The sequence below is a fragment of the Tissierella pigra genome, from assembly GCF_018917845.1.
Classification (GTDB): domain Bacteria; phylum Bacillota; class Clostridia; order Tissierellales; family Tissierellaceae; genus Tissierella; species Tissierella pigra.
On the sequence record NZ_JAHLPJ010000001.1, the window covers coordinates 3457604 to 3515274 of the forward strand.

The 57671-nt window shown below is 31.1% G+C and carries 44 protein-coding genes and 1 riboswitch (1 of these 45 cut by a window edge); of the genes, 11 read left to right on the forward strand and 33 right to left on the reverse strand.

Going from position 1 to position 57671, the window contains the following annotated elements; translation table 11 throughout:
• Both KQI41_RS16815 and KQI41_RS16820 read left to right on the forward strand, forming a co-directional pair.
• On the forward strand, positions 1-383 hold the end of the coding sequence (locus tag KQI41_RS16815) for an ABC transporter ATP-binding protein (RefSeq protein WP_154441727.1). Its footprint begins 529 nt before the window's first position; 383 of the gene's 912 nt are visible here — the last part of the coding sequence; its start codon lies beyond the left edge, outside the window; it ends in the stop codon at positions 381-383.
• Positions 383-1621 carry an ABC transporter permease gene (locus tag KQI41_RS16820; RefSeq protein ID WP_154441729.1) on the forward strand — a complete coding sequence of 413 codons (1239 nt, stop codon included), beginning with the start codon at positions 383-385 and terminating at the stop codon, positions 1619-1621. Before KQI41_RS16815 ends, KQI41_RS16820 begins: the two co-directional genes overlap by 1 nt.
• Before the next feature lie 41 nt (positions 1622-1662).
• Here the strand turns inward: KQI41_RS16820 and KQI41_RS16825 are convergent, their stop codons facing one another.
• Positions 1663-2451 carry a transglutaminase-like domain-containing protein gene (locus KQI41_RS16825; RefSeq protein WP_154441731.1) on the reverse strand — a complete coding sequence of 263 codons (789 nt, stop codon included), beginning with the start codon at positions 2449-2451 and terminating at the stop codon, positions 1663-1665.
• 13 nt (positions 2452-2464) lie between these two features.
• Positions 2465-2549: riboswitch (cyclic di-GMP riboswitch) on the reverse strand.
• Between the two features lie 259 nt (positions 2550-2808).
• Between KQI41_RS16825 and KQI41_RS16830 the strand changes: the two genes are divergently transcribed.
• The 3 genes from KQI41_RS16830 to KQI41_RS16840 are packed head-to-tail and all read left to right on the forward strand — an operon-like array spanning position 2809 to position 4059.
• Positions 2809-3339: a hypothetical protein gene (locus tag KQI41_RS16830; protein WP_154441733.1), complete on the forward strand. Its 531-nt coding sequence runs from the start codon at positions 2809-2811 to the stop codon at positions 3337-3339.
• An 11-nt stretch (positions 3340-3350) separates the two neighbouring features.
• Positions 3351-3641 carry a hypothetical protein gene (locus KQI41_RS16835; protein WP_154441735.1) on the forward strand — a complete coding sequence of 97 codons (291 nt, stop codon included), beginning with the start codon at positions 3351-3353 and terminating at the stop codon, positions 3639-3641.
• A gap of 13 nt (positions 3642-3654) precedes the next feature.
• Positions 3655-4059, forward strand: a complete 405-nt coding sequence (locus KQI41_RS16840; RefSeq protein ID WP_216585770.1) for a protein-export chaperone SecB — start codon at positions 3655-3657, stop codon at positions 4057-4059.
• Between the two features lie 113 nt (positions 4060-4172).
• Here the strand turns inward: KQI41_RS16840 and KQI41_RS16845 are convergent, their stop codons facing one another.
• The 6 genes from KQI41_RS16845 to KQI41_RS16870 all read right to left on the reverse strand — a co-directional run bounded on the left by KQI41_RS16845 (position 4173) and on the right by KQI41_RS16870 (position 16857).
• The gene (locus tag KQI41_RS16845) at positions 4173-9779 is read right to left on the reverse strand and encodes a SpaA isopeptide-forming pilin-related protein (RefSeq protein WP_229768572.1); all 5607 of its coding nucleotides are present in this window, start codon (positions 9777-9779) and stop codon (positions 4173-4175) included.
• Positions 9763-10227, reverse strand: coding sequence for a hypothetical protein (locus tag KQI41_RS16850; RefSeq protein WP_154440686.1), 465 nt, complete (start codon positions 10225-10227; stop codon positions 9763-9765). Before KQI41_RS16850 ends, KQI41_RS16845 begins: the two co-directional genes overlap by 17 nt.
• Before the next feature lie 81 nt (positions 10228-10308).
• Complete coding sequence (locus KQI41_RS16855; protein WP_154440684.1) at positions 10309-11196, reverse strand: GGDEF domain-containing protein; 888 nt, start codon at positions 11194-11196, stop codon at positions 10309-10311.
• 34 nt (positions 11197-11230) lie between these two features.
• On the reverse strand, positions 11231-13000 hold the full coding sequence (locus KQI41_RS16860) for a methyl-accepting chemotaxis protein (protein ID WP_216585771.1): 1770 nt from the start codon (positions 12998-13000) through the stop codon (positions 11231-11233).
• A 121-nt stretch (positions 13001-13121) separates the two neighbouring features.
• Positions 13122-14228, reverse strand: coding sequence for a response regulator (locus tag KQI41_RS16865; RefSeq protein ID WP_216585772.1), 1107 nt, complete (start codon positions 14226-14228; stop codon positions 13122-13124).
• A complete protein-coding gene (locus KQI41_RS16870) occupies positions 14209-16857 on the reverse strand; it encodes a hybrid sensor histidine kinase/response regulator (protein WP_244971115.1) in 2649 nt (882 codons plus the stop codon). Before KQI41_RS16870 ends, KQI41_RS16865 begins: the two co-directional genes overlap by 20 nt.
• A gap of 12 nt (positions 16858-16869) precedes the next feature.
• Between KQI41_RS16870 and KQI41_RS16875 the strand changes: the two genes are divergently transcribed.
• Positions 16870-17409 (forward strand): helix-turn-helix domain-containing protein, encoded by a 540-nt coding sequence (locus KQI41_RS16875; RefSeq protein WP_216584828.1) that lies wholly within the window; start codon positions 16870-16872, stop codon positions 17407-17409.
• Positions 17372-17947, forward strand: a complete 576-nt coding sequence (locus tag KQI41_RS16880; protein ID WP_216585027.1) for an IS630 family transposase — start codon at positions 17372-17374, stop codon at positions 17945-17947. The genes KQI41_RS16875 and KQI41_RS16880 overlap by 38 nt, the downstream gene beginning before the upstream one ends.
• 21 nt (positions 17948-17968) lie before the next feature.
• On the opposite strand, the gene KQI41_RS16885 is transcribed toward KQI41_RS16880, so the two are convergent.
• From KQI41_RS16885 to KQI41_RS16930, 10 genes are all read right to left on the reverse strand, one after another.
• Positions 17969-18511, reverse strand: a complete 543-nt coding sequence (locus tag KQI41_RS16885) for a hypothetical protein (RefSeq protein ID WP_216585773.1) — start codon at positions 18509-18511, stop codon at positions 17969-17971.
• A 107-nt stretch (positions 18512-18618) separates the two neighbouring features.
• Entirely contained in the window at positions 18619-19059 is a 441-nt protein-coding gene (locus KQI41_RS16890; RefSeq protein WP_216585774.1) for a hypothetical protein, read from the reverse strand.
• On the reverse strand, positions 19040-20137 hold the full coding sequence (locus KQI41_RS16895) for a sulfurtransferase (RefSeq protein ID WP_216585775.1): 1098 nt from the start codon (positions 20135-20137) through the stop codon (positions 19040-19042). The genes KQI41_RS16890 and KQI41_RS16895 overlap by 20 nt, the downstream gene beginning before the upstream one ends.
• Positions 20138-20323: 186 nt before the next feature.
• Entirely contained in the window at positions 20324-21361 is a 1038-nt protein-coding gene (locus tag KQI41_RS16900) for a glycoside hydrolase family 18 protein (RefSeq protein WP_216585776.1), read from the reverse strand.
• A gap of 41 nt (positions 21362-21402) precedes the next feature.
• Positions 21403-23229 carry a polysaccharide deacetylase family protein gene (locus KQI41_RS16905; protein ID WP_154440670.1) on the reverse strand — a complete coding sequence of 609 codons (1827 nt, stop codon included), beginning with the start codon at positions 23227-23229 and terminating at the stop codon, positions 21403-21405.
• Positions 23230-23242: 13 nt separating this feature from the next.
• On the reverse strand, positions 23243-25096 hold the full coding sequence (locus KQI41_RS16910; RefSeq protein ID WP_216585777.1) for a glycosyltransferase: 1854 nt from the start codon (positions 25094-25096) through the stop codon (positions 23243-23245).
• A gap of 10 nt (positions 25097-25106) precedes the next feature.
• Positions 25107-27734 carry a polysaccharide deacetylase family protein gene (locus KQI41_RS16915; protein WP_216585778.1) on the reverse strand — a complete coding sequence of 876 codons (2628 nt, stop codon included), beginning with the start codon at positions 27732-27734 and terminating at the stop codon, positions 25107-25109.
• 103 nt (positions 27735-27837) lie between these two features.
• On the reverse strand, positions 27838-31047 hold the full coding sequence (locus KQI41_RS16920; protein WP_216585779.1) for a DEAD/DEAH box helicase: 3210 nt from the start codon (positions 31045-31047) through the stop codon (positions 27838-27840).
• A 120-nt stretch (positions 31048-31167) separates the two neighbouring features.
• Positions 31168-33084, reverse strand: coding sequence for a methyl-accepting chemotaxis protein (locus KQI41_RS16925; RefSeq protein WP_216585780.1), 1917 nt, complete (start codon positions 33082-33084; stop codon positions 31168-31170).
• A 97-nt stretch (positions 33085-33181) separates the two neighbouring features.
• Positions 33182-34069: a chemotaxis protein CheV gene (locus tag KQI41_RS16930; RefSeq protein WP_216585781.1), complete on the reverse strand. Its 888-nt coding sequence runs from the start codon at positions 34067-34069 to the stop codon at positions 33182-33184.
• A 297-nt stretch (positions 34070-34366) separates the two neighbouring features.
• Between KQI41_RS16930 and KQI41_RS16935 the strand changes: the two genes are divergently transcribed.
• The 3 genes from KQI41_RS16935 (at position 34367) to KQI41_RS16945 (ending at position 37953) form a co-directional block, all read left to right on the forward strand.
• Positions 34367-36433, forward strand: a complete 2067-nt coding sequence (locus KQI41_RS16935) for a methyl-accepting chemotaxis protein (protein ID WP_154440658.1) — start codon at positions 34367-34369, stop codon at positions 36431-36433.
• Between the two features lie 85 nt (positions 36434-36518).
• Positions 36519-37022: a flavin reductase gene (locus KQI41_RS16940; RefSeq protein WP_154440656.1), complete on the forward strand. Its 504-nt coding sequence runs from the start codon at positions 36519-36521 to the stop codon at positions 37020-37022.
• A gap of 28 nt (positions 37023-37050) precedes the next feature.
• Positions 37051-37953: a hypothetical protein gene (locus KQI41_RS16945; RefSeq protein ID WP_216585782.1), complete on the forward strand. Its 903-nt coding sequence runs from the start codon at positions 37051-37053 to the stop codon at positions 37951-37953.
• Between the two features lie 41 nt (positions 37954-37994).
• Here KQI41_RS16945 and KQI41_RS16950 read toward each other — a convergent pair whose 3' ends face one another.
• From KQI41_RS16950 to hypB, 5 genes are read right to left on the reverse strand one after another with little or no spacing between them, the layout of a single operon-like run.
• Positions 37995-38585, reverse strand: coding sequence for a class I SAM-dependent methyltransferase (locus KQI41_RS16950; protein WP_154440652.1), 591 nt, complete (start codon positions 38583-38585; stop codon positions 37995-37997).
• A 9-nt stretch (positions 38586-38594) separates the two neighbouring features.
• On the reverse strand, positions 38595-39119 hold the full coding sequence (locus tag KQI41_RS16955; protein WP_154440650.1) for an ECF transporter S component: 525 nt from the start codon (positions 39117-39119) through the stop codon (positions 38595-38597).
• A gap of 13 nt (positions 39120-39132) precedes the next feature.
• Positions 39133-39474 carry a hydrogenase maturation nickel metallochaperone HypA/HybF gene (locus KQI41_RS16960; RefSeq protein WP_216585783.1) on the reverse strand — a complete coding sequence of 114 codons (342 nt, stop codon included), beginning with the start codon at positions 39472-39474 and terminating at the stop codon, positions 39133-39135.
• An 18-nt stretch (positions 39475-39492) separates the two neighbouring features.
• Positions 39493-42177, reverse strand: coding sequence for an FAD-dependent oxidoreductase (locus KQI41_RS16965; protein ID WP_216585784.1), 2685 nt, complete (start codon positions 42175-42177; stop codon positions 39493-39495).
• Between the two features lie 29 nt (positions 42178-42206).
• Entirely contained in the window at positions 42207-42875 is a 669-nt protein-coding gene (gene hypB, locus KQI41_RS16970; RefSeq protein ID WP_216585785.1) for a hydrogenase nickel incorporation protein HypB, read from the reverse strand.
• A 342-nt stretch (positions 42876-43217) separates the two neighbouring features.
• Between hypB and KQI41_RS16975 the strand changes: the two genes are divergently transcribed.
• Positions 43218-44129 (forward strand): DUF5692 family protein, encoded by a 912-nt coding sequence (locus KQI41_RS16975; protein WP_216585786.1) that lies wholly within the window; start codon positions 43218-43220, stop codon positions 44127-44129.
• A gap of 34 nt (positions 44130-44163) precedes the next feature.
• On the opposite strand, the gene KQI41_RS16980 is transcribed toward KQI41_RS16975, so the two are convergent.
• The 11 genes from KQI41_RS16980 to atzD form a co-directional block, all read right to left on the reverse strand.
• Positions 44164-45417 carry an FAD-dependent oxidoreductase gene (locus tag KQI41_RS16980; protein WP_216585787.1) on the reverse strand — a complete coding sequence of 418 codons (1254 nt, stop codon included), beginning with the start codon at positions 45415-45417 and terminating at the stop codon, positions 44164-44166.
• 10 nt (positions 45418-45427) lie between these two features.
• Positions 45428-46474: a helix-turn-helix domain-containing protein gene (locus tag KQI41_RS16985; protein WP_216585788.1), complete on the reverse strand. Its 1047-nt coding sequence runs from the start codon at positions 46472-46474 to the stop codon at positions 45428-45430.
• Between the two features lie 62 nt (positions 46475-46536).
• Positions 46537-47724 carry a M20 metallopeptidase family protein gene (locus KQI41_RS16990; protein ID WP_216585789.1) on the reverse strand — a complete coding sequence of 396 codons (1188 nt, stop codon included), beginning with the start codon at positions 47722-47724 and terminating at the stop codon, positions 46537-46539.
• Positions 47725-47809: 85 nt separating this feature from the next.
• The gene (gene arcC, locus KQI41_RS16995; protein WP_216585790.1) at positions 47810-48721 is read right to left on the reverse strand and encodes a carbamate kinase; all 912 of its coding nucleotides are present in this window, start codon (positions 48719-48721) and stop codon (positions 47810-47812) included.
• Between the two features lie 9 nt (positions 48722-48730).
• The gene (locus KQI41_RS17000) at positions 48731-50146 is read right to left on the reverse strand and encodes a YlbE family protein (RefSeq protein WP_216585791.1); all 1416 of its coding nucleotides are present in this window, start codon (positions 50144-50146) and stop codon (positions 48731-48733) included.
• Positions 50147-50160: 14 nt separating this feature from the next.
• Positions 50161-51696, reverse strand: a complete 1536-nt coding sequence (fdrA, locus tag KQI41_RS17005; protein ID WP_216585792.1) for an acyl-CoA synthetase FdrA — start codon at positions 51694-51696, stop codon at positions 50161-50163.
• A gap of 5 nt (positions 51697-51701) precedes the next feature.
• Positions 51702-52646: an oxamate carbamoyltransferase subunit AllH family protein gene (locus KQI41_RS17010; protein ID WP_216585793.1), complete on the reverse strand. Its 945-nt coding sequence runs from the start codon at positions 52644-52646 to the stop codon at positions 51702-51704.
• Between the two features lie 27 nt (positions 52647-52673).
• Positions 52674-53972 (reverse strand): uracil-xanthine permease family protein, encoded by a 1299-nt coding sequence (locus tag KQI41_RS17015; protein WP_154440626.1) that lies wholly within the window; start codon positions 53970-53972, stop codon positions 52674-52676.
• 61 nt (positions 53973-54033) lie between these two features.
• Positions 54034-55287, reverse strand: a complete 1254-nt coding sequence (locus KQI41_RS17020; RefSeq protein ID WP_154440624.1) for a hypothetical protein — start codon at positions 55285-55287, stop codon at positions 54034-54036.
• A gap of 17 nt (positions 55288-55304) precedes the next feature.
• The gene (locus KQI41_RS17025; protein ID WP_216585794.1) at positions 55305-56516 is read right to left on the reverse strand and encodes an amidohydrolase family protein; all 1212 of its coding nucleotides are present in this window, start codon (positions 56514-56516) and stop codon (positions 55305-55307) included.
• A 21-nt stretch (positions 56517-56537) separates the two neighbouring features.
• Positions 56538-57641: a cyanuric acid amidohydrolase gene (gene atzD / locus KQI41_RS17030; protein ID WP_216585795.1), complete on the reverse strand. Its 1104-nt coding sequence runs from the start codon at positions 57639-57641 to the stop codon at positions 56538-56540.
• Positions 57642-57671: the final 30 nt, after the last annotated feature.

The following is a 57671-nucleotide window of genomic DNA, read 5'->3' on the forward strand; positions in this document are numbered from 1 at the left end:
ATAAGCAAAAATTGGTTATCTTCTCTAGCCATCAAATGACCTATGTAGAGGAATTTTGTGAAGAAATTTCTCTTATAAATAAAGGAGATATAGTTTTGACGGGAAATCTAAAATCTATAAAGAAAGAGTATGGTGCTAATAGAATAATATTAAGTGCTATTAATCTTAATATTAATGAATTGCAAAATATTTTATTTAATAAAGTCAAAGATATAAAAATACTTGAATCTAAAAATGATTATTTAATTATCGAATTAATTAATGGTAAAACAAAAAATGAGCTGTTAAATGATTTAATAGGACTTGATATTGATATTGAAAAGTTTTCAGTATATGAGCCAACTCTAACAGATATATTTGTACAAAAGGTAGGTGATAAATAATGAAAAGTTTTTTGACAGTGCTAAAATTTGAATTATTTAATTTCCTGAAAAATAAGGTATTTAAGGTTTCTACTATTATCCTCTGTTTATTGGTAATAATAGGACTTACTATACCAACTATAATGGATGCTTTTGGTAAACCAATTTTCGGTGATAAAAAGAAAGAAGAACCATCTTATACTGAGTCTAAGATTAGATACGGAATTTTAATTAAAGAAGATGCAATTGAATTAGATGATTTACAATCTCAATTGCCAGATAATGAACTAATCAATGTAAAAAACCAAGATGAGTTAAGTAATTTAGTTATATCAGATAATATAACTGCAGGATTTATAGTTAACAATCCTACAAATTATGAATATCTAGTAAAAAATACTAGTATGGATGATGGAAATAGGTTTACATTTGAAAGTGCTTTATTGAATCTATATAGAAGTAAATCCCTTTCAGAAAAGGGTATAGATTATAATGAAGTACTGGAAGTTTATAATGTACCTATGGAATATGAAACTACTGTCTTAGGTAAGGATGGTATGAAGAATTATTTATATACCTATATCTTAATCTTTGGATTATATTTTATTGTACTATTTTATGGTCAATTAACAGCTACTTCTGTAGCTAGTGAAAAAAGTAATCGTACTATGGAGATTTTAGTAACTAGTACCAATACCAAAAACCTTATATTTGGGAAAGTAATAGCTGGTGCTTTGGCTGGAATAATACAATTTGGTACTTTGATTCTGGTGGCTAGTATAACTTATAGATTAAATGCTCAATCCTGGAATAATAATTTAGATTTTATCTTTAATATTCCTGGAAATGTATTGGCTACATTTTCTATCTTTGGAATATTAGGATACCTTTTCTATCTATTTATTTATGGTGTCATTGGTGCATTAGTATCTAGAACTGAAGATGTAGGCACAAGCTCTACACCACTTACCATAGTATTTATTATTGCTTTCTTTATCTCCATGATGGGTCTTACACACCCAGATATGTTTGCATTAAAAGTAGCTTCATTTATTCCATTTACATCCTTTATGGCAATGTTTGTAAGAGTATCTATGGGAAATGTATCAACTTTTCAAATAGTACTTTCTCTATTGATATTAGCTGTATCAACTATTATTACTGGAATATTTGGTGCTAAAATATACAGATTAGGTACTTTAATGTACGGCAATCCTATAAAAATTACAAAGGCTATTAAAATGTTAAAAGATAAATAATCATATAATAATTAAAATAACAAGGGGTATCCCTTGTTATTTTAATATTCTTTTTCTATTTTATAATCTTGTATATCTTTTATCATAGGAATAGATGGGTTTGATTTTCTTTTACCAGCATCATAAGTTGTATCTATATTCACCCATTCCTGAGTATCTTCTAGGTATACTTGATTCCAAGCATGATATTCATCCATATCATTTTTATATCCCATAACCAATTTTGTAGGTATTCCTATTGACCTAGTCATTGCTGCAAATAGAGAAGAATAATCATAACATATACCTGTTTGTACTTTTAATGTTTCATCTATCTTTGGTATATAATTTGAATTTACTCTCTTTGCCTTATCCTTATCATAGCTTATGTTAGTTACAATATAGTTATAGATAATTTCTACCTTTTCTTGATCGTTCTTAACATTCTTAGTTAATTCCTTTGCTTTTTTAATTGCATTCATATCAGTATTCCAATTAACCATTTGAATAGATTGTAAATATACTTTGTTTGGGTCTTTGGCTTTTAGTGTAACAGTTTCCTTTGCAATCTGCTTGAACTTATTATTGCCTACACTTTCTAACGCCAATATGGTGTATTCACCATCTCCAAGTTGTAGGGGTATAGTCTCGTCCCCCTTTAATATATAATCATAGCTTATATTGCCTTTACTGACTCTTACTGCTCCAACGTTGTTATTATTGTTGTTGATTTTTATTACTCCATTAGTTATTTGAGATTTATCAATATAATCACTAGCTCCGTAAGTTACTGTTGAAAATAGTGATAAAATAATAACTGCTAAGAGTGTAATTCTATGGTTTTTAAACATAAAAAACTCTCCTTTCGGTAACTGGCTGCCATCTTATTTTTAAGGAAGGCCCTTTAGCTTTGCGTCTCTAGCTTTCACTAGATTTGCCTTTATCGGTGGAAAGCACCAATAAATTATATTTATTTTCTACATTCTATCATAATATTAGGTTCAAACGTATAGGCATTTTGTCCTATATAATTAAATCATTTTACTTGATCTTGATTATTATATACCCACTTTTTTCATTAATAATTATTTTTCATATGAAAAATAATTATTTAAAAATAAAGATGAATTCTTAAAGTAACAATGATATAATGATGTTGTATATATAACTTTAGTATGTAAGTTTAAAAATAGATTGGTTGTGATTAATTGAAAAAACTCGAATTTACAGGATTTCATGCAACTTCTCTGGATAATTGGAATAAAATAAATAAAGATGGTTTTTTAATAAATAAAAAAAGAAAAAATGAATGGCTTGGTCATGGAATATATCTCTTTACATACAAAATAGATGCTCAAAGTTGGGCAAAGGGAACTTACTATTGTAGTCCAAATCCCGTTGTTTTAAAGTGTATGATTGAAGTTGAAGAAGATAAATATTTGGATCTTGATAATCCTGAAGAAATGCATAAATATGATAAATACTATAATGAAATTCTCCAATTGTTATCTAAAGAAGGAAAAAGTGTTGTATTTAAAAATAAATATGAAGGAATGTGCTTCGGGCTCAATATCTATAAAAAAGACAAGAACATTGATTTAATAAAGCATACATTTCCTAATAATAGGACAAAAAATGTAATGAAGTATGAAAACAATATATATGGGTATAAATATAACGAAGTTCAAATGTGTGCAAGTAGAAATGAAGTTATAGTTAAGAAAGATTTATACTCTTAGGAGGTTTTAATATGTTATGTATAGAAGAAATTCTTAAGATTAGCAACGAGATGGGTATTGAGATAAGAGACAGTACTGATGGAAAACATTATATACTTGATGAATATGGAAAAGAAGTTGAATTTAGTACAAATATGTTGATAAAAGTAGATGAAAAAAATACATCACATAAAATGCAAATACAAGTTTCTGAGGATTTTAACTATGGTAAGTTTAGTAGCAGTTACAATTTAGCAGATTGTAACAGTTTATACGTGGCTGAATCAGTAAGTATTGGCGAAACAATAATAGATGCAGCTTAAAGGAGTGATAGATTTGAAACCCAGTAGTTTTCAATTAATAAATAAGCCGAGAGTTACTAAAAATATATTTCAAGCTAATAAAAACTTTGATTTTCCAGGAGAAATATCTCTAGAAATCGATAACAATGTAAAGGTGATTAAAATGTCTAATGAAGAAATGACTGCTATAGTAATACTTAATTTAAAATTCTTCGAAAATAGTAATTTTAAAGAAGTACCTTTCAAACTTGAAATGGAGATAGAAGGTATGTTCAGCTGGGATAAAGAACTAGAGAAAAACCATAATCAACTAGAAGATTTATTAAAAAAGAATGCTCCAGCTATTTTATATAGCTATTTAAGACCGATAATAACCACAACTAGTATTGATGCAAACTTACCCCCCCTTGTAATACCTTTAATGAATTTTCACGAATAATATTAAGCATCTCAAAAATAGATAGAGATGCTTTTTTTATGACTTAAAACTGATATAAAAGCATTTTCACATAAAACAAAGCAGAGAATGTTAACATTCTCTACTTTAAATAATTAGGCTGTTCGTCTTCTTAGAATTATTCCTACTAATATGAAGAATAATCCTACAAGAGAGATTAGTACACTATTAATTTCTCCTGTTTTTGGTAGTTTAGGTGCTTCTTCTACTGGATTTCCATCTTCATCTAAACCACTTCTTGGAGCTTCTACATCTATTTCTATTAATTCCTCTGTTCCATCTGGATGTTTTAGAATAAAACTATCCTTTCCTGTAAACCCTGGATTCGGAGTATATTTCCAATTACCATCTTCATCAAACTCAATAGTTCCACCCTTTGGTGGTGTAATAACTATTGGTATTTCTGGCTCCTCTGGCTTTGGTACCTCTGTTATTTCCACTGGGTCTGTTGGCTCTACTGGTTCTGTTGGCTCTGTTGGCTTAGTAGGATCAACAGGAGTAGTAGGTTTCTCTGGGTCTGTAGGTCTTGTTGGTCTATCAGGACCTGGGCCAGGGTCTGGACTTGGTCTTGTTGGTGAATAATAAGTGTTTGTTATAGTTGCTCCATCTATTGACTTTCTATATCTACTTGGAACATTGACCTCGTCTACAGTATACTTATATTCTTTACCATCTATATCTGTTTTGTCTAAATCATTCCAAGTGTATTCAGTTTCACCATTTTCCAATTTAACAGGAACTCCAAGTTTTTCTCCATCTCTATATAATTGAAGTTCTATAGTCGGTTTTGTATTTGACCCACCTATCCATTTTTTAGTTGCTGTGAATTCAGTTTTTGGTATTACATAGGTGTTGATTACTGTTAGACCATCTTCCTGTTTGTCGTAGTTTGGCAGTATCAGTTGATTTCCCTCTGCATCTACTTCTTCAACACTGAAAATATATTCATTTCCAGCTGAATCCGTCTTTGTCAGCGTATTCCATACTACCTCAGTTGTTCCACTTTTTAATTCTTTAATTGGAGCCTCTACTGCTGGTACTTCTTCTTTAGCTCCACCTTCTATATGACGATATAATTTGAACCATATAGTCGGTCTATTTTCTGGACCATTTACCCACTCTTTAACAGCCTTTGCAGTTGCGTTTGTTGGGCTAACATAGTAGTTGGTTATTTCTAGTCCATTTCCAGCCTTCTCATAGTTTCCTGGTGTAAAATCTTCACCAGCTTCATTGACTTCTTTAATGGAATAAATATACTCATTTCCATCCTTATCAACCTTATCTAAATCATGCCATTCTATAGATAATGTACCTTCTAGTTTTTTAATCTCTGCTCCTTCAACTGCCTCTGGGTCATTATTGTTTATATTTCTATATAATTTAAACCATATAGTTGGTTTTTCCACTGGTCCATCTACCCATTTTTTAGTACCTTTAACAGAGATTTTCTTTATATTTTTAATGGTTTCTCTTATTTCTACATCATTTATTTCTCCATCTAATACAATTTCTATTGGTTCTTTAACCAAAGTATATCCTTCTGGTGCTTTTATTTCTTCTAAAATATAGGTATCATATGGTAGATTTTCAAATGTTAATTTACCTTCCGAGTTAGCTTTGCCAGTTCTTACAAAATTAGGATCATTAGGTTTTGTAAGTTTAAACTCTGCACCTTCTAAGAAAATAGTATCATCTTCTGTATCTACTTTTGTAATTATTATTTCACCTTTACCACGAGTATTTTTAACTGTTACTTTTGTGGTGTCTGTTTGATTCTCTTTAATTTCAAAATCAATTTTATCATTTCCTGATAATATATAATAGTCTGATGCTTCTACTTCTTTGAAATAATAGTTACCTAGTGGTAGATTGTTCACAACAATCTCCCCTTGAGAATCTGTCTTTAGCACCCCTAACTCTTCATCTCTGGTATTCTTTAACACTGGTTTATTATCAACAGCACTATGAATTGTAAATATCGCCCCTTCTAGCTTTATACCATTATCAGTTGAATCCACTTTCGTTAACTCAACTGATTGATGAAGTAGTTCATTAGGAATTGATACCTCGCTATCTATTCCTGATACTAAAGTGACTACTTGTGGAGCAACTTTCGCATAGTCTTCTGGTGCTTGAATTTCTATTAAGGTGTATTCACCTGGTGGCAGATCTATAGAACTAGCCTTACCATTCGCATCTGTTATAATAGTATCTACTATCGTATCACCTTTTTTGATTTCAAATTTTGCACCTTTTAATTTTATGTTACTATCCTTATTATATTTATCTATGATAATCTTCGCAGATTTTTCATTGAAAATATCTAAAGTAATATCAGGAGCTGTTCCTGTTGTCTTTAGTATATATTCTGAGATGAATTCCCCAGTACTACCAATTTTGAAATAATTTGTATAACCTAACAATGGTTCAGTCTCTCGTAATCTATATTCTCCCCATTTAATTGACCCAAAATCTAATACACCTGATGCATCCGATGTTATCTCTTTGATTAAAGTTAAACCTGTTTTGTTGTATAATCCAAATTTAACATTTTGAAGTGGTGTGACTCCATCCTTCTTCACTAGCTTTAAATTATACTTTCTTAGTGCAGCTGATCCCCCTGAAAATTCATAGGTTACTGCTTGCGTCTCGGTAACTGTATCAGTTTTAGTTCCAGTCCCTATAAAATTGTAAGTATAGGAGTTGGATAAAGAATCTGCTACCGAATCACTAATATCTGTTACATAAGAGATTTCGTATTCATGGTCAATATCTTGTAACAATGTAATAGTAAAGCTCTTTTTATCTACTGATACTTCTATATTAAATAAGTCATCTACTTCTGTCTTCGTTAATGGATGAAGACTTGATTTAAAATCATCCGTGCCATGGGTTCTCGTATATACCCTCTTTTCAATTTGGAATGTGTCACGAAGTGTTGTAATACCGTTTAATGTTAAACCATCAAAGTTTTCTACTAATATTTGTCCATCGTTTAATGTATCCTGTATTGTAGAACCTGTTTTGATATGAGATTGGCTTTCATTTACTTTTAGCTTCCATTCCAGATAGTCTTTATTACTAATGTCACGGCCATCTTTTTTTAGATACTCCCCTGCATTAGTTACATCAATCTCTTTCGGAAGCTCAGAAATCTTTTTATCTTCACCATGTTCTATATTATATAGAGTAGCTTTATTTCCTGCCTTTACTCCATCACCATCTAATTCTCCTATGAACTGTTCTTTGTATTTGGTTACATATTTAATTCTATATGGCTGGTTAATCTCATTATTAAAGGTTAATTCAAAACCAGTAAAATCACTAGTTTTACTAGTTTCACTACTTAATGGTTTTACTGTGTAATTATTCACTTTTTTTACTTCTTTTGGGTCTGCACTACCTTCCATACTTAATAAATATACCTCCACAGTATTTTCAATATCATTCATTGTTTGTTTAGCCCCAAACTCATCTATGACCTTTGCATTTGCTAATTTATGTTTGTTATAGTTAATATCTACATACCACTCAATGGTCTTATTAATTGGGTTGTATACTCCTACCTTAGCACCATTGTTCTTTGTAAAATCATTAAAGTATGAGGTATGATAAGTTGAATTAAGGTATTTGGTTATACCTTTAGTCCAGTCTACAGATATATTATTGGTAATATTATCATTTTCATAGGGTTCAGTTGGGTCAAAAGTAGTCTTATAAGTGAATGTTACGGGAGCATTTATGACTCCCCCATCTACTAAAGTTAAAGTAAATCCTGTTAAGGTATATTCTTTACCATCTTCATCCGTTTTGGGTTCGTTTAGTTCTAATTTAAATCCGTTAGATGTTGCTGTTCCATCTGAGTTAGTATCTATTTTAGACTTATTAGAGTCTATAAAATCATTCTTATACATCTTTAAATACTTTCCAATTTCAAAAGTATCAGTAATTTTAACATTAGTAATGTCATCATACTCACTGTTATTAAATGTAAAGTTCCACTGTATAGTTTTGTCTTCATAATTAATAGAATCTTCACTTTGCCCACCTTTAGAAATCATATCATCCTTTACAGTTTTTTCTTCTACATTAGATTTGTATTCCTTAGTGTTAGATCCATGAGAAATTGTTGCCTCATTCTTTACTCTATACTCTTGATCGACTACATCATCTTTTGTACTATAGGTAATAGTATGTGTGGCTGTTTTATTGGCTTCAGTAGGCTTAAATTCAACTACTAATTTATATCCACTTGTTTTATCTCCTGTTAATGATACTTTCTTAGTCCCAGATTTTTCTTCCGGACTGATAGTTACTACTACAGTATCTCCATTTTTTACAAACTCCATATAGTTATTGTCTTTTGAATCTGGATTAACAAGGGTTAGGGTGTCGGTTACTGTAACTCCCTCTGAAATATCTCTACCATCAGCATTAACAGTTACTGTCCAGTCTATTTCCCCAGACCGAGAATCGTAATCTGTTGCCGTCTTGGTAATAGGTTTATCAAACTTTAATTCAGCTATTTTAGTATCAGTTTTCTCTTGTTCACCATCTTTTGATAAAGTTACTGTATTACTAATTGTACTATTATCATTAAACACAGCTTCTCTTTGATCATCTGTTACTTTTGTTTCATAATAAATCTTATATGCTTTATTATTCTCAGTCTTAAATGTAATTGGGAAAGTATCTCCTGTCAATTCAAAACCATCTGTGGTAGGAATTGCTGCTCTACTGAATTCTACATTACCATTTTGAACTCTAGGAATTAATTCATAAACTTGAATGGAATTAGGTACAATATACTCTTGCATAGAATCCGAAAGAGTCCATCCTCCAATATCTGCCATCGCTTTATTTACATCAACTTCCCATTGAACAGTAGCACCATTATTAGGATGTTTACCATCATGTTTTTTAATTGTTTCTGTATTGTTATTCTTAATTATAATGTTTAATTTTTTCTCTCCGTTTACATCAAACTTATATTCTTGATTAAGTTGCCCCGATTTTACAATGTCACCAAGTGCCCATGATGCTTTAAATTCTCCGTCATCAACGGGTTGACCATCGCCATCTTCGTTTCTTATTGCATCTGCAAAGGTGATTGTAATTTTACCACTTTCATTAATAGTGTATGTGGCAATTGTTTCTCCCTCATAGACTATATCCTCGGTAGTTGCTACGAGGGCAAATGCAGTGGGAACACTAAATTCATAATAGTCACCCGGATTTATTGAGTGATTTCCATCTAGGCTAAAATCAAAGGATATATAGAAATCATCCTCCAATTCATTTACTCCTAATTCCAGTAAATACCCTCCTGCTGTTTCTTTAGCAACTAGATCCTTATCTTTTGTTGAGCCAAATACTAGGTTTTTAATACCTATATCTTCTGCATTTAGTTTTTTAGGATCAGAATCCAATTTACCTTCCCAAACCACAAAACTCCCACTAAAAGTATAACTTTCATCATTACCATCATCTAAGTCTAATCCTTCCATATCTCCTGTATATGCTAATAATACTAGTGGTTTTCCTATTCTTCCTGTTACTTCTGGTATTGGCTCTTCAGTTTTATCAGTTGAATCATCTATAGTTCCTTCAACTTCATCATCTTCCTTAGTTCCATCTATTACCTCAGAACCATCTGTATCTTCATCTTCTATTATACCAGTATCATCACCCCTTATTACCATCAATTATTGTAGTCTCTCCTGTGTCTACTGGTGCTGGTATCGTTTCTTGTTCTTCCACCCCTGTTTTTTCTTGGAGTCCTTCAACTATAGTCTCAATATCTTTATCAATATTTATAGTTATTTCTCCATTTCTGGAAACTGTATATTCTCCAATTTTGATTTCACCTGACATTAGATTTTCGGTTTCTTCTTTATATTGTTCGAAGATAGAACCAAGTTTCAAATTAAATTTTCTTTTTCCATCAGGTCTATATACATACTCCCATTTTACTGTTACTTTTCCTTCTTCGTCTTCGCCTAGTTCTATACTAAAATCTTTGTCTATTAATATGCTGTCATTTTCTTCTGCGTAGACAAACTCTGTTGCAGGAATTATTATCTGTAATAGCATTGCCAATACTACCATAAACACTATTCCAGACCTGCTTTTGCTGTAAAACATCTTCATATTTTTCCTCCCCCCTTTATTTTTGAACATATCATTATGATATGCTTCTATAAATTTCATATATGTTAATTCTATTGAAATTTATACTATTCTATTTTTTCCACCATCTTTGGCTTTTTTTAGATTTTGGTCTACTTTAGAGACTATCCTACTAAAATTCTCAGTTTCTGTATCTATTGTATGAAAGCCGATACTTAGTGTTACGTTTATTATACTGTCTTCAAATCTAATGGTCATTTTCCTTATAGTTGATTGTATTCTCTTCATTATTTCCATGGCTGCTGTTTCATCTAAATTCTTGAGTACTATTAGAAATTCATCTCCCCCATATCTGGCAACCCAATCGTAATTGACTCTGACTTCTGAACTTATGGCTTCTGCTATCTTTTTCAATACCAAATCACCAACCATATGTCCATATATATCATTTATTTTTTTAAAACTATCTATATCCATCATTGCAACTGTCAATTTCTCTCTATGCTTTTTAGCATAATCTATATCTATTGGAAGTCTTTTGTTTATATGTCTTTTATTATATACTCCTGTTAAATCGTCTTTAATGGCTTTTTCGTTAAGTGTATATATAATATTATTGGCTTCCATGGTATTTAGTCCATTGAGTCCAGTTACAACTCCTGTTTCTGTAATATCCTTAACTAACTCTAAAACATATAAATTGTCTTCAAATATAATGGGAGATGCAATAACTATATATACCCCATCACCTAAATATTCTATTTTAGTAAAACATTTTTTGTCTTGAATAGCCTTATTAGATATACAGTTGCTGCAAGACTCACCTTTCTTCCAGAATCCATAACAATCCTCTCCGTGAATTATATATTCTCCATGTCCATTTTGAAATACAACTTTTTTAGATATGGGATTTACAACTCTAACAATATCAAATAATCTTTTAAGTCCTTCTAGGTATCCTTTTAAGTCATCTACCTTAAAAATATCCATAACCAGCAACTCCCTTTATTTATAAAACAAAGTTTTATTTGTGATATATCATCTTTAATTTATTCGCTAAATTTTCAGAGACTTTCTTTAAGTCTTTACTTAAATCCTCCAATACTAAAATACTGTTATTTTGTTCTTCTACTTTTGCACAAACTTCTTCTGTATTGCTATTGTTTTCTTGTGCTATAGCACTTAAATATTCTATTACCTCTGTTATTTCTTCTTTTTTTCCTTCAAGTATATTACCTTGCTCATTGAGATTATTTATTATAATTTTTATATCTTCTATTTCTTCACTTATTCTTTGAAATTTTTCTCCTGTTTTCTCTACACTTCCTGTTTGTTTTTTTGCTTCTTCTCTTACTTCTTTGATTAAATCCACTGCATTTTCAGAGCCTGATAATAGTTCTTTTATAATTTCGCCAATTTCCATGGCAAATGAGGTGGATTCTTCTGCCAATTTTCTTATTTCACTTGCAACTACAGAGAAACCCTTTCCATGTTCTCCTACTCGGGCAGCTTCTATACTTGCATTTAGTGCTAACAGATTGGTTTGGTCAGCTATTTCCCTTATTTTTATACTTGCTTCTTCTATTTTATTGGCACTTAAATTGGATTTTCCTATTACCTTTTGTACTTCTATGGCAGAATTGTTGCTCCTATTGGTATACTCCACTAAATCATCAATTATTTCATTACCTTCTCTTTTAAGATTATCTATATCTTCAACCTTTGAATTCAATAGTTTAAACCCTTGTCTTTCTTCGTCAATTATTTCTTTAAGCTCATTTAACTCTTCTAGTCCCCTCATAGTTTCATCTGCTTGTTTCTCACTTCCACTGGCGATCTCATCTACTGCTGCTACTATTTCTTTGCTACCAGTACTATAAATTCCACTTAATTTTTGTAGTTCTTCTTCCTTTAATAGTAAGTCTTCACTATTCTCACCTAAGGTTTTCATTATATCCAGCATATTTCTAGAAGAATCCACCAGTACCTCATTGGTTTCAAATATTTCATCTTTAATTATGCTTTTCATTTCTTTTAAATCTTCAAAATTACCATGTCCAAATTTTTGTATATTATCTCGTATGACTTTCATCTTATTCCCAATTAATATTTTAATTAGATAGATAAACACTACTGAAGAGATTATAATTATAAGTATAAGAAAAACAAGTAACTTTCCCACTTCTTTCTTAGCATCATCTCTAATTGAATATTCATCTAATATACTTGCTATGTACAGGTCTTCCCATTTTTCAATTCTTGCATAATGTTCTTCACCATTAACTATAAAGCTTTCTTCTCCAATAAGCTGTTGTTGAAATTCTTGAGCCTTTTCTGTCTTAGGGGTATTTTCTAGGGCGTAGCTCAGTATATCATCATATATCAAAGCATATCCATCTTGAGTTTTAAATCCATATTTATCTATCTGTTCCATATTGGAATGTAATTTGATTTGCCCTTTGTTGTTAAATGCTACGAAAAATCCTTCTTTGCCGATACTTAAACCTTTTATATAATTTTCAGCAGAAAGTATATTATTCAGTTCCTCACTGGTCTCATTACTATGAGTCTTTATATAATTACTGGCACGACTGGCAGATGTTAAGGCATCTACTGAAATATTATTTACATTTTCTAAATTTCTTTTTTCCGTATTTATGGCTATATTTACATAACTATTTAATCCTATAAAAACTAAAAATGATGTGACAATTAAAAATACTGTCAGTACTGAAATTAATATTTTTGTGCTTAGACTTAGGTACTTTAAGTTAACATTGAAACTTTTTTTCATTCTTATACTTCCTTTCTGTTCTATATCTCAGCTATATACAATTATTTTATACGTTCTTCCCAAATATATAATATCCATAGGCTCTGAACAATCTCTGAACAAAGAAATATGGATTATATATTTATATATAATCCATATACCTTTTATACAATTTTAAAGTATCTTCCATTGGACTTAGTTGCATTTCTACTTTAATATTTACTACATATTCCTCAAAGAACTCCTTGAGACTGGCTCTATTTCTCTGTATACCATAATAATATATTATCATTTTCACTATATCTTCATTGAAACTATTTATTTTATAAAGACTGTCTAAAGCAGCTTTTAGTGTTGGAGATAATTTCCCTTCCCTTAACTGTGTCCCTGCATATTTATTCAATATGTTAAATACCATATCTTCATATGTTTTTCGGATGCCCATTGCCCAAAGATAACCCTCTTCTCCTAAGAAGTCACCTTTGTAAATCCTCAATATTTCTTTTATTTCTTCCTCACCATGTTCTTTTAAGCTTAATACTTTATTTAATATTTCCACATCACTTACAATAGGTACATTTAACTGATAGCTTTCATTGAAATAGATAATTCCATTTCCATATCCTAGTTTTTCTAAATTCTTTCTTAATTGATATATGGTGGTATGTAGAAGGGTAGTGGCTTTATCTAAGTTCTTATCGGGAAAAATTTCATCCATTATAAGCATCTTTGAAATAGCTTCTCCCTTCTTATTCCATAAGAAAGCAAATAGTTCCTTAGATTTTTGAGTACGCCAGATTAAAGGGTTATCCATACTATCCAGCACTTGAAAAGTACCAAAACTATTTACTTTTAATCCATTATCTAAAGTCTCAATTTCATGATTTCCCATGGTTTTTTGTCTTAATCTTTCAATGGTTTTATTTAGACGCTTTTCTTGAACTGGTTTTAATAAATAGTCAATTGCATTTATTTCAAAGGCATCTACAGCATACTTTGAATAAGCAGTAATAAATACTATTTCTACAGCTGCCAGTTCCTTTGTAAAAAGTTCAGCAACCTCCAATCCATTTACTTCTCCCATTTCAATATCTAAGAATATGACATCAGGCTGTATTTTTTTAACTTCCTTTAACGCCTCAAGAGGGTTAGTGTAACTGCCAACTATATTCACATCTTTATAGGAGGAAAGCTTAAATCTTAGTAAATCTAGAGCAATAGACTCATCATCAATTAAAATTACTTTCATTTAATCCCACCTCCGGAATGATTATCTCTACTATAGTCCCCTTTTCTATATTACTTTTTAATATTAGCTTTGCCCCCTTTATTATTTTTATTTTTTCCATAACATTTTTAAATCCAATTCTTTGATTATTGCCCTTTAGAATTTCTTCTTGTTTTTCAGCTGTCATTCCTATTCCATTGTCTTCAATGGTTATTTTTATAAAGCCTTCCATATCTCGTCTTGCAGTAATTTTTACAGTTCCGTTGCTAGCCTTAGTTGTAGCTCCATGACGTACAGAATTTTCTACTATTGGCTGCAATGTCAGTGGTGGAATCATAGCTTTTAACCCTTCCTCTATATCATATTCTATATTCAATCTCTCTCCATATCTCATTTGTTCTATTTCAAGATATGCCATTATTAGTTCCAACTCCGATTCCAAAGTAACTAGACCTTTCTCTCTATGAATATCCAATTTTCCTCTAAAATAAATGGATAAATTGTTTAAAGCTATTCTTGCTTTTTCACTATCTTTGTAACTAAGACCTATAATAGTATTTATTGTATTGTATAGAAAATGCGGCGAAATTTGTGAATAAAAGTACTGAAATTCTTTTTCTAACCCTTCTTCTACTGATTTTTTCATCAATAATAAGGACTGAATTCTAGATTTTAATTCTTCAGAGTCTATAGGCTTTCTCTGGAAATCATTTGCACCATAGTCAAAGGCATTCATCAAGTCAATAGTTCTTCCCGATGCAGTTAAAATTAAAATTGGAAGCTCTACCATAGAGTATTTTTGACGTATTTTTTTACATACTTTATCTCCTGATATATCAGGCAACATAAAATCTAGAACTATTAAATCTATTTTATTTTTTTCAAGTACATCTAATGCTTCTTTTCCATTGTCTGCTAAAATAGTATTGAGTCCCAATTGACTCATAATATTTACCAGTACCTTTTGATTTAAGGGTTTATCATCTACTATTAAAACCATTAATTTACCTATATTCTCTATATTTTCTCTTTGTAACTTAGGATACTTTTCCAAATATATATTAGACTGAATAACATTTTCTTCTATGGGAATTATGTCCTCTTGTTGTTCTATTTGTCCATCATAAATTGGCAATGTAAATTTAAAAATAGAGCCTTTTCCATGTAGGGACTCAACACATATTTTCCCATTTTGATTTTCAACCAAATGCTTTACTATGGACAATCCTAATCCTAAACCTTGCTCTCCTTGGCCTTCTTCATTTTCTTTGTAAAAAATATCAAAAACTTCTTCTAAATACTTTTCCTTGATTCCAATTCCCGTATCTGATACTCTAATTTCACCTTGCCCAGATATAATAGATGCAGACACAACTATTTCTCCATCTCTTGTATATTTAATTGCATTGTGTACTAGATTATAAACAATCTGTCTAAATTTGTCTGGATCAGCCTTTAGCAACGGAAATTCACTTGGAATCTGATTCTTTAGTATAATAGACTTATCCTTAGGAATTAAAACTTTCATTTCTTTTAAAATATCTTCCACAATTTCATAGGGTTTAATTGGACTTAATCTTAGTTTTATCTCTTCTTTTTTTATCTGAGAAGCATCTAATAAATCCTCCACTAAACGAGTTAACCTTTGACCTTCTTGATGTATAAAGAATAAGTTTTCCTGCTGTTTGGAGTTCAATGTTCCCTTTTTCCCTTCCAATAAGTTCTTTGTTAAATTAAGTATAATATGTAAGGGTGTTCTCAATTCATGAGATGCTTTGGCTAAAAACTCATCTTTTAACATATCATGTCTCATGAGCCTTTCTGAAAGTTCATTTGCTCTTTCATAATCTAATTGTAGACGGCGATTCATCAATGTTGCTATACCAAACATACATATTAGAATCAATAATATATGTATGTTTCCTAAATCAATCTCTATTAATATTTTCAATGCCATTGTAAACCAGTACAAAAACATAGATATTGTAATTACTAAAATGTATTCCAGTAAGTCAGATTTTTTATATATTTCTCTTATTAAAATATAAAAGATATAAACATATCTAATAATCAGTGTAGTTAAAAGTATACCATGTAAATGTCTTAAATAAGTATATATAGCCACATTAGGTCTGTAACCTAAAATTCCTAGTACAAGAAAAACTATTATGGATATTTTATTTACAATCTTGTTGCTGCTATCGTCATTGAAAAAATAGCGGACAAACTGACTTAGGAAAATAGTTACTATTATCATTGATATAACTTGAATTGTGGTTCTAGTATTGTAACTATAGTCATATATTAAGTCTAAAATCTGTTCATTCATTGTTGCTAAATATATTGACATAAATAGATTCATTCCACTGAAATACAGTAAATAGTATTCTTTTCTCCGTTCAGAATATATTATAAGAAAATATATGCACAGTGTTAAACAGACTGAAATCATCAGTGTTTCTATTGCACGCCTTTGGCTATTTGCCCTCATAATTGATTCAAATGAACCGAATTCAACTGATTTAACTATTCCTCCTACTTTATAATCATAGTTTGCTACTTGAACTATAGGGATCCAACTCAATACATTAAAATAATCAGTGAATAAAGTAAATTTCTTTCCACAAACTAATTCTATAGTAATTAACAAAGGAGAATTAGCATGGGAAGAAAAGCCGTAGAAGTTAAAACTTTACATGGATACACAATAGAGCAATTAAAAGATATTAGAGAAAAAACTGATGATAATTTTAAAAAAGAAATTATACTTGCAATTATGATGCGTTATCAAGGTATTAAGTCCGAAACAATAGAAAATATATTAGGTAAGTCTAGACCTACAATCCTTAAATATATTCATAAATGGAATGAGTATGGCCTTGAGGCTACTGAAGACCATAGAGGAGGATCTATAGGGACATTTACTGATGAAATGAAAGATGATTTATTAAGAACTTTAGTAGAGACTAAGCCTATAGACCATGGCTTTAATTCATATTCATGGACTTGCAATCTATTAGCAGATTATATTAAAAACAAATATGACATTCAGTACTCTGGAGAGTGGATAAGACGAATAATTAAAGCTGAAAATTTCACATATAAAAAAGCACAGCGAAAGTCCTCTTTAGCTAAAGAATCAGAACAATTAGCTTTTAAAAAAAATGAAACAACTACTGAATACTGTAGAAAATTCTTCTGAAATAGCAATGTATGCACTCGATGAAACATATGTGAGAAATGAACCTAATAACTACAGGAGTTGGAGCCCTAAAGGGAAACCCCTTGCACTAGAATCTAATGGCTCACATAAAGGAGTTAATGTTATAGGAGCCACAGAAATACTAAGTACATTTGAAACTTATGCTGATGTTTATTCTCACAAAAAATCTATAACATCTAGTGAAGTACAAAAGCTATTAGAGCGATTATTAGAAGAAAATCCTACCAAAAAAGTTTATGTTATTCTTGATAATGCCAAGTCTCATAAATCAGTAGGTATACAGGCATTTTCAAAGAGCAATGCTGAGCGAATTGAGCTAATATATCTTCCGCCATATTCTCCAGAATTAAATCCTCAAGAAAATGTATGGTCAAGAGTTAAAAATATAATTCATCAAACAGTAGCCAGATGTTCTGAAGATGAATTATTTAATGATTTTTCATCAGTTTACCAAAAACTTAATTCTCTAAAATATAAAATGAAATCTATTGTACATGCAGAAAGTTTTTATAAATAGTTAAACTTTGAAGTTGGATGCCTATATTAATTCAATTTCCTTATTTAAACTATTTCCAGTTCCTAATTTGTACTTGCTTTCCCTTTTAAAATCCTCCTTATTCTCAGACGGATTTCCTAAATGAGCAACTTCCTGACCATTTAAATAAATACGAGCTGCTGATCGTATGGTTCTAGTCTTGACACCATATATTCTATCTTCGGGAACTTTAATAACAAGCCTATATGTACCTGCTCCATGAGAGGATTCATCTTCATTTAAGTAGTCTTTCCATGAACCTGGTACATCTGCATATTTTTTAATTTCATCATATCTATTGGATTTTATTTCTTCTGACTTCAGTAGTACTCCAGGATAAAACTCCCATTGTCCATCTAATTTAATATTTCCTTCGTTCTCTATATTCCAATCTGTAATATCCAATACTCCCTTTTCTGCTATATATCTTTCCTCTATATCCACATAATTCAGTGCTATAATATGTATCGTAACCCAAATTACAACTATGATTGAAATTATTATAGATATTATACTCTGAGTTTTTATTTTTCTATTCCTGTTCATGGAATCACCTTTTATCCTTTTTATCACTATCTTATTTATTACCCACAATTTTAACTTTCTTATCAAAATTTACATAAAAAAGCTAGGCTAAGGCCTAGCTTTTTATATCAATATTTTAGTTTTCTGAACCCACTATTAAAATATATAATATTTTGGAACAATGTCATTAAGATAAAACAAATACTTAAAATATAATATGCACGATTTCTTTCTGTACCATAAGCAAACAGGAAGTATAGTGTCCACCCATTTGTGACCATAGTCCATAACATTACCAATATTTTTGCTCTATACCTTTTATCTCTTTTGAAAAAATCTAGAAATATAAAGATCACAAGAACAATAATTATACATATTGCAATCCATTTTATAGTTGAAATTGGAAAATTCTTTTCCCATTTACCATTAAGATATACAACATGACGAAGCATTCCCATACGAGTTTTGGTAAAATAATGAGCTGAGTATGCTCCAATTAGTGTTAAAGTCTCCAATATACTAAATAAAATAATCAATACATATTGAAGTTTATTTTGCTGCCTTGTCATTAGGTAAATCACCTACTGTTGTATATTTAACTTGATCTGTAGTTGGATCTCCTACTTGAACTGGAAGATTATCATTCATTTGCCATTGATACCATCCACCATCATACATATTCATATTTGTATATCCATTTTCATACATAATTAAAAATGGAATAGATGCACGCCATCCTGTTCCGCAATAAAAAGAAAGTTCATTTTCTAAGGTAAAGTCCAAATCTTTCCATAGTTCTTTCATTTCATCCATGGTAATATAAGTTCCATCTTCATGGACATAATCTTCCATATGGTATGGATCGCTGCCTCCTTTGCCCCAAACAGCACCTTTAGGCTCGCCTCCTTTATCAATATAGGAGTAACCACTTGTTTCACCATTAAATTCTTTGTAGGAACGAATACTTACTAATTTAAAATTTGGGTCCCCTTCTAATTTCTTAGCTGCATCTTCTATTGATAACCAATATTCTGGATTAGCTGGAACCACTGCACCAAATTCCGTTGCAGGTGTTGGAGCATTTGCAGCAGTTTCTAGTTCATATCCTGCTTTTGTCCAAGCATTCAGACTTCCATCTAATATTTTAACATTTTCTACTCCTGCCCAAATATAAGCATAGGCAACCCTAGCTGTACCAGAGGGATCAGAACCATATAAAATAACAGTTGTATCCTTTGTGATTCCTAAATCTAGCATTGCTTGTTCTACTTCTTCTGGAGATTTTAAATTCCAATAAGGCTCTCCCTCTATACTTGCAATATCAACATGAACAGCACCTGCTAAGTGACCTGTGTTATAATCAGGACTATCATTTGCAGTTCCCCAAGACGCTTCTAATACTATATAGTTTTTTGACTCCTCTTGTCCTCCATCAATAACACTTTTAACCCATTGTGGGGAAACAAAAACCTTCTTTATATCTACAGGCTCAACTTTTTCCTGTTCATTTTTATCTTGAGTTTCCTTATCTATTTCTCCTTCACCTACTAAAGCATCATTTGATTCTTTAGGTTGCTGTGTACATCCTACAAATACACTAGTCATTAACACTATTACAAGCAATAGTGCAAAAAATCTTTTTTTCATTAGTAAACCTCCCATGGTATTTTATAATGATATTTTTGTTTGTATGAAACCAAATCTCTAGAAAAGTATAGCACTACGTTTTTATAAAATCCAATTAACTATACCTATAATTTGGCTAATACTATAAATAAAATTAATAGGAAAATCATGGCATATTAATGGAAATACAAAAAACTAGGTCTTAGCCTAGTTTTTATTTAATAAGTTTATATTTCCGCCTATTTTCCATATGCTTATACCATAGTCCCCTGCTTCTGTGATAATATCAATCCAGTAGTTTATAGTATCTTTATTGGCATACCATACTTGATGGCTTACTTCTTCGTTATCCATATAATTAAAGAATAAAGCACCGCTTTCATCTCTTTTGGGAATTTTATTGTAAAATCTTGACAATTCCACAGCTTCCCTTTCTGTTAAAGCATTTACTATACCATTGCTTTGGAAATCGTATCCACCAGTGGCAAGTGCAAATCCTATATCACCCTTTAACCCTTCAGATTTTTTTATAACATCTTCTATAAATCCTTTATTAGCCTTTGGACCAGGTTCAGTACCATATCCGTGTAGATTATAGCACATTATTATATATTCTGGCCCTTTAGGTAAAGTTATTTTATCTAAGGGAACATTGGGTTCTAGCACTACTCTTACTGGAATATCCTTTCCATTAGCCGATTTATATAATTTATCAATAAACTCAATAAAAAGTTCCCAAAGTTTTATATCTTTCTTTATTGCTTCATAGTCTATTTCTATTCCACCAAACCTCTCTTTGATTACTATATTCAATATATCCTCTATATGATTATTCATTGTTTCTTCTGTTGCAAATAAGGTGTACAGTAAATCTGTATCCTTTAAGGATGACTTATTGTCTGCAAGGAGTAAATCATTGACAATAGTCAAATAGCTTCCATATTTCATATTTCCAAGACTTTCAATTCTTTTAAGGCTTTTCTTTGTTTCTTTAGGCACAAATAATATCTTATCTTCATTAAAATAAGCTGCAAAGTAACATATATTATCAATCTTACCCATAGGCTTTAATTCATGCTCCAAATCATCAGTATCCCAATAAGTGGTCCATATTGAAAATCTGATATTCTCATTATTTTCAATCTCTTTATCCATATAATTCTCTATATCTATATTTTTTTCATTGGTACAAGAAACCAATAGCAATATTGTGAATACAAAAATTAACATTAGTTTTTTAACCATAGTTTTTCTCCCTTACAAAATATGATTTCCTATACTGTTATTTATAGATTTATAATAAACCAGTTAATTATCTTATTCCATATATTTAATATATTATCCTTTACTAGTTCTTTCCCTTGAAGTTTATTGATATATATAATATTATTTTCATCATGAATATTTGTAATAATTATATTTTCAAATACTCCATCATATACATCATCTGCTATATTTCTTTGACTATATCCATACTCCTCCCAGGCAGATTCTAAATAGATATAATCTGAATTCTTTGTGGATATAGATAAATCTTTAATTACTTCCTTATGGTCTATATCTATTGATAACTTATTATCCTTTAGATATATATCCAATTTTCTATTTCCTAATTCATTGATTTGTAGTTCTTTGACAAATCTTTCTGCTCCATCTTCTACACTTTTAACCTCTTGAATTTCTACTTCTCTTTGTGGTTCCATCTTGGTTTTGTTTTTTTGTTTCTTTATATTCTTATTATAGACTTTATATTCATGATTTAAGGCCTCTAGTTGATTTTCTTCTATTGATTGTGGCAACACTCCATCATGTTCTTCAAGGTCTAATGAGAAGATTTCTTTATCATTATCTTCTATATATAAATTATTATTCTTTAGCTTTATGGCAATATAATTTTTTAGCCCTTCATCTGCCCTTAAATAGATGGTTTGAGTTCCTAGTACATTTCCTGTGAGAGTAGTATGTAAAGCATAATCTTTATTGCTACTATTTTTTAAGCGTATTAGTCCCTTTCCTCTTGGCTCTGAAGTAAGAATAATAGATGATTTTCTAAATTCAGCTACTCCACTAATAGTATCCCAGTCTCTTTTTATATTAGGATCTCCTTCCATAAATATTATATCTTCATTTGTATCAGATTTTATTCTCATTAACAAATGATTAGGATACCAATATGCTTGAGGCTGTATTCTAGTTAAGTCATAAATATTTGTTTCTTTTTTATTTAGAGAAAAACCTTCTCTATTAAAATTCATAATAAAATGCTTATAAATCATTGTCTCATTAACTGCACTTACATTTTTATTAGAACCATAACCACCTGTATTGGAGTGCATAATCACATATGTTTTTGGCAACTTTCCTAATTTTTCCTTATATATTTTATCCATTAATATATAGTCTTTTTCTATACGTTCTTTCATCTGGTCATAGCTTTCTTTTGGTATTTTATTTTCGTCTCTTATGAAATCCATTAAATAATGATTATAATTTCGCCCTATATATTTACTTAATGCAGAAAATTCTACAGGATTAAGTTCTCCCAAGTAATTGTTGTACCTATCAAATACATTTATATAGGCCAATCTATATCCATTGGTGCCAATTTCCCAAAATGTACTTTTCTCCAACTTTTTTAAATCCTTCTCCATTAGAAACTTAGGGTCCTTTTCCTCAAAGGTATTTCCATAGTTTAAAGTAGTTCCTATATAATTATATTTCTCTAGTAAATTACTTGAAAAAATTGCTGTATCTCTTCTTCCATCTTCAAACATTAGAAACATAGACCTTTCTGGAAGGCTTTTATTGTTTTTATAATAATATTCAATATCTTTTTGAGTTAGGGTAACATAGCCATTTTTGTTCAATGCTTCAAAATGTTCTTCCAACCTTTCAGTACTAATCATTGTGTTGGTACCTTCTCTATCTACTCCAAAATATGATAAGGCAATAAATCCCTTATCCTCATTTATCAAGCTATCATCAAAGGGTTCATATTTATTAGAATCAAAAATCACATTAAATAATAGTCGAATTAATAGTAAGAGGATTATGCCTTGAAAAATACTTCTTATAAACTTTATTTTATCTTTTTTAGTTTGTAAATATTTCATAAGCCTTCACCTCTTACACATTCCTAGCTTTCCTCAGTCTCTTTTTATCTTTTTTAAGCTGGGCATCTACATCACTTGGAGTCATTCTAGTTCCCCAGGTTGATTTCCAAAAGGTAAACCAAGCAATGGGCATTTGCCATAGAAGTACCGCTTCATAATATATGCAGAACAATATACCAAAGACCCAAGTTGTACTTTTTCGTAAAAGCAGCTGTACTGTACTCATAAGCATTGCCATTAGAAGTAATCCTACTAAAAAAGTAGTTGGAAATATTCTATGGACAATTGGTACATAAAGTAAATTATATATTACTACTATAGGTGCAAATACTGGAACCATTACTCCTATATAAAATGTCAGTGAACCTAGGGGTTCTTTCTTCCACATAAATTTAGATGCTATTAGAGACTCCCTAAGCCAAGACCTTTTCCATCTCATCTGTTGTTTTAAAAACACCTTATGGTCATTGGGAACAATTGTATAGCATATGGCAGAGTCCTGATATGAAGTTCTATACTTTCTAAGAACAAAGTTGGTCATTGCCCTATCGTCTCCAAAGGTTGCTTTCTGTCCAAAAAATTGCTGATTAAGCCATGAATCCATATTTTCTAAGATTATTTCCTTTCTATAGCAGGACAGTGGTCCAGATAAACAGGTAACCGTATCAAAAATACTTTCTGCTGCCTTCATTATCCGAAAGGCAATATAATAGCGAACTGACTGTATCTTAGTTAGATTATTGGTATAGGTATTGGCAACATCAGTTCGTCCCGCTACTCCACCTATTTTAGAATCTTTAAAGGGCTGCACCAGATTTCGTATTGCAAAGGGATTTAAAAAACTATCTGAATCTACAAATACTATTAAGTCATGTTTAGCTTCCAATACACCTTTTGAAAGAGCCTCTCTTTTACCTCCGTTTTCTTTCATAAGAATATATTTTAGCCTATCCTTTACTTTAAAATCATTTTCTTCATACAATTTATGGACAATCTCTTTAATTTTCTCAGCTGATTTATCTGTAGAACAGTCATCTACTACTATAACTTCTAACTTTTCAATGGGATAATCTTGATTTATACAGCTTAATATAGTTTTCTGAATCCATTTTTCCTCATTGAAACAAGGGATTATTATGGTTACTCCTGGAGTAAACTTAGTATCTATTGGAATACTTTTATAAAAAACGGCAAATAAATATCTGCTTAGAAGGAAAAAAGCCGCTATAATACTATATAGGTATAACCATTTGTTGAATCTAAAGTAAATAACACTTTCTGCCCTCATTAAAACAATAAAAGCTGTAATGAAAAATAATAATATACCTGAAATCGTCAGTATATATCCATCTTTTTTCCGTCTGCTATAGATGGATAATTCTTCTTTGAATTGCAATCCATACAGGGCTTTGCCCCTATCTACTACTTTTGATCTAGCAATTTTAGCTTCTGTTTTCACTGTCATTTCCATACCTTCTGGCATAGTTCCTGGTATTATCTCAAAGTTTAATTTAATAGAATCTGCTGTTTCTATCTTCTCTCTATCTTCTTCATTATATATTTCAAGCAGTATTCCTGTCATGGATATATCTATTCCTTTACAGTAAAAGCTGCCTTTCACACCGTTATTTTCAAATATTACCTTTACTTTATAATTTACCTTATATCTAATTCCTGACTCACTGGCTTTAATAAAATCATTAACATTAGTAGAATCATCTAGTCTACCTTTTCCTCGCCTGTCTATATTACTTCTTTTTTGTGTATCATCAGGTACATTAGGAAGTAGACGGCGATCTTCTTTAGTCTCTAAAAAAACATCTTCTTCATATACTTTTTCTTTCTTTTCAATTTCCTTCCCTGTCATACTATCTCCTTTACTTTAAATAGTCGCTTAATCTTGCAAAGCTATATCCTTTTGACTTTAATATAGGAATTGCCATATCCAACGCCTTAGCCGTTAAATTTGGATCATAGAATGGGTTTCCCTTAAAGTCAGACATATGCAGAACCAATATACTGCCATTTTGTATATTCATAGGATTTCCATTATCTGTCACCATTCCATTTACTATTTTATATACTAATGCTTCAGGTTTCTTATCTTCATAATCACGAGTGCTAAAGTCTCCACTGACAATATGGCTAAATCCCATATCTAAAATTGCCTCCATTCCTGACCTGCTCATTGCCAAAGTAGGTGGCCTTAATATAGTATTTAAGGCAGGTCTATTATCCATATATATATCACCTATTATATATTGAAGCTTATTATATGAGACTAGTAAATCCTTCTTCCTTTCTAGAAGTTCCTCTTCCCCAGGAGAATAATAAATTGACTTAGTATCATCTTCCTCCTGTGTATCTTCTGCTATAGCAAAAGGTAAATGGTTATTTGTATGGCTGCCTACATCATGACCTGCTTCAGCAATGCCTCGTAAAATATTGGGATTATTATCTATATAGTTAGTTCTAATAAAAAAACTTGCCTTTATATCGTGTTTATCTAAAACATATAATAATTGGTTAATGGCTTTATCTGTTGCCCAATCATCAAATGTCAGGAATAACACCTTATCATCTGTAAATACTCCTGTTTTATCTACATCTTTTAATTCTTCCTCTGTAAATCCAGGTAATGTATTGGGAGTGCCAATAAAAGGATTTCCTATATATTTATTCTTTATTAAATCAAACTTATCTGATTCACCATAGTTTAGAAGATAACCTGAATGAATTTTATCTTTTACTATATGAAGTATTTCTTCATCCTTTAATGGATAATTATATACTTTGTGTCCCTTCATAATATCTCCTGCTGGTCGAATACTATATGAAGACCCATTATCTGGAATTTCATCACTATAGGCTATTGTGTCAATTCTATCTTTTACTATTTTTAACATGGAATCTGGAATAATATTTATATCGTTATAATAATCCATACGATAATATATGACATAACCCCTATGAACTGATATATTGCTTTCCCCAAAGGCATTATTCATAACATCTTTCAAGGTTCCATCCTTTCCTACTTTGGAACTGGATATGGATATATTATCCCATAGTACTGTACAATTCCCACTGGATATTGCCTCAAGGATTTCATCATTAAGCTCTAAATAATATGGATACCGAACTAAGGCAGGGGTTTGGTCAGTTAGTTTATTTACCTCTCTTTGAACAAACAATATAGTCTCTAGTGTAGAATAAAAATCTTTATCTTCCGATTCCTTCAGACTTATTCCTATTTCATGGCCTTTTTCTGCAATTCTTTTAATTGTATCTGGCATATCTATTAAATCTTTTTTAGTTATATAGAAAGTTCCCTTTACTTCCAATATATCTAGATTATCTAAAACCTTATTTAAAACCTCTATATTGCTAACTCCATAAAATGTATAGGAAAGTGATTTCTCAGTTGTATATATGGTGCTATATTCCTTAGATTTTTTTCCATTGTTATTCTTTCTAAATTCATCTAATTCTTCCTTTGTAATTCCTTTTATAGACTCTTTTATAGGTTCCTTTGATTGTTGTTTTTTGAACCAGAGAGTTTTTTTAACTTTTTTAGTAGTATTAGTCTTAGTTTGTTCTTTATTTACTTCCTTATTTAAATCACCATTATCATAGAATTCTAAATCCTCTACCAGTACACTTTTATGCTCTGTTTCTTCTAAGGCTCTTAACAGCCAATCTACCATATTTATTAATCTTTCCTTTGGAGTTAATTCAATTACTATATTATCCTTTGGCACTGTAGACTGCTTATCTATTGCTGGCTTGGCTGGTTCTGGTGGCTTACTATATTCATCTTCTTCCAATACTCCGTCCATTTTAATTGTAATAATTGAACCCTTCTTCAAATTTTTTACATAGTTTAGAACTTGATTATAATCTTTAAAGCTTTGATAGCTTAAATATTCAGTATGAGTTCCTGCTTCAATAATAAGTTCATATAGAGAAGATATATATTCTATAGTTTCATCATCTATACCAGATACTATTTTGACTATATTTCCTAAAACATTGGTTTTATCTCCTGGATTTATTCTTTCTGGAGAGTATCCTACTTTAAAATCTTTTCCTACTATAAGTTTGGATTCTCTTTCAAGAATAGGTATACATATGTCTTCTGTTACACCTGGATACACTGTAGATTCATATACTACTACTGTGTTCCTAGTAAGGTTACGTCCAGCAACTATAGAAGCTTCTTTAACTAAGTTTAAATCTGGAATATTTTCACCATTAATGGGAGTGGGAACAGCAACAATAATAACATTGGCTTCCTTTAATCTATTTTCATCCCAAGTAAATTCTAAATTTGAATTCTTAAATTCTTCACTAGCCATATAGACCTTTATTTTTTCTTTATCACTATCATATCCTATGGTTTTTATTTCCTTTGAAAAAGCCATTGCCAAAGGTAAACCTACATAACCTAGACCTATAACTCCTATTTTTTCAACACTCTTAGTACCTTTATATGAATTTTGCATAAATTTTTCACCTCTTTTAAAGCATATCTTTTAATTATATATGTTTTTTCTGAACATTCACTGAACAAAGCACAATAGAAAGACTAGAACTTAGTCTAGTCTTTTACATATCAAATAATGACATTATTTCATCTTCAGATAATTTGGTAATTAATGTTTCTCCTTCTTTGATTACTTTATCTATCATTTCCTTTTTTCTTTCTTGTATATTAAATATCTTTTCTTCTATGGTTCCCTTAGTAACTAGTTTTATTACTTGCACAGTTTCTTCTTGACCTATTCTATGTGCTCTATCTGTTGCTTGATCTTCTACTGCTGGATTCCACCAAGGGTCAAAATGAATTACCATATCTGCTGAGGTTAAATTGAGTCCCGTGCCTCCAGCCTTCAAAGATATTAAAAATATATCTCCTATGCCTTTATTGAAATCCCTTACTAGATTACCCCTTTCTACTATGGGAGTTGAGCCATCTAAATATAGGGTTTTAATTTTCTTCTCTTCTAAAAGAGTTCTAATTTTTTGTAACATTGTGGTAAATTGTGAAAATATTAGTATTCTATGTCCTGATTCTACAGCTTCTACTACGATTTCCTCTAAGGAATCTAGCTTCCCACTTCCGCCATTATATCCCTCTATAAATATTTCAGGGTGACAGCATATTTGTCTTAGTCTAGTCAGTCCTGCAAGTATTTTTATATGACTTCTGCCATATCCTTTTGAATTTATTTCATCATAAATTTCCCCTTTTATTGCCTGTAAATATGCTAAGTATAGTTTTTTCTGCTCTTTAGACATTTCTATCACTATTTTTTGTTCTATCTTATCCGGCAATTCTTTGAGTACATCTTTCTTAGTTCGTCTCAATATAAAGGGTTTAATCTGATCCCTTAATTCCTTTAGCTTTTCATTATTATTTTCCTTAGATATTGGTCTTTCATATTTTTCTCCAAATTTTCTACTGCTTAAAAGATAGCCTGGCATTAGAAAGTCAAATATAGACCAAAGCTCAGATAAGGAATTTTCCATTGGAGTTCCTGTTAAAGCAAAATAATGTTTTGCCCTTATGTTTTTAACGGATTTAGCGTTTAAAGATTCTTGGTTTTTAATGTATTGGGCTTCATCTAATATACAATGTCTAAAGGATATATTTTTATATTCATCTATATCTCTTCTAATCAATGGATATGATGTAATTAATAAATCATAATCCTTGGAATTGCTGATTAGATTTCCTCTGTCCACCTTATTTCCAGTTATAACCAAAGTCCTAAGACTTGGAGCAAATTTTTCCACTTCATCTTCCCAGTTATACACTAAAGATGTGGGTACTATGACTATACTAGGCTCTATACCTTTTTCTTTTTTCTCCGATAATAAGAAACTGATGATTTGAATAGTCTTTCCTAACCCCATTTCATCAGCTAAGATTCCGCCAAAGCCATAGTTAGTTAGTGTTTTTAACCATTTAAATCCAAATCTTTGATAATCCCTTAAATCTGCATTTAGGTTTTCTGGTAATTTGTATTCTATATCTTCTGGATCATTTATATCCCTTACCAATCTTCTAAAGTCTATGTTTTTCTTAATAAAGTCGATTCCCCTATTGTGAATAAATTTATCTAAATACATTGTTCTAAATTTAGGGATCTCCAATGTACCATTTTGAAAGTTTCCTATATCAATATCTAAGTAATCTAACATATCTATTATATCATTAAATTCTTTATTATTAAGGGATAAAAAAGATCCATTTTTTAACTTATAATATATTTTTTTCTTTTTTATGCTCCTAAAGATTTCTTCTAATTCGTTATCTTCTATACCTTCTATATTGAAATCAAAATGAAGCATATCCAACTTATTATCAAGTCTTAATCCACTTCTGAAGTTTTTAGGCCCTATCAGTCCCATATTCTTAAAGCTTTCGGAATAATATATTTCTGAATGTTTTTGTAGTTCTGGAATAATATCATTTATAAAATCAAAAATTTCTTCTTCCTCTTCTAAGTAAAATCCTCCATCTTCCACTTTAAAATCTCCATGCTCTAGAAAAGACATTACAGTTCTTTCCTTTTCTATATCTCTTAACAAAATCTTATTGGTCTTTTTGTTTATATCTTGAGAAGAAAATGGATTTATATCTATATCTCCATAATTAAATATAACTTTACCTAAAATTAAATCTCCTTGTCTATCAAAGTATATAGTTGAGTTCAGCGGTTCACTATGAATTGAATCTTGTACAGTTTTATCTATTTCTAAATTGGAGTTTCGTCTAATAATTGGAAGGATTTCAGATACAAAAGTATTCTTTAACTCTTTTTCTATTCTTATGGCATCCGTATCTTTTCTATTTATTTCATTGAATATAGGTCTTATGGTATTTGTTTGATGTTCTGATAGTTTATAAATATTTCCTTTATAAAAAACATATTTCCAATCTTCCGTTAAAGGAACTATATCCATATCATCTACCTTTAAAAGAAGATCATTTTGACTTTCCACCAGTTTTAAGTTTAAATCTAAATCTCTATGAATAATGGATATTTCTTTGAAATCCATATGATTTATTTCTGCATTGAATTTTCTATTTTTAATTATTTCAAAGAATCTTTCTAAGGATTTTGGACTAAAGTTTACTTGGCTTCCTTTAAATGTACTAAAATGTCTAGAACCAAAATAATTGTTGTAGTTTATTTCATAGTTTTCATATAATATGGTTAAATAGTCTATTAGCTCTTGGTCTTCATTATCAAAACAATGAATCTCTGGAGAATATACGAAGTTTTTCCCAAATTCTATTATTTTTTCTCCACGTATATCCGATATAAATTTTCCTAGACTTCTAATTACATATAGCTTATTTTCTCCTATTCGCATTTCAAGTCTAGGAATTTTATCTGTAAATTTAAAATTTATTTCTAAATTTAAAGGCATTTTAGCATTGTTAGGAGTTTGTCTATAATAATGAAGTATGTTCTTTATATCCCCTTCAGATTTTTGCTTTTTTATTGACCCTGTATTTTCATAGTCCATAATCAACATCAGTAATGCCACTATATGTTTACAATCACCATAATGCTCTTTAAAATCTTGGCAGGTACAAGTTGTTTTTTTTATTGAATTGCTCATATTAAATTCAACTGTTGATTCATATTTGGAATTCCCATATATACTGGCAACATAATAGTTATGACTTGGAGTTGATTTTACTTCTTTTACTTTACCAGAATTATAATATTCTCTCCCCATTATAAAAGTATTATAGGAATCTATTCTATCTATTATTGTTTCATTTGTTAGTCTTGACATCTATTCACCACCAGATTAAATACTTTATATATTATATTATACTTTAAATTTAATTACTTCTCCATGTATTTATCTGGCAGTAATATAGTAATGGTAGAGTATGATATTTTTTATTTTATATTAAAATTTAACTTGAGAAACTATTTCTTCTAATTTTTGTGATATATCTTCATTTTTCTCAATTATACTGCTTATATCATTTATTCCCTCTACTATATTCATATTTTTTTCTGCTATGGTTGTTGCTGCTATAGTTGACTCCTCTACAGTAGTAGATACTTCATTCATAGATACAGTTATTTGATTTACAGTTGCTGCAAGTTCTTCTGCCGTTGCACTAAGATCTGATATTATATTGCTTAAATAAGAACCATCTTCCTTATACTGGGTTATAGCATGTACCATTGAATCATAGTCATTAGTCACATCTTTTTCCAAGAACTCTACTAATACACTTGCTCCATCTATTAGGCGTTCTACAGCCTTAGTAATATTATCTGTTACATCTTGTATTTCTCCAACAGTTGAATTAGAACCTTCAGCAAGTTTTCTTATTTCGTCTGCTACTACTGCAAACCCACGACCACTTTCTCCAGCCCTTGCTGCTTCTATTGCTGCATTTAATGACAATAGTGACGTTTTCTCTGATATTTCAAGTATTGCATTTGATAGTACATTTATTTTATTTACTTCTCTTGAAGCCTCTATAGCTCTTTCAACTTCAGTTTTTGCATCACGATAAACATCCATGGACTTACTTCTAGCTTGAATAAACTGTTCACTTAATCCATCTGCTTTTATACTTATTTCATTAGAAGCATTTGCCCCATCTTCTACTTTAATTGCAAAATCTGATAATGCCCCTTCTATTTCACCAACGGATTCATTTATGGATAAAGTAGTGGCTGTGCTTTCTTCCATACCTGCTGATAATTCTTCTGTAGTTGCTGAAGTATCTTCTGCTTGACCTAATAGATAATAAATTTTACTCACAGTTTCCCTATTTACTTCATAATTGACCTTAACAGAATCATCCATATTCTCCATGAATACTTTAAGTCTTTCTATAATAAGGTCAAAAGACTGATACATCTGCCCCAATTCATCTTTTCTTTTTAAGTCTTTTTCTTCAATCTTCTGTGATAAATCTAGATTTGATATATTCTCAGCAATTTTAACTGACGCAACAATAGGTTTTGTTATAGTATTTGCCATAGATAAAACTAATACTGTAGATACAAGAATTACAGCCACTGCAGCTATTATAGTAAATAATGTTGCCGTATCTATAATCCCCATTGTACTGTCTTTTGATATGGCTATAATTACATTCCAATCTGCTTCCTTTATATTTCCATAGAAGAAAAGTCTTTCTGTACCATCTAAGTCTTTTATAGTTCTATCTTTAATTTCATCCCCTGTTAGTCCTATAATTCCTGCTATTTTTCCTTCCAACAAATCTTCTATCTTACTAAAACTACCTTCCTTAGGTTTAAATTCATCTTCTGGATGGGTCAATATACTTCCATTATTATCTACTAAAAAAGCATATGAATCTTCTCCATAGTCAGCGGAGTCAACATAATCTACTAAATAATTAACCAATATATCCATTCCCATTGCACCTTTTCTACCACTTTTAGTCTCAAACTGTTTAGCAATAGTAATTACCATATCTCCTGTTATGGTATCTATATATGGCTCAGTTATGAAAAAATCTTCAGTAGACATGGCTCCTACATACCAAGGTCTAGTCCTTACATCAAAATCTGGGGGAAGATCTACATCTTCTCCTAAGTAGGTTTCTTTATTATCATAACCAATATAGAAGACATTTTCCGAATATTGTTTAGTCAGTCTTTTTAGAAAGGATACCATGGTGTCACTGTCATAGACCTCATCATAGATTGATGTTTCTATAATACCGTTTAAAAACTCTTTTTGTTCTATTATCCATTTATCCATTTCCTTAGCAGCACTATTTGCCTCTAATATAAGTTTCTCATTAATTTCCTTTTCTAAGTTTTTAATAAACAAAGAATAGTCAATACCTGAAATAATCAAAATTGAGACAATACAAATTGCTGTTGTAAATACTAATAGCTTCTATTTTAATTTCACAAAACTTTCCTCCTTATTTTTTTATATTTCTTTGACTTCCAATTTCCATAACCATACTGATTAATTTATCTATCTCTGGCTTTGTAATCTGTCCATCAGCACCAACACTTAAACCTCTATGTTTTAAGTTTTCACTAACAATAGATGAAAATAGAATTACAGGAATACTTTTTAATCTTTCATTGGTTTTTATCTCTCTTGTTAAAGTCAATCCATCCATAACCGGCATCTCTATATCAGTAATAACACAATATACTTCATCTTCTGATACTTGACGTAAATAATCAAGTGCCAATTTACCATTACTAAATTTTTCTACAATGGCTCCTGCTTTAATAAATGATTCATTTACTATTTTAATCAAAAAAACCGAGTCTTCTGCTACTACTATTTTCTTTCCTTCTAATCCTCGTGTACGGCTTGACTCTTTTAATGACAGAGATGGGTCTATGTCAGCAAGTATTTTTTCAAAATCTAGCATTAAGATAATCCTTTCATTATCTTTAACTACTCCAGTTGTAGGCGTTTCATTATGAGAAATTAGTATATGTGAAGGTGATTCTATATCTTGCCATGATAATCTTTTAATACCTTCAACTCCACTAACTTCAATGGCAAAATCATTATTATTAATATGGATTAAAATTAACAATCTGCGTTCATTTGGGTCTTGACACTCTTTACTTAAAGCTTTTAACATATTAATTACTGGAATAACTCTTCCTCTGTAGTTTATAACACCTTTTACATTTTTATGAGCATTAGGAACATCTGTAATTGGCAAAGTTTCAATAATGCTCTCCACTTTTGCCACATTTACTCCAAGTATGCTCTCCCCTACATTAAATACAACAATTTCCAATTCATTAGTTCCACTTTCTAATAATATCTCCTGACTCATTTTATCTCCTCCAATCTAGAAATTAAAAACTGAATACTTTGTGCCATATTTATTTCAATAAACATATTTCACCAATTATACCCCTTAACTCTGAAAAAATTCTAAACAAATAAACTTTTTTGACTATCTTTGTCTATTTTTGTCTTTAATCTTTTATTCTTTAGAGTTGTTTGTCTTAAAACCATATATTTTACCTTATGTTAAATGTATGTTAAACTTTGCGAATTTTATCAACATTTGCATTTTTATGTCACATTCGGGTATCTTTAGATATATAAGTATGAGGGGGGAGTTTATATGATGAAATTTAGAAGTATAAAGTTTAAAAGTATAAGAGCTTCATTGTTAAGTATTATTTTACCTTTAGTAATTATAGGTATGATTTCTATTTCAATAATCAGCTATTTTTATTCTAAGTCTATAATTAATAATGAAATTGCAGAGAAGATGAATTCTCAAATAAACTTTATTGCTGAATCCATTGAGAAAAATTTGTCTACTCATAACCAATTGGCTGTAACTTTAGCTAAATCTGTTGAAGCCTCTCTTTCTACTGCTAATGAGGAGACATATATTTCAACTATTAAAAAATTTGTAACTACTAATAATGATACTTTTGGATCTGGTATATGGTTTGAACCTTATGCCCTTAATAATGAAGAAAAATACTTTGGTCCTTATGTTCATAAAGAAAATGGACAAGTGTACTTAACTATGGAATATAGCAATGATAGTTATAATTATTTTGAATATGATTGGTATATTAACGGCAAAAATGCCGTTAGTGATTCTGCATGGAGTGAACCTTATTATGATGAAACTTCAAATATTACGATGATTACTACTTCTGTTCCATTTTTGGGAGACTCTCAAGAAGTACTAGGAGTAGTCACAGCAGATATAGACTTAAATAGTATACAAAATCTAATAGCTGAAGTAGAAGTGGGAAAAACAGGATGGGCATTTTTACTTAATAATGATGGACTATATATTGCAGATAAAAATTTAGATAAGATTATGAAAGATAATATTTTAATGGAATCTAATCAAAGTTTCGTAGAAATGGGAAATAAGATCCTGGAAACTAAATATGGAAATGGAGATTATTTAGATAATGGTGAAAAGTTTACAGTACATTATTCTCAAATTCCACAAACAGGTTGGATTATTGGACTTACCATATCTCAAAGTGAATTATATACCCCCTTAAAGAGTTTAATGACAAATATATTTATATCTTTTATAATAAGTTTAATTCTAGTAACCATAGGAGTTGTAATATATGCCATAAATTTAACTAAAAAAATGACTAAGTTAAAAGAAACGGCTGAATTTCTTGCTGACGGAGATTTCTCAGTTAGCACAGATATAGACTCTGTAGATGAAATAGGTGTCTTATCAAATAGTTTCAACTCTATGGTTCATAGTATAAGAAATCTTTTATCTGATGCAATAAATATAAGTAATGAAGTTTCAAATTCTGCCACTAATTTAGCTGCAACATCAGAGGAAACTGCTGCTTCTTCTGAAGAAATTGCTAGAACTATCGAAGAAATTGCTCGTGGAGCTGAAGACCAAGCCCACGATGCAGAAAGTTCTTCAATTATAGCCACATCTTTAGATGAAAAATTTAGAACATTAAAGATTAATAGTAGTATAATGTATGAAAATGCCCATGAAGCAAATAAAGCAAATAGTTCTGGCACCTTAGCTGTTAAAGAACTAATAGAAAAGACAAATTCAAATAATCAGTCTATGGTTAGAATCGAGAAAGCTATCCAAGAATTAAATCAAAAATCCAGTAATATTGGAGAAATATTAGACACTATATCTTCAATTGCTGAGCAGACTAATTTGCTTGCATTAAACGCCTCTATAGAGGCTGCAAGAGCTGGAAATGCTGGAAGAGGATTTGCTGTAGTTGCAAATGAAATTAGAAAACTTGCCGAAGGCTCCAAAAATGCTGCTAGTAAAATAGTTGAAATCGTTGAAAGTCTTCAACTGGAAAGTAATAATACTGTTTCTATAATGAGTGAAGTAAAATCTATATCGGAAGAACAAACGAAGGCTGTTGAAAGTGTTAACTTAACATTTAATGCCATATATGAATCTATTAAAAAAATTACTGCTGAAATAGAAGGTGTAAATAGCTTTATAGATATTTTAAATGAAGATAAGGACAAAATTGTTAGCTCCATTGAAAACATTTCAGCCGTATCACAAGAGACAGCTGCTGCTTCTGAAGAAATTACTGCATCTATGGAACAACAAGTATCTGCCATTGATGAAGTAGCTAAAAATGCTGAAATCTTAAATGAACTTTCTATAAATCTAAATGACAAAATAAATAAGTTTAAAATATAGAATGGGTTCATCTAATGATTTGTCAAGTCTTCATCTTTTGTTATATAATAAGATATATAATAAATTTTGTAGGGGGTAGTGTTTTATGTTTAAAGAAATTAGACCTGAAGAATTTAATTTTAGTCCATTTAAGTTAATCGGTAAGGATTGGATGTTGATTACTGCTGAGAAGGAAGGAAAAGTCAATACTATGACTGCCTCTTGGGGTGGTTTAGGTGTAATGTGGAATAAAAATGTAGCATATATTGTTATTCGACCTCAAAGATATACAAAGGAATTTGTAGATAGTTCTGATTCATTTTCTTTGACTTTCTTTGATGACAATTTTAAAGACATATTATCCTATCTTGGTAATAAATCTGGTAGAGATGAAAATAAGATTGAAAAATCTAATCTTACAGTTATATATGATGACAATATTCCTTATTTTAAGGAAGCAAATATATCAATTTTTTGTAAAAAATTATTTGCACAGGAATATAAGCCTGAATCTTTCATAGTTCAAGATCTTAACGAAAAAAATTATCCTAATGCTGACCATCATACATTATATATAGGCGAAATAACAAAGATTCTTGCGAAGGAATAAGTTATTATGATTTTTAGGAGATATTGTTATGGAAAAGAAAACAAATAAATTTGTAATTCCAGTTTTAATTGCTTTGCTTTTTATGAACTTTTTTCTACTTAATAAAGTAATAAATATAGATAATAGATTAAATCATTTATCCAGTAATGTTAATGGAATTAATGATCATGTATCTAGAACCCTTGATGGTTTATCTCATGATATTTCAAGCAAACTGGAAAAACAAGCTAGTATAATCAATGATTTTTATTACGAATTTGGAAGTATACAAGATGGAAATGTGGATATATCTCTATCCGTTAGTCCTAAGTCCATATCCAATGATGATAAGTTTTATTTTTCATATAAAATTGGAGACAGCGATTATAGTCTTATGGAAGCCATAAGTTCCGATGGAATTAATTATAATTCTTCCATCAATATTCCTATGAAAGACACTTTAAATCTAGACTTTGTAATAGATACTGGTACTACAAAGAAAGTTGAACATCTAGAAAATCTGCCTGCCTTTGAGTGGCAATTGTTAGAAAGCTTTAGAGTAAGTACAAGAGGTGGATATTCCTATGTCAATCCTAATAAATCATTATCCTTTACAAATGCTACTTATGGTTTTGAGCATTTTTTGAAAAAGAAAGATGAAAATGCTTCTTTAAGAGATGTATCTCTTATTTTAAAGCATAATGATAATATAATAAAAACTTATCCTATGGAAGAGGATCCTATGGAAACCCATGACTCTTATATCTACTACCTTGCTACTATTGATGATTTTACCTTGAAACTAGATACTAATGATACATTTGAAATCTATATAACTGCAAAGGATATAAGGGGGTTCAATATCAAAGCTAATATTGACAAATTTACTATTGGTAACAATGGTGATATTGATTCAGATTTTGATCATACGGAGAATATTATAATATATTAAAAAAACTAGGATTTACCTAGTTTTTTTAATATATTATAATATTATTTATATCCCATGATTATAAACATATCTTCATTATCCACTTCTTCTAAAATTTTAAGTCCTGCCTTTGAAAAAAATGATTCCATAGTTTTCATTGTAGGAAGATTATCTTCTTTAACAGTTTCGTCTGCACTTTTATGAAGATTGTTAATATCTTCTCTGCTTTGGGAATGGCAAATTATAAGTCTACCATTTTCCTTTAGTTTTTTTGCTAATTTACAAACTGCTTCCTCTTTTCTATCTTGAAAATGAGGGAACATAGAGTAGCAAATAATATAATCATAACTTTCTATTTCATTATTCTCTAAAATATCAGTACATTCAAATACGATATTTTCATATTTATTCTTTTCCTTAGCGACTTCAATCATTTTTTCAGCTATATCAACTGCCTTTACTCTGCCTAATTTACCTACTTTTTGAGATAAACTTGGAATCAATACTCCTGTTCCTGTTCCCACATCTAAAACATGGCTGCCTTTCTTTATGTCTATTAGGTCCAGTATATATTCTACCTTTATCATATTGTGATTACATACTTCATCCCAAGTATTTGCTATATTGTTGAAAAAATCTTTTTGTGATTTCATTTCTTTCCCCTATACTGCTGTATTTTTAAATCTGTTAGTTGATAATACAATTATAGGTATTAAGATTAATTGTATTACAATTCCTGGAAGTCCATTAATAATTGCACCTTGTATAAATAAAACTGGACTTGGAAGTTGTACTGTAAAAAATGTTATCAATGCCCATACAGCTATGCCAGCCATTATTCTACCACATATCATACTAATAATAAGTGATATATAGACATTAAGTTTTAATTTTCTATAAAGTAAACTTACTACAGCACTATAAACTGTCAATTCTAAAGCCATATATGGCAGTACTGGAAAAACTGGCGGCATCCCAGTTAGTAACGAACTTAAAACAGGAGTCAATATACCTACAGCAATTGCAAATGGTAGTTCTAAAAAGAAACCAGCAATTAATACAGGAATGTGCATAGGAAGAAAGACTGGACCTCCCCCTCCAAATCCATGAAATACTATAGGCAATATAAGTCCCATAGATACAAATATTCCTGCTAATACTAAATCATTTGTTTTTTTATTTTTCATATAATCCTCTCTCTCAACATGCAATTATTTCTTTAATCATAAATTCTTTTCCACTTAATAACTCTATATCCTCTCCACTGCAATGGGGGCAGCAGTATTTATTCTCAATTAAGTTAAATACTTTACCACAGTTTCCACACATTCCATTTGCTGGTAAAACTTCTATTTGAAGTTTTGTGTTCTCAAGTATGGTTCCATGAACTGCCGCTGGATAACAAGCTTCAATATATCTGGGTATCATAGAAGATAATTGTCCTATTTGAAGTACTATAGTATCTATATCTGTTATTCCATTGACCTTAGCAAAATTCTCCACTGTTTTAGCAACCTTAATAACTACACCTAGTTCATGCAAATAACTCACTCCTATATTCTACTTATAGACACCTACAGATTTTTTTACCTTGTGAACAACCATTCTTCCTTTACGTTTAATCATATTTTTAACTATTATTGGTTTTAAATCTTCAAAGGATATATTTTCTTCATCATATTTTCTTACAAGGGATATGGCATCAAATTTACATCTTGTTGTGCAAGCTCCACATCCTATACATAGGTACTCATCTGATACTGTTGCTCCACAACTTAAACAGCGTTCTGTTTCCTTCTTTACCTGTTCTTCAGTGAAAGTATCTCTTAAATCTTTAAAAGAAGTCTTTGCTACTTTTCCATCTACATGGTCTATTTTCTGCCTTGGAGTATTATCATAGCCTTCAAATACTAGATTTTCCTTATCTAACTTATGGTATAGTTTTCTATCACGACCTAATACTAAACTTTGTCCAGGCTGAACGAAACGATGAATAGAAATTGCTGCTTCTTTACCTAAAGCAATAGCATCTATGGCAAATCTAGGACCTGTCATGGCATCTCCACCTGCGAACATATCTGGTTCAGCAGTTTGAAGTGTAAATGAGTCGGCTTTAATTGTCTTATTTGGATTAAGTTCTATTTTAGAATCCTCCAATAGATTCCCCCATTCAATTCCTTGACCTATGGATAACAATATATGGTCTGCTTTTACTGTAATAGTAGTATCTTCATCATACTGTGGACTGAATCTTCTGTTTTCATCAAATACTGAAATACATTTTTTAAATTCCATAGCCACTACACGACCATTTTCTCTAATGATTCTTTTAGGTCCCCAAGAGTTGTTAATTACAATGTCTTCTGATTCAGCTTCTTGGACTTCTTCATCTAAGGCTGGCATTTCTTTTCTACTTTCCAAACAGAACATATCTACCTTTGCCGCTCCTACTCTTGTAGCTGTCCTAGCTACGTCTATGGCTACGTTTCCTCCGCCTATGACTATTACATTTCCTTGGAGATTTACTTCTTTACCAAGATTTACCTCACGAAGAAAATCTACACCTGTAATAACGCCTTCTCCATCTTCTCCCTCAATGCCTAAATTTCTTCCTGATTGTGCTCCTATTGCAAGATAAAATGCTTCGTATCCCTGTTGTCTTAATGTCTTTAAGCTTATATCTTTGCCTACTTCAATACCAGTTTTAAACTCTACTCCTAATTCCTTTAGAATATCTATTTCTGCATTTACAACATCTTTTTCTAGTCTATAGGATGGAATTCCAAGAGTTAGCATACCACCTAATACTTGTTGTTTCTCAAATACTGTTACCTTATATCCATCAATTGCCAAATAATATGCACAGGATAACCCAGAGGGTCCTGCACCTATAACAGCTATTTTCTTTCCATAATTATGTCTAAGTTTTGGTATATATCGATTTTTCTCATTTAAGTCCTGCTCTGCTATAAACTTTTTAATATCATCTATGGCTATTGGATCATCTATATCTCCCCTAGTACATTCTGCCTCACATTTCCTTGGACATATACGTCCACACACTGCTGGAAAAGGATTTTCATTTTTAATTAATTCAAGAGCCTCCTTATATTTACCTTGAGAAGCTAATTTGATATAACCTTGTACAGAAATATGAGCTGGACACTGAGTTTTACAAGGGCTTGTACCAGAATCTACTACATTTTCTCTATTTATACGATAATCTGGGTTCCATTTATCTGAAGTCCATTCCGTATTAGATGGTAGGTCTATTCTTTTATTTTCTTCAATAGCAGTCTTTGTACATATTTTTTGACCTAGCTTTAAGGCATTTACTGGACATACTTGAACACACTCTCCACAGGCAACACATTTTTCTTTATCTACATGGGATACATAGTTAGACCTAACCATGTCGTTATTTAAAAACATTCCTGCTGTTCTTAAAGATAAGCAGCTACAGCCACAACAATTACATATTGCATGGGTTTTTCCAGTTCCATCTAAATTAGGTATCTGGTGCATCAGCCCATTTTCCTCTGCCCTTTTTATGATTTCAAAAGCTTCTTCTTTAGTTATTTCTTTACCTCTGCCTGTACGAATATAGTATTCTGCCGCATGACCTAATTGAATACACATATCTTCCTTTAAATGTCCACATCCTTCTCCCATGATTTCCCTAGATGTACGACAAGAACAGTCAGATACTGAAAATATATCACTGTCATTTAAGTATTTTGATACTTCCTCATAAGATGCTCTCCTAGTCTCACCATCAATGGCAGTTTCTATAGGTATAACACGCATTAGACCTTTACCTACTGGAAATACACCTGCTGTTTTTGGTCCTCTTACTCTTCCGTAGGCTTCAAATGCCTCTGCTATTTGAGGATATTTTTTTACATTTTCCTTATTGTTTACCATCATTTCCATAACCCCTGGCACCCAAGTATCAAGCCAGTATTTATCTTCTCCATCTATTTCGTTTACAAAACAAGCACCAGCCATTGCCAATTCCCATAGATGTTTTTCTGCATATTCTATAGACTTTCCACATAAAGGTGCTACTTCTTTTGCACTTTTTGGCTTTCTAAATTCCAAACATAATCCTACTTCTGCCATTTCATCTGTGACAACTGGTTCTAAAATCATATACTCAGGGTCATTATAGTTATATGAAGATTTTGAGCCTTGCTTTTTTCTACCAATATGGTTTGCTAATTCTAATACTTTTGGTTTTCCCATAGACTTTCCCTCCTATTGTATACTCTCTACTACTCTTGCCAGTTTTTCACTTCTTCTCTAATCCAATTTGCCCATTCATCAATTCCCTCTCCTGTTCTTGCAGATATTGGGATTATTTTTATATTTGGATTTAATTTCTTCGCACGTTCCACTACAGCTTCTAGGTCAAAATCAAAATAATCTAAGGCATCTATTTTATTAATAAGTAAAACATCTACAATTGAGAACATCAATGGATATTTTAATGGTTTATCGTCTCCCTCTGGTACACTTAGTATCATAGCGTTTTTAGATGCGCCTGTATCAAATTCTGCTGGACATACAAGATTTCCTACATTTTCTAATATTATAAAATCAAGGTTTTCAGTACCTAATCCCTCTAGACCTTGCTTAGTCATATCAGCATCTAAGTGACACATTCCCCCTGTGTGTAATTGAATAACCTTTGTACCTGTCTGAGCTACTGCATAAGCATCTACGTCAGAGTCTATATCTGCTTCCATTACTCCAATTCTCATGTCATTTTTCAATGCTTCAATGGTCTTTAAAACTGTAGTTGTTTTTCCAGAACCTGGTGCTGACATTAGGTTTAGTAAAAACGTATTATTATTCTTCAATTCACCTCTAAGTAAATCTGCCTGCTTATTGTTATCCTCAAAAATACTTTCCTTAATTTCTAAAACCTTAAATTCCTTCATTCTATCCGCCTCCTATAAAGTTTCATTAATCTAAAGTGGTTACTATAATCAATATGAATCGTTACTTTTTTGTCACTTTAATTGTATTTAAAATAAATTTTATTGTCAAAAATTCAAGGATTGAGCATTTCCAATGTTATCTAACTTTTCATTTCATGTATGGTTTACAGTTATAATATAATAAACCTTTATATCAATGGGTTATAAGATTATGATATGTAAATATTACTTGAATGTAAAAAAGTCCTTGAAATACATTAACTAGGTGATAAACTAGTAGTTAAATATATGTTATTTTTTTAACCTAATTTTAAAAATATAATATGAAAGGAGTTTTTGGCTATGTTCTTTTTTGAATCACTTCCTTGGTATAACATAATTATGTGGTTTGTAGTTCTTTTTATTCTTATGGGTTTAAATGAACTGTCACGATCTAGCAAAAAGATAAGTATCTTTATGTTTATGATTCTGCCAATAATCTTGACTATCATTTGGGTTGTTAAAGGACCTAATGAAATTACTTCTTGGTTTACCTGGATCAAGGTATATTCAGCACTAGCTGGCTGTCTAATCTATATGGTTGTGAGATTTACAGATTATCATAAGAAACATAAATGGTATTTAACACTTATTCCTGCAATCTTAGCTATTAATATTCTAGAAGCTGTAATAAGGGAATTTCAAGTTGGTATAGCTAGATTCAATGGAATAGTTGATGGTATGTATTATATTTCGGGAGGATGGAATTACTTAAATGCCATAGCTGGAATTATAAATATATTAGTAATATGTGGCTGGTTTGGTATCCACTCTACATCAGGTAAAAGAAAAGATATGATATGGCCTGATCAAAACTTTTTATATATTATAGCTTATGGAATATGGAATATATCATATGTATATTCCTGTGCACCTGGTAATGCCATATATTCTGGACTGGCTCTTAATCTTGCTCCTACTATCTCTGCTCTTTTATGGTCTAAGGGAACTTGGATGCAGAATCGTGCCCATACTCTATTTTTCTGGATGTCCTGGGTTATGACCTTTCCATATTTCTTTGCTACAGGCAGTATTTTTAATGTAAAGGTTAGTTATAATCCTTATGCCAATTGGACTCTAGCAATAATATCCTTGGCTCTCAATGTAATATTGGCAGTTTGGCAATTCCATAGGATTTTTAAATATGGTTTAAATCCTCTAAAAGATGAAATTTGGAATAATACAGAAGAAAATTCAAAGTTAAAATCTATATAATATAGAAAACTCCCTTTTGGGAGTTTTTTTGTGGTTAAAAAAACCTATTTAACAAATCAATAGAATATCGAATACAGTTTTCCATGGAAAGGGTACTCATAATTTCCCCTCCTAAGAATATATTATTTTTCCCCTGCATTTCCTCCATTTTATCATAAAACCCATTTTCCAATGTATTAGTATCCACATAGGGACAATGTTTCCAACTTTTAGCCTGATAAAGTCTTGGATTTTCTACTCCTAGCTTTAATAAATCGTTTTTAATAATGTCTAGTGGGGGAATCTTAGTATTTTTAGGAGGATTATATGCGTAAACCATAGTCATTCCTTCGCCTTCTTCCTCATCCCATCTGGAATTCCATATATTTATATGACCATTTTGGTCAATAGATAAATTCTCCAATATGCAACCACATCCCTTGGGTATTTCATTTGCTATAAATCCATAGACATTAAAGGATTGATATTTTATGTTTTTTAGATTTTCTCTCATATCTTCATCCCAAATGCGGAGATTTGCGAATTGCTCTAAAGGTGCAGTAATAATAACCTTATTGAATTCAAGTGATTCCAATTGAGTCTTTACCACTAATGTTTCTTTGTCAGAAAGTATAATATCCACTACCTTTTGCCCTAATCTAATATCTCTAATCTCCTGACTTAAACGTTCTGTCAATGAAGATACTCCATTTTTCCATGTAATAAATTCTGGCAATTCCATAAAGGACATTAAATTTTCGTAATTTAATATTCTAAGTACATATAGGGCTGGTACTTCTTCAATATTTCCTAATCCAAAGATAGTAAAATATTGGGTATAGATTGTCTTTAAAATTCGGAATTCATGTATATCACACCATTTTGAGAATGGAAGCATTAGTGCTGGTTCGATATTTTCAATATTTGATTTTCTAAATGATTTATACATCTCCAATACATTTGGAAATCTATCTAATTCAGTGATAAAATCTCTTAATTCTTCTTTTGAGATTGGCATGATTTTCTGACCTTTAGTATTGTAATTGGTACGAGATAGCTTTGGACCATCTGCTTTAATATTTAGCCTTTTCATCAAGGATTTAAGATACGGCTGTGATGGCAGTCCAAAAATAGCACCTAATTCATGAGACTTTTCTCTATGCCATATTGTATAAAGTTTTCCACCTATACGTTCAGCTTTTTCAAAAACAGTAATATTTCTATATCCTCTTTTTTGCAGTCCTTCGGCTATAACAAGACCTGAAAGTCCTCCACCTATTACTGCAATTTTACAATCTTCTTTATTCACTGTTATCACCTCAATTGGAATGATTTATCAATGCTAAAATCCACAGTGGCAATGTGTCTAAATCCACATTATTTTGTAATGCTCTTTCAAGTACAACTTCTACAGGAGTTTTGCCTTTATTGAAGCCTTCTTGGATTATGGTGCTAAAATTATAATCACGTATAAATTTATTTAATGCTCGTTCAACCTTTATAAATGAATTGAGTTCATTATTAGAATTGATTTTATTATAAAACTCTGTTACTAAAAACTCGTTAAATAGTGTTAAATCCTCTAATTCCATAATATCCTCTAAAGATATAAATATATGATTTATATTCAGTTCACCCATAAGCTCCTTATATTTATCACCTCTTACGAAATAAGGAAGAAATTCTTTTTTCCTATTGGTCGCTAAATTTTCAATATTTATATTGAATATCCTCAATAGATAAACTAGTTTACGCTCAAAATGATGCCAAACATCAATATCCTGCTTTTTATTATATAATTTCACTGCTACCCATTTTGAATCCATATCGTAAAAGCTATATTGATATATTTTGCCTATACCATCAAAAGTTCCTATAAAGTCAATTCTCTGAACAACTAAATATCCTGGGTATATTCTTTGTTTATTAAAAAGTCCTATTAACTCCTTGTTTTCCTTAGGGTTAATTTTTTTATGTAATATTTTATTCTGAGAATATTTTAGTCTGTCAGTTTTCCTCGTCAAATTATTTCTCTTTAAAACATTATATATCCCAGTCTCCCCCACATCAATGCCCTCAGCTTTTAGTTCATAGTATATTCTTTTAGGACCATCTGAAGGATAGCTTCCAACATACTCTAGTATCTCCTGCTCAATAATTTTACTAATCTTATTTGGCATTTCAGGTTTCTTAGGCTCTTTTATTTCTAAACCTAGCATACCATGTTTTTGATAGGCTCTTTGCCAATTGTAAAAGGTTGTCCTAGAAATACCAAATAACTCACAGGTACGGGAAACATTTCCTTCCTTTATGGCATGTTTCAATATCATATATTTATTATGTGCATTGAACTCTTTAGATTTCATATTAATAACTCACTCCATCTTATCCTATTATCACCATTATATACTAAAAACTAGGCATAAGCCTAGTTTTCATTTAACCAATCTATTGTACTTTGTATAATAAGGGCTGCACCCTTCCATATGTCTTCTTCATCTATGTCAAATTTAGGGTTATGATGTGGATAGAATTGTCCGTCTATTTCCCCTGGGTTACTTAGATAGAAGAATGTACCCGGAACTCTTTGTAAGAAAAAGGACATATCCTCTGCACCCATTACAGGTACTTTCATCTCTACTATATCATCTTCTGGGATTATCTTCTTAGCCGATTCTACAAATCCCTTGGTAAACTCCTCTGAGTTTATAAGTGCGGGATAACAGAATTCATAGTCAATCTCATAATTGGCTCCATGTGCCATGGTTATTCCCTTTACTATCTCCTCGATTCTTCTAGAAATTCTCTGCCTAGTATCTTCATTTACTGTTCTTATGGTTCCTTGGATTTCAACTGAATCTGGAATTATATTATGGTTAAATCCTCCATCTATTCTAGTAACAGATACTACTGCTGGTTCCACTGGATCTATTTCACGGCTGATTATTGTCTGTAATGCTAAAACAATTTCAGAAGCTGTAACAATGGGATCTATAGCTTGATGAGGATATGCACCGTGAGAGCCTTTACCATTTATTTTTATATACATTACATCTACTGCTGCCATCATAGCTCCATAGGATACTCCTATTTTTCCCTTAGGAATTCCTTTACCTAAGTTACCTAAATGTAATCCCATTACAGCATCTACCTTAGGGTTTTCCAAAGCACCTTCTTCTATCATAGGTTTTGCGCCACCTGGATATTCTTCTCCAGGCTGAAATAATAACTTTACATTACCTTTAAATTTATCTTTATTTTCATTCAATATCTTAGCCACTCCCAGCAAAACGGCAGTATGTCCATCATGTCCACAGGCATGCATACATCCATTATCTGATGCAAATTCTAATCCTGTTTCCTCTTTAACAGGAAGAGCATCTGTATCAGCCCTTAATCCTATGGTCTTTCCTTCTTCTTTACCTTTTATTAACCCTACGATGGCATTTCCATTTACTAAGGTATGATATTCTATATTCATATTATCTAATTCATCCATTATAAACTTTGAGGTTTTTCGCAGGTTTAGTCCTACTTCTGGTATTTGATGAAGCTTTCTTCTCCAGCTGATTATATCTTTTTCTATTTTCTTCACTTCTTGGATTATATTGAACATATTTACATCACCTCAAGGATTAATTTGTGAATCTATAATGAAAATTATGTTCTAATTATATCATATAATCCATCCTATTATTACTCTAACTATTATATATTATTGTTCCGCTTTCTCCAACCAATGCTTCTTTTGCTTTTTCTAATGAAGCTATTATTGCTTGTCTTCCTTTTCTTGATTTAGCAAAATTTACTGCAGCTATTACTTTTGGAAGCATACTTCCTGGTGCAAATTGTCCTTTTTCTATATATCTATAAGCCTCTTCTATAGACATCTTATCTAAATTGATTTGGTTTTCCTTTCCAAAGTTAATGGCTATTCTATCTACGGCTGTTAGGACGAATAAATAGTCTGCATCAATTAATTCTGCAATCTTTCCACTAGCAAAATCTTTATCTATTACACCATTAACTCCTTCATATCCAAAGTCTTTTTTAACTACTGGAATTCCGCCGCCGCCAACTGTTATTACTATATGTCCATCCTTAACTAAAGTTTTTATACATTCTTTTTCAACAATATCTGTAGGTTTTGGTGAAGCCACTACTCTTCTATATCCTCTTCCAGAATCCTCTATTATTTTATATCCTTTTGCTATTACTAATTCTTCTGCTTCCTCTTTAGAATAAAATCTTCCTATAGGCTTTGTAGGATTCTGTAAAGCTTCATCATTTTCATCTACTACAACTTGAGTTACTATGGTTACCACATTTTTATTTATATTTCTTCTATTTAACTCTTCATATATTCTATTTTGGAGATGGTATCCAATATATCCCTGACTCATTGCAATACATTCTGGAAAAGGCATAGATATTTCTTCCATAGCTAGGTTAATCATACCTACTTGGGGACCATTTCCATGAGCAATTATTACTTCATGCCCTTTCTCTATAAGGTCTACTATTGGTCTTGCTGTTTCCTTTACTAGTTCAAATTGTTCCTTTGGAGTATCTCCTAAAGCATTTCCTCCTAAAGCAATTAATATTCTGCTCATATTTACCTCCTAGTTATCTTTATTAAACTCAAGAATTGCTTTCTTAAAACATTCCATTGGCGGACTTACTAAACCTGCACCAACTTGTCCTATTCCTGCAACCTTATGTGCCATTCCAGTATTGATTATAGGTAAAATACCTTTTTCAATTACTTTAACTATGTCTATTCCTATGGCAGAACCACGGAAATCTAAAGTTGGAATAGAATAATTGGTATTTTCACCTACAGTTATTTCATACATTTTTTCACTATATCCAATAGCATCTTCTACAGTTCCTCCTACAAACTGCACTATAGCTGGAGACCCACCCATGGCAAATCCTCCTATACCCATGGTTTCTGTAATAGCACTGTCTCCTATGTCTGGATTAGCGTCTTCCTCTTTAAATCCTGGGAACATCAATCCCTTTATCATATTTGCAGGAGCAGTAAACCATTGGTCTTCGCCAAGGCTGCTTACTCTTATGCCAAAATCTACACCATTTCTAGCCATTGTAGTTACTACAGTAGAATTTTCTACTCCATGGGCTGCATCTGTTGCAACCTTACAAGATGGCATAGACAAGTTTAGAAAATAATGTTCATTCATCTTTATGAAATTTAATACTCTCTTTTTTATGTCTATATCTACATCAGTATCTATAATATAAGAAGTTATTTCCCTAAAGAATAAACTAGTAGCAGCCTTATTCCTATTATGACATTCATCCCCCATATGAACTGCTTGAGAAATTATAGACTTTATATCTATTCCCCCATCAATACTCTTTAAAGCCTTTTTCATAGTAGGAGCAAACTCTTCTTCTATCCATTTAAGTCTTTCTATAACCTCATCATTAAATGCACCATACCTTAGAACCTTTCCTAGTCCCTCATTAATTGTACAATAACCATAATTTCCATAGGTCTTATTATATACTACATGTACTGGCATAGAAGGAGATACTATACCTGCCATAGGTCCTACAGTACAGTGTTCATTACAAGGTGAAAACTCAATTTCCCCTGATGATGCTATCTTTGTTGCTTCTTCTTCATTTTTAGCTCTGCCTTCATAAATTAAAGCTCCTATTATAGCACCTTTCATTGGTCCAGCCATTCTTTCCCACTCTATAGGTGGTCCTGAATGGAGTATCATATTTTCCTTCATCCCCGGGATTACATTTATTGCCTTATCTATATCTATGAGCATAGGATGAGAATTCATCATTCTATCCACTGCCTTTTTATTAGCTTCTTTTATATCTTCCCTACTAGACAATTCATCAATTATATTTAATAATTCTATATCCCCACCAGCAGCAGGTACCCAATCTAATTGCAATACATCTTGCCCCTGGAACTCTAGATCATCTTTAAATTTACTTGTCCCTATGTTTAATATCTTTAATTCCTGTGAAAACAGATTATTAATACCACTCATGTCAAACCCTCCTATTATGATAATATTTCTATTACTATATTGGCCGCTTCAATATTACTTTCTGCAATTAGTACGCCTTCATGCTCCAACATTTTTCTTTGATCTTCATAATTTTGTTTATCAATATCTGTACCACAAATATAAGCTACAAATATTAAATTTCTTCCATGGGAATTAGCAATGTTTTTTGCCTCTTTAATAGATTTTATAGTAACTCCTACAGGATCTTCATGAGACCCATATCCTAGTTCAAAATCCATTAATATAATCCCTACTTCTTCATCCTCTGCTTCTTTTATTATTCTATCAAATCTTAAAGTGGGCTCTATCATGGGATGAGGTTTTCCTACAGTAAATTCGTCTTCTCCTAAATCTAATAGTACATTCCCACGATAATCATTTATGTTCTCAAGTTTTTCATTTTCATTTTTTGCTACATTGCTTTTAACAGATTCAAAACTTCCTCTTAAAATAGACAGTGCTTCAGCACATAGTGTACCTCCACAGAATAATCCTCTAAAATATCTTTGTTCTGGCTTTAATAACTTCTTTAACTCTTTAGTATCTATAGATGAATTATTCTCTTTTTCAATTTCCTCTCTACATCCACCTGATAACTCTACAGCTTTCTTTGCTGCTTCATAAAGTCTATAAACAAATATAGCCTTTGAATCCTTTTCATCTTCTTTATCTCCATCTATAAAACATATAACTACTGGTTTATCTACGTTCTTTATTTCCTCCAGTATTTTCTTTTCTACAGATTTTGCTGGTGGCTTGGAAATCAATACTATTACTTCAGTATCATTATCTCTACTTAATGCCTTTAGTCCTTCTATCATCATGATTCCACCAATTTCTTCTTTAAGGTCTCTTCCTCCCGTTCCTATGCCTTGAGATACTCCTCCTCCAAGTCTATGAATTTGGACCATAACCTCTTGAAGTCCTGTACCTGAAGCTCCAACTATCCCTATATTTCCTTTTCTTACTTCATTGGCAAAACATAATCCAACATTGTTTATACTAGCAGTACCACAATCAGGTCCCATTACTAAAAGTCCTTTTTCCCTACCTATTTCCTTTAACTCTTTTTCTTCTTCTAGAGTTACATTGTCACTAAACATCATTACATGAAGACCTTTTTCTAAAGCCTTTTTTGCTTCCCTAGCTGCATATCGTCCCGGTACTGAAATTACTGCTAAATTAGCATCTTCCATTTGCTCTAGTGCTGAATCAATTGTCTTAGGACTTTCTAGCTCTCCTTTATTCTTCTTCTTATTTTTTGGACTTAAAAGTTCTTCTACTAATCTTAAAGCCTCGTCATAGCTATTTTCATTCTCTGCTTTTATAGCAATTATTAAATCGTTATTTCCAGCATCATCTGACTCCTTTGTAGCTAGTCCAACATTTTGTAGCAATTCTTTATTCATTTCTGTTGCCATAGATACTACTGCTTCTTCTACTCCATTTACATCTAGTATTTTACTGGATAAAGACATCAAAGTAACAGAGTCATAATAAGCATTTTTTCTAATTATTGTATTTTTCATAGTTCTTATTCCTCCATATTGAAATTGTTTGTTAATAAAATAAATGCAGTAACTACTCCAACAGCTAAGTCAGTCCCTGAAGAAGACCCAATATTCAGTAATCTCTCCAAAAATAAAAGGAACTGTTTTTTATCTTCATCTAGGAATCCATTTATAAAACTTAAAATATATTCTCTAGATTCGCCTCTTAAAGTAATTGAAAGCATTTGTTTACTTACATCTGTAGTTGCGATTTTATCTATATCAATTAAATTTATTAATTTTCTCTTTATTTTATTGGAATAATCTGTTGAGATTATATTTAGTACAGATAAAAAACCTGTTAGAAAATCATCTCCAGAAGGTGTTAATCCAATTCCAAATCCGATTAAGGAGTTAATCTTAACTTCATCTATATTTCCATCCTCTAAAGCATCTAAAAATACTTCTATTCTCCTTGATAATTCTTTTTCAATTAATCCAGGGGTATAAGCTTTTACTTTTAAAAAATTTTCTAAATAAAAATATCTACATCCACCATTTGAACCCTTTTTTAAAATAAAATCATTGAAATATCCTATATTCTCCATTATTAGGTTTCTATTTAAATCTCTTTTCTTTTCTACATTAGGATTCCACAATATACAATTAGACTCCAAATCTATTCTTACTTTATCCCCTATAATGAGGCTGTTGTCTATTTTAAATAATCTATTTCCTTCTTCTAAATCCAAATCTTCAAAACTTATATTTCTATTATCTATTCTCAAAGTGAAGGGACTATTATCTATATTTTTAGATCCTATGGTATACATATTGTCTTTATTATCTAAAAAATTTATAGTTCTAGAGTAGATGCTGTGGATTTTGCCTACTTCCTTTAAATTCTTATTTTCATTAAAAAACTCAATGAAATGTTTATCATAGGCATAAGCACTAAAACTTATAATTTCATATTCATCTTTCTCCATAAATCGTCCCTTCCTCCTAGTTAATCCTTAATCATTATTTGGTAGACATAGATCTAAGATTATTGATACTAATCCTGCTGGAACTACTCCAGATGTCAAGAAAAGTTGTATATCTCTAGGCAAATTTTGAGTTGCTTCTGGTACTATATTTAGTCCTATACCAAGTCCCAAAGATATTGCTATTATAAGCATATTTCTACTATTCATTGTTATATTTCTCAATAAAGATAAACCAGATACAGCCACCATAGAAAACATGGCAATGGCTGCCCCTCCTAATACTGGTTCTGGCATTATAGCTATTAAGGAACCAAACTTAGGAAATATAGATAGAACTATTAAAATAATTCCTCCTATTTTTACCACATGCCTACTAAATACACCTGTCAAATTAACTACTCCTATATTCTGAGTATAGGAAGTATTGGGAAATCCATTAAATAAAGCAGCTATACTACTTCCTAATCCATCGGCAATTACTCCACCACTCATTTCTTCGTCAGTGGCTTCTCTACCTTCTGCTCCAATAGTAAGGGCAGATATATCTCCTATGGTTTCTATTGCTGTGGCAACGTACATGAAAAGCATTGCTATAATAGCAGTTGGTTTAAATGACCATGTATATGCAAAAGGCTTAGGTAGTGAAACCCAACTTGATTCCATAACTGGTGTTACATCTATCATTCCTAGAAAATAAGATATTAAATATCCAGATACTAATCCTACTAATATTGATGAGGATTTTAAGAACTTATTCTTGCTCTGATTAAATAAAATTATTATAACCAAAACTGTTGTTGAAATTAGTAAGCTTTTTAGATCCCCCATATTGGTACTTCCACCTGCTGCTTGTTTTATACCAACAGGTATAAGTGTTACTCCTATTGTTAGTACTACTATACCTGCTACTAAAGGTGTGAATATTTTCTTTAATCTTAGGAGATTTTTCCCTAAAAGTATTTCAAATAATCCTCCGATGAAGCTTGCACCTAAAACTCCACCTATTCCAAAATCTTTAGCTATAATTAGAACTGTAGATATAAAAGCATTACTAGTTCCCATTACTATAGGAAGCCCTGAGCCTATCCCTTTATATTTCATTATCTGAATAAAGGTCGCTACTCCAGCCATAAATAAAGCACATTGTATTAAAAATGTTGTTTCACTTGGAGGTAAATCTAATAACGTTGATAATAAAAGAGGTACAGTAATATTGGCAGCAAACATAGCTAATATATGTTGGAATGCTAAAGGTATGGCTTTTGATAACTCTGGCTTATCCTCAATACCATAAACAATATCCATTTCCGTTTTTTTATTTTCCATAATATCACCTCTATTTTATGAAAGGGATATAGTGATGCTATATCCCTTTCATATAGTTTTTTTATATTACTATAACTGCAATGATAATCAGAAGAGTTAAAGCTCCCAATATATATTTTAGGTTTCCCTTTATAACGTCTATTATGTCTATTTCGAAACCTTTTGCTAATGCTGCAACATTTATCTGAACCGGGCTTACTTGAGTTCCAAGTCCTGTTGCTATAGCTACAAAACCCATAGCTTCTGAAGGTAATCCTAATGCTGATAAGGTAGGAAGTATCAATGTTAGAACTCCGGCTGCAAATGCTCCAGAAGGAATAGCTATTAAAAATGCTATAATCATTGCCACAGGTAGTATTATTGCTTCTGGAACATTACTTGCTAAGGCTGCTATTTGCTCGAAGGTTCCCAATTCTCCAATCATATTTATAAAGGATAAAAACATTCCTACTGCAAATAAAGTAGTCAAAATAAATCTTGAACCATCAATTAGGGATTCACAAGTCTCATCTATAGTAAGAGGAGTTAAGAGTACTGTTAAAATACTTGTAAAAATAACAGCTGTTGCAGGTGAAAACAAGTTTATTCCAATTAATGAATTTAGCTTACTGCCACCTACTACCATAACTAATAATGCGATGGCTGGTATAGATTGTTTTAGTAATGTACCATTGCTTTTGCCATCATCTTTATCTTCTTCTTTTCCGTTGTCTTTTGTTAGAACACCTCTTTTATAAACACCGTAAATAGCTAGTCCAGCAGCTAGTAAATAGAAAGCTATAGTATATGGTCTCATAGCCGCTGCATGGGCTATTACATCTCTTCCAGCACTTTCTGCTGCTAATACTGTTTCTGTAGAAGCTGGGGATGTGGTAAATCCCACTGCTGAAACAATTGCCATTGCCACAATAACCTCAGGAATTGCTCCTACAGCAGCTGCTGCTAATGGTGCAGTAACCATGGTATTTCCTGCACCCATTCCTGCCATATATGTTGCAAAACCTTGTATTAAAACTATAATTCCTGCTAGTATGCCTATTTTTCCTTTTAAACTTCTTCTAGCTAATTCTACCAATGACTCTATACTTCCAGCCTTTGAAACCATTGCAGCTGAGGCAGCATAAATTATTGGAACTGTAATGCCCAACATATTGGTTATACCATCAACAAACATTTGAGTTGCCTTTGACATTTCTAATCCACCTATTAAAACGGCTAGAATTCCTCCCACCAGTCCTGCAAAAAGCATATGCTGCTTTTTAAATAAAAGTGCCAGTATTACGACTAATGGTATTATATTTATTAACAAACTCATGCCTAGTCCCCTCCTTATTAATTATTTATTAAATTAGTTTCGAAAACATTGTTTTTAAAATATCCATATATATTAGCTTGTCTAATTATTGAATCTGCTTTAGTTTTAGCATCTATAACTATGAAGTTTGCTTTATTTCCTTCTTTGATATTATACTGGAATTTTAAAGCTTCCCCAGGAATAATAGACACCATATCAAATAATTTATTTAGGTCTTTTTCTCCACCCATATGACATCCATGGGCAGCTATTAATATTTCTTCTAATAAGTTTCCATTTCCAAAAGGATTAAAGGGGTCTCTAATATTATCAGATCCAATTGCTACAGGTATATCATGATCTAGCAAATATTTAACTGGTGCTATACCTCTTCTAATATTTATTTTATCTCCTCTTCCTTGTAGATATAGGTTAGTAGAAGGTAATGAAATTATATTTATCTCTGCTTTTTTAATTAGCTCAACAATAGGTAATATAACTTCCTCTTCATTTGCCGCTAGACTACAACAATGACCTGCTGTTACTCTACCAATATATCCATTAGCTATAGTCAACTTTGCCAAATCATTTATTATTAAAGAACTAGCATCATCAGTCTCGTCCATATGCATATCAATATCTACGTCATATTTCATTGCTAAATCAAATATCATATTCATATGCTTTATTGGATCTTCTTCTATTGCTGGTATTCCACCAACTATATCAGCTCCCATCTTCAAAGCTTCTTCTAGATAAAAATAAGACTTACTATTTTTTATTATCCCATCTTGAGGAAAAGCCACTATCTGAATATCTATCAATTCTTTATATTCTTCTTTTAATTCTAATAAAGCTTCAATTGATTTTAGTTGAATTTTATGGTCTACATCTATATGGGTTCTAAGGAACCTAGTTCCATTTCTAAAAGAAAGATCTAAGATCTTCTTAGACCTTTCTTTTACATCTTCTTTGGTCATACTATGTTTATATTTACTCATAATTTCAATTGCTTCATATAAGGTACCACTTTTATTTATTACTTTTTCTCCTATTAAAGCTTTGTCAAGGTGCATATGACCATCTACAAATCCATTTATAACTAGCCTATTTTCTAAATCTATCATTTTGGTATCTAAGTCTATAGGTTTAATATCTCTTCCTATCTTTTCAACTAATCCGTCTTTAATATATACATCTTGTATTGCATTAATAAAAGGTAAATATCCATTTTTCAAGATATAGTTCATTTGACCACCTCAACTCTTATATTATTTTTCAATAATAACAGCTATAGGACCTCCACCAGCTGGGCCTTGATGTTCTGCACCACCTGATACATAAACCATAGGGTCTCCTACAATTGAAGCTATAACACCATTCACTACTGCCCTAGCATGACGAGTATGATTTATATCTGAATCTGTTAACATGGTATTTCTTCTATTTCTTACATATCCATCTGGAGAAGCTTCTGCCTTGGCAAGTATATTCACTATTCTTTTCTTATCTTCTTCAGTTGGTAATTTATCTATGTTTAATCCGCTATCAATCATAGCTTCAATAACGCCTTCTAGATCTATGGCATCCTTCATAACACTATGACCTATTCTATATTTACTAATAGATCTTTTAGAATTACCCATCAATATGATTTCACAATTCATTAACTCTACACCTGCAGAAGTTGAAGCCACCTTTGAATATAAAGACCAATCTTTTAATATAGTCTCTTCTGTAACTTTTGATTCTTCCACTTCATCTAAAGCAACAGCCACTCCTAAAGCAGAAGCTCCTCTTGTATATCCCATTGATTTGTAAGTGTCTTCCACAACAACAGACTTTCCTCTTGATTTTGCTTCTATAATCCTATCAGAAGTCAATAAAGGGCATTTTATCTGTACAAAATGTACATCTTCTTTTTCTTCAATTCCTGCTGATTTCATAAGCTCTAAAACTACTCTCTTTACTTCTTTAACCATGGTTAAAGTACCCATTTCTTCAGGTAAAAAATCTCTAGTAAAACCTACACTTACAGCTAAAGATTTTTCTTCTGTTTTCACTTCTTCTACTTCTTTTTTAGTAAAAATAGTAGCATGAGGAGTCATTACTCCTTCAGTTCCACCAGACATTACAAAAGCAACTTTTTCTTCTACTTCTTTTTCAGTTTTTCCTAACTCTCCAGCTAAAAAGCTTCTGAAAGAAGCTGTACAAAATCCTCTTGTAAAATCATTTACACAACCATTACCTTCTGTTTTACCTAAAACAGCTACAATTTCTTCAGGTACAATCTCACCTGCTTCTATTAATCCTTTCAAACCAACTACATCATCTGGGCCTGCCATTGGAATTTTATATACTTTTACATCCATCATTGCTTTCTCCTCCTTATTTATATTGATTAG

Coding starts and splice junctions, on each gene's coding strand:
- KQI41_RS16820 (WP_154441729.1), top strand. CDS start 383: ATGAAAAGTTTTTTGACAGTGCTAAAATTTGAATTATTTAATTTCCTG.
- KQI41_RS16825 (WP_154441731.1), bottom strand. CDS start 2,451: ATGTTTAAAAACCATAGAATTACACTCTTAGCAGTTATTATTTTATCA.
- KQI41_RS16835 (WP_154441735.1), top strand. CDS start 3,351: ATGTTATGTATAGAAGAAATTCTTAAGATTAGCAACGAGATGGGTATT.
- KQI41_RS16845 (WP_229768572.1), bottom strand. CDS start 9,779: ATGGTAATAAGGGGTGATGATACTGGTATAATAGAAGATGAAGATACA.
- KQI41_RS16850 (WP_154440686.1), bottom strand. CDS start 10,227: ATGAAGATGTTTTACAGCAAAAGCAGGTCTGGAATAGTGTTTATGGTA.
- KQI41_RS16855 (WP_154440684.1), bottom strand. CDS start 11,196: ATGGATATTTTTAAGGTAGATGACTTAAAAGGATACCTAGAAGGACTT.
- KQI41_RS16860 (WP_216585771.1), bottom strand. CDS start 13,000: ATGAAAAAAAGTTTCAATGTTAACTTAAAGTACCTAAGTCTAAGCACA.
- KQI41_RS16865 (WP_216585772.1), bottom strand. CDS start 14,228: ATGAAAGTAATTTTAATTGATGATGAGTCTATTGCTCTAGATTTACTA.
- KQI41_RS16875 (WP_216584828.1), top strand. CDS start 16,870: ATGGGAAGAAAAGCCGTAGAAGTTAAAACTTTACATGGATACACAATA.
- KQI41_RS16880 (WP_216585027.1), top strand. CDS start 17,372: ATGAAACAACTACTGAATACTGTAGAAAATTCTTCTGAAATAGCAATG.
- KQI41_RS16885 (WP_216585773.1), bottom strand. CDS start 18,511: ATGAACAGGAATAGAAAAATAAAAACTCAGAGTATAATATCTATAATA.
- KQI41_RS16890 (WP_216585774.1), bottom strand. CDS start 19,059: ATGACAAGGCAGCAAAATAAACTTCAATATGTATTGATTATTTTATTT.
- KQI41_RS16895 (WP_216585775.1), bottom strand. CDS start 20,137: ATGAAAAAAAGATTTTTTGCACTATTGCTTGTAATAGTGTTAATGACT.
- KQI41_RS16900 (WP_216585776.1), bottom strand. CDS start 21,361: ATGGTTAAAAAACTAATGTTAATTTTTGTATTCACAATATTGCTATTG.
- KQI41_RS16905 (WP_154440670.1), bottom strand. CDS start 23,229: ATGAAATATTTACAAACTAAAAAAGATAAAATAAAGTTTATAAGAAGT.
- KQI41_RS16910 (WP_216585777.1), bottom strand. CDS start 25,096: ATGACAGGGAAGGAAATTGAAAAGAAAGAAAAAGTATATGAAGAAGAT.
- KQI41_RS16915 (WP_216585778.1), bottom strand. CDS start 27,734: ATGCAAAATTCATATAAAGGTACTAAGAGTGTTGAAAAAATAGGAGTT.
- KQI41_RS16920 (WP_216585779.1), bottom strand. CDS start 31,047: ATGTCAAGACTAACAAATGAAACAATAATAGATAGAATAGATTCCTAT.
- KQI41_RS16930 (WP_216585781.1), bottom strand. CDS start 34,069: ATGAGTCAGGAGATATTATTAGAAAGTGGAACTAATGAATTGGAAATT.
- KQI41_RS16935 (WP_154440658.1), top strand. CDS start 34,367: ATGATGAAATTTAGAAGTATAAAGTTTAAAAGTATAAGAGCTTCATTG.
- KQI41_RS16940 (WP_154440656.1), top strand. CDS start 36,519: ATGTTTAAAGAAATTAGACCTGAAGAATTTAATTTTAGTCCATTTAAG.
- KQI41_RS16945 (WP_216585782.1), top strand. CDS start 37,051: ATGGAAAAGAAAACAAATAAATTTGTAATTCCAGTTTTAATTGCTTTG.
- KQI41_RS16950 (WP_154440652.1), bottom strand. CDS start 38,585: ATGAAATCACAAAAAGATTTTTTCAACAATATAGCAAATACTTGGGAT.
- KQI41_RS16955 (WP_154440650.1), bottom strand. CDS start 39,119: ATGAAAAATAAAAAAACAAATGATTTAGTATTAGCAGGAATATTTGTA.
- KQI41_RS16965 (WP_216585784.1), bottom strand. CDS start 42,177: ATGGGAAAACCAAAAGTATTAGAATTAGCAAACCATATTGGTAGAAAA.
- hypB (WP_216585785.1), bottom strand. CDS start 42,875: ATGAAGGAATTTAAGGTTTTAGAAATTAAGGAAAGTATTTTTGAGGAT.
- KQI41_RS16975 (WP_216585786.1), top strand. CDS start 43,218: ATGTTCTTTTTTGAATCACTTCCTTGGTATAACATAATTATGTGGTTT.
- KQI41_RS16985 (WP_216585788.1), bottom strand. CDS start 46,474: ATGAAATCTAAAGAGTTCAATGCACATAATAAATATATGATATTGAAA.
- KQI41_RS16990 (WP_216585789.1), bottom strand. CDS start 47,724: ATGTTCAATATAATCCAAGAAGTGAAGAAAATAGAAAAAGATATAATC.
- arcC (WP_216585790.1), bottom strand. CDS start 48,721: ATGAGCAGAATATTAATTGCTTTAGGAGGAAATGCTTTAGGAGATACT.
- KQI41_RS17000 (WP_216585791.1), bottom strand. CDS start 50,146: ATGAGTGGTATTAATAATCTGTTTTCACAGGAATTAAAGATATTAAAC.
- fdrA (WP_216585792.1), bottom strand. CDS start 51,696: ATGAAAAATACAATAATTAGAAAAAATGCTTATTATGACTCTGTTACT.
- KQI41_RS17010 (WP_216585793.1), bottom strand. CDS start 52,646: ATGGAGAAAGATGAATATGAAATTATAAGTTTTAGTGCTTATGCCTAT.
- KQI41_RS17015 (WP_154440626.1), bottom strand. CDS start 53,972: ATGGAAAATAAAAAAACGGAAATGGATATTGTTTATGGTATTGAGGAT.
- KQI41_RS17020 (WP_154440624.1), bottom strand. CDS start 55,287: ATGAGTTTGTTAATAAATATAATACCATTAGTCGTAATACTGGCACTT.
- KQI41_RS17025 (WP_216585794.1), bottom strand. CDS start 56,516: ATGAACTATATCTTGAAAAATGGATATTTACCTTTTATTAATGCAATA.
- atzD (WP_216585795.1), bottom strand. CDS start 57,641: ATGATGGATGTAAAAGTATATAAAATTCCAATGGCAGGCCCAGATGAT.